At 40.7% G+C, this 54059-nt stretch carries 42 protein-coding genes and 1 pseudogene; 29 read left to right on the top strand and 14 right to left on the bottom strand.

The genetic code is table 11. From position 1 onward, the window contains the following. Window positions 1-91: 91 nt before the first annotated feature. Window positions 92-1132, bottom strand: coding sequence for a hypothetical protein (locus tag ACM0OS_RS13645; protein ID WP_414543730.1), 1041 nt, complete (start codon window positions 1130-1132; stop codon window positions 92-94). 175 nt (window positions 1133-1307) lie between these two features. On the opposite strand from ACM0OS_RS13645, the gene ACM0OS_RS13640 reads away from it, so the two are divergent. Then, entirely contained in the window at window positions 1308-2597 is a 1290-nt protein-coding gene (locus ACM0OS_RS13640; protein ID WP_414543729.1) for a hypothetical protein, read from the top strand. A gap of 128 nt (window positions 2598-2725) precedes the next feature. On the opposite strand, the gene ACM0OS_RS13635 is transcribed toward ACM0OS_RS13640, so the two are convergent. Then, window positions 2726-3412 (bottom strand): PHP domain-containing protein, encoded by a 687-nt coding sequence (locus tag ACM0OS_RS13635; RefSeq protein WP_414543728.1) that lies wholly within the window; start codon window positions 3410-3412, stop codon window positions 2726-2728. 817 nt (window positions 3413-4229) lie between these two features. Between ACM0OS_RS13635 and ACM0OS_RS13630 the strand changes: the two genes are divergently transcribed. The 5 genes from ACM0OS_RS13630 to ACM0OS_RS13610 all read left to right on the top strand — a co-directional run bounded on the left by ACM0OS_RS13630 (window position 4230) and on the right by ACM0OS_RS13610 (window position 10545). Then, complete coding sequence (locus ACM0OS_RS13630) at window positions 4230-5861, top strand: DUF1565 domain-containing protein (RefSeq protein ID WP_414543731.1); 1632 nt, start codon at window positions 4230-4232, stop codon at window positions 5859-5861. A gap of 681 nt (window positions 5862-6542) precedes the next feature. Next, complete coding sequence (locus ACM0OS_RS13625; protein WP_414543727.1) at window positions 6543-7916, top strand: AAA-like domain-containing protein; 1374 nt, start codon at window positions 6543-6545, stop codon at window positions 7914-7916. Window positions 7917-8434: 518 nt separating this feature from the next. Continuing rightward, window positions 8435-9712 carry an AAA-like domain-containing protein gene (locus ACM0OS_RS13620; protein ID WP_414543726.1) on the top strand — a complete coding sequence of 426 codons (1278 nt, stop codon included), beginning with the start codon at window positions 8435-8437 and terminating at the stop codon, window positions 9710-9712. A gap of 10 nt (window positions 9713-9722) precedes the next feature. Further along, a complete protein-coding gene (locus tag ACM0OS_RS13615; protein ID WP_414543725.1) occupies window positions 9723-9848 on the top strand; it encodes a hypothetical protein in 126 nt (41 codons plus the stop codon). A 49-nt stretch (window positions 9849-9897) separates the two neighbouring features. Continuing rightward, window positions 9898-10545, top strand: a complete 648-nt coding sequence (locus tag ACM0OS_RS13610) for an acetoacetate decarboxylase family protein (protein WP_414543724.1) — start codon at window positions 9898-9900, stop codon at window positions 10543-10545. Here the strand turns inward: ACM0OS_RS13610 and ACM0OS_RS13605 are convergent. Beyond that, window positions 10531-12141, bottom strand: coding sequence for a helix-turn-helix domain-containing protein (locus tag ACM0OS_RS13605; RefSeq protein ID WP_414543723.1), 1611 nt, complete (start codon window positions 12139-12141; stop codon window positions 10531-10533). The genes ACM0OS_RS13610 and ACM0OS_RS13605 overlap by 15 nt on opposite strands. Window positions 12142-13098: 957 nt before the next feature. Between ACM0OS_RS13605 and fdxB the strand changes: the two genes are divergently transcribed. From fdxB to ACM0OS_RS13560, 9 genes are all read left to right on the top strand, one after another. After that, window positions 13099-13392, top strand: a complete 294-nt coding sequence (fdxB, locus tag ACM0OS_RS13600) for a ferredoxin III, nif-specific (protein WP_414543722.1) — start codon at window positions 13099-13101, stop codon at window positions 13390-13392. A 518-nt stretch (window positions 13393-13910) separates the two neighbouring features. Continuing rightward, complete coding sequence (locus ACM0OS_RS13595) at window positions 13911-14873, top strand: cytochrome c oxidase subunit II (RefSeq protein ID WP_414543721.1); 963 nt, start codon at window positions 13911-13913, stop codon at window positions 14871-14873. Window positions 14874-15004: 131 nt separating this feature from the next. Then, a complete protein-coding gene (ctaD, locus tag ACM0OS_RS13590) occupies window positions 15005-16675 on the top strand; it encodes a cytochrome c oxidase subunit I (RefSeq protein WP_414543720.1) in 1671 nt (556 codons plus the stop codon). A gap of 268 nt (window positions 16676-16943) precedes the next feature. After that, the gene (locus tag ACM0OS_RS13585) at window positions 16944-17531 is read left to right on the top strand and encodes a cytochrome c oxidase subunit 3 (protein ID WP_414543719.1); all 588 of its coding nucleotides are present in this window, start codon (window positions 16944-16946) and stop codon (window positions 17529-17531) included. A 90-nt stretch (window positions 17532-17621) separates the two neighbouring features. Beyond that, window positions 17622-18107, top strand: coding sequence for a hypothetical protein (locus ACM0OS_RS13580; protein ID WP_414543718.1), 486 nt, complete (start codon window positions 17622-17624; stop codon window positions 18105-18107). Between the two features lie 27 nt (window positions 18108-18134). Next, the gene (locus tag ACM0OS_RS13575; protein ID WP_414543717.1) at window positions 18135-18302 is read left to right on the top strand and encodes a hypothetical protein; all 168 of its coding nucleotides are present in this window, start codon (window positions 18135-18137) and stop codon (window positions 18300-18302) included. Window positions 18303-18304: 2 nt separating this feature from the next. After that, entirely contained in the window at window positions 18305-18919 is a 615-nt protein-coding gene (locus ACM0OS_RS13570) for a cupin (protein ID WP_414543716.1), read from the top strand. Between the two features lie 67 nt (window positions 18920-18986). Then, window positions 18987-19451, top strand: a complete 465-nt coding sequence (locus ACM0OS_RS13565; protein ID WP_414543715.1) for an ArsC/Spx/MgsR family protein — start codon at window positions 18987-18989, stop codon at window positions 19449-19451. 372 nt (window positions 19452-19823) lie between these two features. Then, complete coding sequence (locus ACM0OS_RS13560) at window positions 19824-20012, top strand: type II toxin-antitoxin system VapB family antitoxin (protein WP_414543714.1); 189 nt, start codon at window positions 19824-19826, stop codon at window positions 20010-20012. 118 nt (window positions 20013-20130) lie between these two features. Here ACM0OS_RS13560 and ACM0OS_RS13555 read toward each other — a convergent pair whose 3' ends face one another. From ACM0OS_RS13555 to ACM0OS_RS13540, 4 genes are all read right to left on the bottom strand, one after another. Continuing rightward, entirely contained in the window at window positions 20131-22281 is a 2151-nt protein-coding gene (locus ACM0OS_RS13555; RefSeq protein WP_414543713.1) for an SUMF1/EgtB/PvdO family nonheme iron enzyme, read from the bottom strand. A gap of 13 nt (window positions 22282-22294) precedes the next feature. Continuing rightward, complete coding sequence (locus ACM0OS_RS13550) at window positions 22295-22726, bottom strand: hypothetical protein (RefSeq protein ID WP_414543712.1); 432 nt, start codon at window positions 22724-22726, stop codon at window positions 22295-22297. Between the two features lie 373 nt (window positions 22727-23099). Continuing rightward, entirely contained in the window at window positions 23100-23813 is a 714-nt protein-coding gene (locus ACM0OS_RS13545; RefSeq protein WP_414543711.1) for a diacylglycerol/polyprenol kinase family protein, read from the bottom strand. 298 nt (window positions 23814-24111) lie between these two features. Further along, window positions 24112-25893, bottom strand: a complete 1782-nt coding sequence (locus tag ACM0OS_RS13540; protein ID WP_414543710.1) for a DUF3685 domain-containing protein — start codon at window positions 25891-25893, stop codon at window positions 24112-24114. Between the two features lie 144 nt (window positions 25894-26037). On the opposite strand from ACM0OS_RS13540, the gene ACM0OS_RS13535 reads away from it, so the two are divergent. Next, window positions 26038-28989 (top strand): pentapeptide repeat-containing protein, encoded by a 2952-nt coding sequence (locus ACM0OS_RS13535; RefSeq protein ID WP_414543709.1) that lies wholly within the window; start codon window positions 26038-26040, stop codon window positions 28987-28989. Window positions 28990-28995: 6 nt separating this feature from the next. On the opposite strand, the gene ACM0OS_RS13530 is transcribed toward ACM0OS_RS13535, so the two are convergent. Beyond that, complete coding sequence (locus ACM0OS_RS13530) at window positions 28996-29445, bottom strand: Fur family transcriptional regulator (RefSeq protein ID WP_414543708.1); 450 nt, start codon at window positions 29443-29445, stop codon at window positions 28996-28998. 311 nt (window positions 29446-29756) lie between these two features. Between ACM0OS_RS13530 and ACM0OS_RS13525 the strand changes: the two genes are divergently transcribed. Beyond that, window positions 29757-30233: a CRR6 family NdhI maturation factor gene (locus tag ACM0OS_RS13525; RefSeq protein ID WP_414543707.1), complete on the top strand. Its 477-nt coding sequence runs from the start codon at window positions 29757-29759 to the stop codon at window positions 30231-30233. Between the two features lie 42 nt (window positions 30234-30275). Here ACM0OS_RS13525 and ACM0OS_RS13520 read toward each other — a convergent pair whose 3' ends face one another. Continuing rightward, window positions 30276-31154 carry a TetR/AcrR family transcriptional regulator gene (locus ACM0OS_RS13520; protein ID WP_414543706.1) on the bottom strand — a complete coding sequence of 293 codons (879 nt, stop codon included), beginning with the start codon at window positions 31152-31154 and terminating at the stop codon, window positions 30276-30278. Between the two features lie 101 nt (window positions 31155-31255). On the opposite strand from ACM0OS_RS13520, the gene ACM0OS_RS13515 reads away from it, so the two are divergent. The 3 genes from ACM0OS_RS13515 (at window position 31256) to ACM0OS_RS13505 (ending at window position 34579) form a co-directional block, all read left to right on the top strand. Further along, window positions 31256-32557, top strand: a complete 1302-nt coding sequence (locus ACM0OS_RS13515; RefSeq protein ID WP_414543705.1) for a biotin/lipoyl-binding protein — start codon at window positions 31256-31258, stop codon at window positions 32555-32557. After that, window positions 32554-33735: an ABC transporter permease DevC gene (gene devC / locus ACM0OS_RS13510; RefSeq protein ID WP_414543704.1), complete on the top strand. Its 1182-nt coding sequence runs from the start codon at window positions 32554-32556 to the stop codon at window positions 33733-33735. Before ACM0OS_RS13515 ends, devC begins: the two co-directional genes overlap by 4 nt. 142 nt (window positions 33736-33877) lie before the next feature. After that, the gene (locus ACM0OS_RS13505) at window positions 33878-34579 is read left to right on the top strand and encodes a DevA family ABC transporter ATP-binding protein (protein ID WP_414543703.1); all 702 of its coding nucleotides are present in this window, start codon (window positions 33878-33880) and stop codon (window positions 34577-34579) included. Window positions 34580-34667: 88 nt separating this feature from the next. Here the strand turns inward: ACM0OS_RS13505 and ACM0OS_RS13500 are convergent, their stop codons facing one another. Together ACM0OS_RS13500 and ACM0OS_RS13495 are read right to left on the bottom strand one after the other, a co-directional pair. Next, on the bottom strand, window positions 34668-35621 hold the full coding sequence (locus tag ACM0OS_RS13500) for a glycosyltransferase family 9 protein (RefSeq protein WP_414543702.1): 954 nt from the start codon (window positions 35619-35621) through the stop codon (window positions 34668-34670). Window positions 35622-35709: 88 nt separating this feature from the next. Next, window positions 35710-36972 carry an RNA-guided endonuclease InsQ/TnpB family protein gene (locus ACM0OS_RS13495; protein ID WP_414543701.1) on the bottom strand — a complete coding sequence of 421 codons (1263 nt, stop codon included), beginning with the start codon at window positions 36970-36972 and terminating at the stop codon, window positions 35710-35712. A 215-nt stretch (window positions 36973-37187) separates the two neighbouring features. Here ACM0OS_RS13495 and ispD point away from each other — a divergent pair, with 215 nt between their 5' ends. The 5 genes from ispD (at window position 37188) to ACM0OS_RS13470 (ending at window position 43696) form a co-directional block, all read left to right on the top strand. Further along, on the top strand, window positions 37188-37868 hold the full coding sequence (gene ispD / locus ACM0OS_RS13490) for a 2-C-methyl-D-erythritol 4-phosphate cytidylyltransferase (RefSeq protein WP_414543700.1): 681 nt from the start codon (window positions 37188-37190) through the stop codon (window positions 37866-37868). A 547-nt stretch (window positions 37869-38415) separates the two neighbouring features. Further along, the gene (locus ACM0OS_RS13485) at window positions 38416-39186 is read left to right on the top strand and encodes a DUF502 domain-containing protein (protein ID WP_414543699.1); all 771 of its coding nucleotides are present in this window, start codon (window positions 38416-38418) and stop codon (window positions 39184-39186) included. Window positions 39187-39297: 111 nt separating this feature from the next. Next, window positions 39298-39927, top strand: a complete 630-nt coding sequence (gene nusB, locus ACM0OS_RS13480; protein ID WP_414543698.1) for a transcription antitermination factor NusB — start codon at window positions 39298-39300, stop codon at window positions 39925-39927. A gap of 205 nt (window positions 39928-40132) precedes the next feature. Beyond that, window positions 40133-41833, top strand: coding sequence for a signal recognition particle-docking protein FtsY (gene ftsY / locus ACM0OS_RS13475; protein WP_414543697.1), 1701 nt, complete (start codon window positions 40133-40135; stop codon window positions 41831-41833). Between the two features lie 471 nt (window positions 41834-42304). Continuing rightward, entirely contained in the window at window positions 42305-43696 is a 1392-nt protein-coding gene (locus ACM0OS_RS13470) for a PP2C family protein-serine/threonine phosphatase (protein WP_414543696.1), read from the top strand. Between the two features lie 73 nt (window positions 43697-43769). Here the strand turns inward: ACM0OS_RS13470 and ACM0OS_RS13465 are convergent, their stop codons facing one another. Continuing rightward, window positions 43770-45971 (bottom strand): HAD-IIB family hydrolase, encoded by a 2202-nt coding sequence (locus ACM0OS_RS13465; RefSeq protein ID WP_414543695.1) that lies wholly within the window; start codon window positions 45969-45971, stop codon window positions 43770-43772. Between the two features lie 506 nt (window positions 45972-46477). Between ACM0OS_RS13465 and ACM0OS_RS13460 the strand changes: the two genes are divergently transcribed. The 3 genes from ACM0OS_RS13460 (at window position 46478) to ACM0OS_RS13450 (ending at window position 51573) form a co-directional block, all read left to right on the top strand. Continuing rightward, window positions 46478-47230: a class I SAM-dependent methyltransferase gene (locus tag ACM0OS_RS13460; protein ID WP_414543694.1), complete on the top strand. Its 753-nt coding sequence runs from the start codon at window positions 46478-46480 to the stop codon at window positions 47228-47230. A 237-nt stretch (window positions 47231-47467) separates the two neighbouring features. Beyond that, window positions 47468-49336 carry an aspartate kinase gene (locus tag ACM0OS_RS13455; RefSeq protein ID WP_414543693.1) on the top strand — a complete coding sequence of 623 codons (1869 nt, stop codon included), beginning with the start codon at window positions 47468-47470 and terminating at the stop codon, window positions 49334-49336. 152 nt (window positions 49337-49488) lie between these two features. Next, entirely contained in the window at window positions 49489-51573 is a 2085-nt protein-coding gene (locus ACM0OS_RS13450; protein ID WP_414543692.1) for a tetratricopeptide repeat protein, read from the top strand. Window positions 51574-51581: 8 nt separating this feature from the next. Here the strand turns inward: ACM0OS_RS13450 and ACM0OS_RS13445 are convergent, their stop codons facing one another. Continuing rightward, a complete protein-coding gene (locus ACM0OS_RS13445; protein WP_414543691.1) occupies window positions 51582-51734 on the bottom strand; it encodes a hypothetical protein in 153 nt (50 codons plus the stop codon). A 131-nt stretch (window positions 51735-51865) separates the two neighbouring features. On the opposite strand from ACM0OS_RS13445, the gene ACM0OS_RS13440 reads away from it, so the two are divergent. Then, window positions 51866-53458, top strand: a complete 1593-nt coding sequence (locus ACM0OS_RS13440) for a tetratricopeptide repeat protein (RefSeq protein WP_414543690.1) — start codon at window positions 51866-51868, stop codon at window positions 53456-53458. Between the two features lie 26 nt (window positions 53459-53484). Here ACM0OS_RS13440 and ACM0OS_RS13435 read toward each other — a convergent pair. Beyond that, window positions 53485-54006 (bottom strand): annotated as a pseudogene (locus ACM0OS_RS13435) (Uma2 family endonuclease); the annotation flags it as partial. Window positions 54007-54059: the final 53 nt, after the last annotated feature.

Raw genomic sequence — 54059 nt, 5'->3', positions numbered from 1 at the left:
CTCAGTCAGACTCCTGGTATACAAGCGGTTCAAGACTTTTCTGCACCACTAAGGTAAGCTACTTTGATGGTTGGTGGTTGGTAAAGCTAATTTACTGGGGATAGTCGTTATTCAAAATTGCATCAATTCCATTTTGTACTCGCGCTATTTCTAAACGCTGCTGATAAATCCAAACTTTTTCTGCTAGACGCTGTTCTGGTGTTTCTTGTTGATATCGTAACTGTCGCTCTAGAAAGTCATTATAAAAGGCGATCGCTTGTTCCATTCCTTGAGTAGTTAATTTAAATAATTCATCAATCACAGCATCAATTACCTTTTCTAATTTTTCTATAACTTCTTCGTGACACTTAGTGAACTGGTTTCTAGTAATTGTTAAACCGCTTTGTTTGCTTAGGAAATCAGATGTTTGAATTACAGAATCAATTAAGTATTTAATGTTGTAATATATGATAGCTCCTCTCTCTTTAAATATAAATGCTGTTTCAACTAATTTTTTGATAGATTCATTGACAGAATTAAAGATACTAACTACTTGATATTTTTCTTTTTGATCTAATTGATCAATGCATTTTTGAAAAAAAGCTATACGTGGTTCAACTATTTGATTAATTATTAATGCTGTCGAATACATTAAAGAAATCTTGATTTCTTCTATTTGTGTTTCTATTTCAAACCTTAAATGCTTGACAAAACCATCTTTTTCAAAAATATTTAATGCATTTTTGTGATTCTTATTCTCAAGCAAAAAATATTGTTCAAGCTTTGTTACTTTTTTATGCCAATTTATCTTAGTTTTTTCAAGAGTTTCTAACTTGTATTGATTTTTTAAACGACGAAGTTTAAATACATTACCACTTAAGGCTCCTAATTCTTCCCAAAGATCAGATGTTGCAATGTCAGTAATTCTTTGTTTACTATGCCAAACATCTTCGGCATCAGATAAATTATTAAAACATTCTTGAAGTAAATTCCTCAGATTGTTAGCATATTTTTTAACTTCTTGAATACATGGGTTGATTGATTGATGAAGTTGTGTAGCTGATTGCTTAAGTTCTAATGAACTTTCCTCAAGCATTAAAATTTCATCTATAGATATAGCCACATCTTGAAATCTGTTTAAATATTCATTCATATTAAATTCCCCGTAATACTACACTCAATAACTGGTACTCTATGAATTTGTATTATTAACCTTAATTACAGTATGCCCAAATTTTACTAAAATTAGACATCTCCGAAAAAATACGGTTATTTTTGGTAATCACAAAAGTTAGACTACCAAAATTACCTTTTAAGTTAATTACAATATGTTATTTGAGTTTGCTCCTATCATTCAATCCGGTATTGAGGCTGGTGTTTATGAAGTTGTCCGTGATGGAGCCGGAAAGTTGATTGGTCTGGCTAGAAACAAAGAAACTGGTCAATTCGTAGCTCATGCAATTGGTGTAGTTAATAAATTCGCAGGAGTTTCAGGAGTTCCTACCACTTCCTTATTCGCTCCTGTACAGATAGCGATGGGTGGCTTACAGATGCTTCAAACTCATAGGGGTTTTCAAAAAACTTACAAAATGATTGAAAGTCTTCAGCATAGTGTAGGGATTCTACAAGCTACTACATCTGTAATTGGTTGTGGTGTAGCCGTAGGAGTTGTACTATCAGCGGTAAATCTTTATCAAGTTCAAAAATTGAAAAAAGAGGTAGAGTTATTGCATCTGCATATGCACGAAGGTTTTATTGATATCAAGGAAGCTTTAAAAGACCAGGGAAAAGAAATTATTCAACGAATTGACCAAGTTGCTCAAGATGTCAAATACCAGCAACATCACTTGGTCTTAATTCAAGCTTCTGGGCAATTTCAGGAAGCATTAAGACTAATTAAAACTGCTCAATCAATAAATGATTCAAATATAAAAAACTCTACACTGTCAAATGCACAACTAATGTTGACAAATGCTTTATCGCAATATAATAATCCTCTCCTATTAGAAGAAACTTGTGCTGCTGGACATCTTCGCCGAGTAGAGTGTGCTTGGTCAATTGAGCAAGCGATCGCTTTAACTTATCAAATACAAAATGAGTCAGATGCTGTAAGCAATTGTCTAGCACATCTACAAAATAAAATCCGTAAAGATTGCCTTACTGTGATTGAGCGATGTGAGTCTGAAGAAGAATTAGATTTTATTTTTCCGGAAATTGCCTGTATTCGTAACAATGATTTACCAATTTTGGAATCTTGGCAAAATCATGTTGATTGGATAAAAAGTTTATGTCCCAATGAACAAAAAAAATTAGCAAAGTTAGAATTGCCATCTACTGCTAATTCAGAGGATAATCTACAGTCAGATATTGTAGCTGAGTCAGAGGAATTAGTAAGTTATAACACTTTAAAGCAAAAAGCTCATTATTTGTCTTTACGCGATCAACTTTTATTTATGATGAATCCAAATTTGCGGAGTAATTACGAATCTTACATTGCTCAACAAGCAACTGCTTTAGGTCAAAAAGGATTAATTCCTTTAAATTGGCAAGAAATTCCAGATTTAACTCTTGCTAATCTTTATTGGTATTTTAAAGCTAAAGACAAAACAAAGGTATGAATAAAATTTAAAAAAAATTTAACTCTTATATTATATTTAAATATCATTAACCTCAATCTAAAATACAAAATATATTAACTCCCCTGGCTGCAAAAAACCAGGAGTGTTAACAATAGATGACTGCATAATTACAAACGTTGGAGCAAGCTTAACCCATGAGTATCAGTACCACAGGTATTAAAAAGATTATGTTCGCTAGCTAATTGTTGTACTTGTTCTGACTCCAAAGAACTTGGTCTCCAGGGTTTAGGATTGTTGTAAGCATAGAAAGCTTCAACACCATCGATCCCCCGTTCTGCGGCTGCGGGAATTAAGTCGAAATGCGATCGCTTGTAACGCACTGGATGAGCCAAAACAGCTAATCCTCCGGCATCATGAATAGCAGAAATCACGTTTTTTGCTTGATATGCTGTGCCTGTAGTAGCTTTTTTTTGCAAATAAGGTTTGATAATAGAACTTTCTGGCTCAAAAGCATAAGCCAAAATGTGAACTTCTACATCTAACAGGTTGGCATTAATTTCTACACCACTCCACAGGTGAGGAGTATTTTCACCAGGATTTTGCCACTGCCAGTCTTCTAACCAAGTTTGTGCTGCTTCATACCCACCAATATTATGATGGTCTGTAATAGCCAATCCTTGCAACCCGATGGCGATCGCCTGCTCCATTAATGCACTTGGTTGCAACTTGCCATCGGAATGGACTGTATGCATATGAAAATTGAATAACTTAGGACAGCTTTTGGCATCAACCTTGTGGAATATTTGCCTTAAAAGTTCTGCGGAAGTAGAAGTCCGAGAAAAATTTACAACCATAGCCCTCTCTGAATAAAAATATGTGATTCCCCATACACACCAACACGCAACACTTAATATGTGAGAAAATACCAGTACTTAGAAAGTATCGGTAGCTATTTTCTCAGTTTTAATTAGCCAAATTTTTCAATATGTTAAGACTACCTTAGCAAATCTCAATGCTTGTGGCGATCAGTATTTTTGATTGCTGACATAAAGTTTAGTGAAAAATTGTCCTGATTAATCGATGCATCTGGCATTATGACAGCGAGGAGAACGCTTTTATGGGACTTCCAGAAATTAAATTATCCAATTTACTGGGATGCAAGGTTATCTTTCTCCCCCCTGCTCCCCTGCTTACCGAATGATTCGACATTTATTTAGTTTGAAGTCCCTATGCCCTCAAGTCTGAACAATGCCCAGGACGAGTAAATATAATTGCGGCATTATCTCTAGAACTTACACCTGACTTTTCACCTCATGTGGAAAAGTCAGGAACTTACGCAAGCAAAATTTGTCATTGCAACGATAGGAAAGCAATTCCAGAGTTTTCGGTGATGACGTCGCTATCGCTGGTAATGACATAACTACGTGAATTTTAGGTAAGTCCTAATATTGCAATAGTTTATGTTCTCTTCCCGGTGGAAGAGTCAAGCAAGCTAAAATTTCCCTAAGTTACTTTATAGGTAACAGACTAAATCAATCAATATGCGGATAAGATTATCGACATACTCTAGTCTTAGAGTATAAAACTTTATTGTTACTTCTCAGGAGTGGTGTAAAGTTGAGTTTCCCTATTTTGTCTACCAAATATCTTCAAGCAGATATCCTGCAATCAATGCTAAATAACCAGGTTAACAAATCAAACCCTGCCCTGGAATTGGCAAGACCTGCTATTTCGAGAATATTATCTTTCACACTTGGTATAGGAGTAGTAAGCACAGTGTTACTCAGTGTAAACCTCAGTAGTGCCGTTGCTCAGTTGCCATCTCTACCAAAGCAAATACTGCTGAGTGAAACAACATCTCAGCTTAATATGTTGTTTGTGAACCCAGACATGGGTGACGATACTGTAAATAATGGTAGTGAAAGCGCTCCCGTCAAGACAATTACCCAAGCATTGAAACTAGCTACTGCCAATACGGTAATTGTACTGTCCCCAGGCACTTACAGCGCTGACACTGGAGAGTCTTTTCCTCTGCTTCTCAAAACGGGTGTTTCCATTCAAGGCGATGCTGCTACCAAAGGACAGGGCATAACGATTCAAGGCGGAGGTGGATTTCTCAGCCGCAGCTTTGGTGGTCAAAACGTTACCCTGATTGGGGCCAACCAAGCGAAGTTAACTGGAGTAACAGTAACAAACCCAAATCCCCGTGGTTATGGTTTATGGATTGAATCAAGCAATCCGCTAATCACGGACAATACATTTACTGGCAATACCCAGGATGGGATTTCTATTGCTGGCAAAAGTACCCCAACTATTAACAAGAATTACTTTCATCGCAACGGTGCCAATGGCATCACAATTGGTGGTACTTCTCAGCCCCAAGTGCGGGAAAATGTCTTTGAACAAACGGGTTTTGGGATTAATATTACCCAAAATGCTGCACCTATAGTAGTCAGTAATCAAATTCAAAACAATCGCTCTGGAATTATAGTACAAGCTAATGCTCGCCCAATTTTACGCAATAATTTAATTCAAGGTAGTCAAGAAGATGGTTTAGTAGCGATCGCTCAAGCAATCCCAAATTTGGGTACTGTTGCTGAACCAGGTGGTAATGAATTTCGTAATAATACTCGCCATGACATTAATGCTAGTGCCGCGAAAGAAGTAATTCCTGCTGCTGGCAATACGCTGGCTCAAAATCGCGTTGCTGGTCAGGTAGATTTCAACGCACAAATAGCACCCATAGCGGAAAATTCTCCTCCCGTTACTGTGGCCAATCGTGTTATTCAAGACATCCCAGCCAATGGAGAAATTACTTTTGCTGCGCCTAGTCAGCCCACCCAGCCTGTGCAACCACAGATGAATTACGTCAAGATCGATCCCAATACGGTTGAATTTACGGCTCCTGCATCACCGCCTGTAAACATCAGTCCCATCCAACCATTGCCTACATCGGGGGAACCTCCGTTTGGTGAATCAGTTCTACAAGCAAACCCTAATGGTAATCTTCCCATTGGCGCTTCTGGTAATCTGCAACCGACACCAGTGACCCCAACTCGTACAACTGCCTTGCCTCCTACTAACGTTCAACAGAGGGGTGTCCGTTACCGCGTAGTGGTCAATGTTACCACCGACCGAGAAAGAGATATGGTGCGAAATTTGGCACCTGGTGCATTTCCTACTATCCGTCAGGGTCGCAGAGTCATGCAAGCGGGAGTTTTTAGTAATCGTCAGAATGCTGATGAAATAGTAAGCATACTGAATAGTAATGGTTTAAAAACCATTATTGAGCCGTTGAATTAATACAGAAAAGTTTGGCTTATCTTTTGGGAGTATTTCCGGAGATAAGCTAATTTTTTATACTTATTCACTAAGTAAATATTTTTATATTTTTGCTTAAAATTGGTAACTATTTGACTGAAGTCGCTGATAGCGTGTTATTTTTGTTACAAATATTGTAATTATAATCGACAAAATATTTGGCGGATTTAAAGTAAATTAGAACACTAAGTGCGCTTTAATCAGTTTATTATGATGTTAATATGCTGTAAGTTTTTCATGGAGGAACTCTATAGGGCGCTTAAATTAAGTTCATGAAAAGTTTAAAATCTTACTTAAAGAACTGAAGTAAATTAAAATAGCAGTAAATCAATGTAAAATCACGAATTTGCGGCTAAATAAAGCCTAGAAAAGCTCAAATACCAGTAATTGCTAGATTTTAGTCATTTAAGGGATTAAATTAGCTTTATCTGTATTTAGACTCTTTAGCTTATTTTGCAACAAATTTCATTTATAACTCTAAGTGGCTTGAGTAAAATCTAGTCAATTTTAGTGCAGCATTTTTGTTGCTGATTTTGGCTGCTTTTTAAATGAGAAATTTTAAATCTTCGACGCTAACCATCGAATTAAATTCTCCTAGCAATTGGATCATCAGACTCCAGCAAGTAGATTTTGTGTCCGCAAAAAATAGTTGGTACACAGTTTATGGAACTTAAACAAACTAAGATTAAAAGAAGACGAGGAGTTGTCTTAACTTCTCAGGGACTACAGCGGTTACAAGAAGCGATTTTATCTTGGGAAATAGCAGAAAACAAAGGCGATCGCTTAAGTTTAGATGACCTGAGCAATGTGGTCAATGTTTCTACTAAAACTCTGAGTCGATTGTGGTCTTTGAGTCAAGGTGTAGATCAAAAAACTCTCCAATTGTGCTTTAGTGCCTTTAATCTAAAATTAGATCGAGAAGATTACAAAGCTTTGAGTGAAGATCACGAAACTGAAATATCCAGTTTTTCTTCAGAAAATCAGTCTCAACTTTCTAGTGATCAATTAAAAAATTGTTTCTCATATCCAGATGGGCCAGTAGCATTAGATTCCCCTTTATATGTTGAGCGTCCACCCATAGAAGAATTAGTTTATCGAGAACTTACGCAACCAGGGTCTGTAATTAGAATTTTGTCTCCTAGACAAATGGGTAAAACTTCTTTGGTACTGCGTCTTTTAGACTTTGCACAGACACAAGGATATCAGACTGTTAATCTCAATTGCTCCCAAATTGATGACAACTGTTTAACTAACTTAAGTAAACTTTTGCGTTGTATTTGTTGGCAAATATCCCAACAATTAGGGATGGAACCTAAGCTTGATGATGATTGGGATGAGGAACTTGGACATAAGTTAATCTGTAGTTTTTACTTGCATAATCATATTCTCAAGCAGAGTCACAATCCTATCGTTCTGGTATTGAATGAAGTTGATTGCTTTTTTGAGTATCCTCACATTGCTCAAGAGTTTTTTGCTTTGTTGCGTTCTTGGTGCGAGGAGGCACGACAAAAGCACCATTGGCAGAAGCTAAGATTAGTGGTGGTTTACTCTACAGAACAGTATATTTCCCTAAATATTAACCGCTCACCATTTAATATTGGATTACCTATCCGTCTGGGCGAATTTACACAGCAACAAGTAAAAGATTTAGCCAAAAGATACGGTCTAGATTGGATTTCTGGTCAAGAAATTGCTCAATTAATGTCTCTTGTGGGAGGTCATCCAGCGCTGATTCAAATAGCTTTGTTTTGTCTTGTATCTCAAAATATGACTTTACAAGATTTAATACAAGAGGCGATGGCTAATGGTGGCATTTATCGTCATCACTTATGGCGATACTGGGTAAAACTGCAAGCTAATCCTAAATTGTTAGAAATATATACTGAGCTTGTAGCAGAACAAGGTGTGATTCTTGATCCTGTGGATACCTATAAACTCGAAAGTTTAGGATTGATTTGCTTTAAAGGCGATCGCATCTTACCCCGTTGTGAACTCTATCGGTCTTATTTCAGAAAACAACTGTCTGTTTTGACCTAAATAAATTCTGCAATCAAGGGTGTTTTAACCTTTCAAGTTCCTTGATTGTGGAATGATATCGTCTGACGCAAATCAGAGAATTTGCCACTATTAAAGATTCATTATTTAGGGGTATCTTCTAAATGCAAAGAACTGGGAATTGCGTAGCATATATCATACAATTGATATTTGGCTGGTGCCATTTTTATTAGAAAATACAAATATTTAATTATTTATGCTGTTTTATTGAAGTAAAGTTATTAATTTATATTATGTCTGTCAATAATGGTATTACTTATATCAGTAAATTGCAAGGACAATTAAGACATTTAACCAGAAAATTACACATTAAAAGGACAGTTAAGACAGTTAAGGAATTTATCTAAAAAATCTAAATCATATAAAACTTTTTGGTTATTGTATTTGATAATAGTTAAGCTATGTCTTACTTATCAAGAGTGACCATATATAATGGCAACAAAATTTCTACAAATTACTAATTATTGTGTTAGTTTCTTTATTTGCTATCAAAAGATGATATGAAATACCAAGTTGGTGGCAGTCTCCCTAGCGATGATCCTAGCTACGTTATTCGTCAGACAGATGAACAACTTTATGCCAGTCTCAAAGCTGGCGATTTTTGTTATGTCTTCAATGCTCGGCAAATGGGTAAATCATCACTCCTACATCGCACAAGTAATCATCTGAAAAAAGAAGGTCATAGCTGTGTTTATCTAGATGTGACCCGCTTGGGTAGTGAAGATACAACAAGTGAACAATGGTACAAAGGGATTGTTATTAGTCTTTTTTACGATTTAAATCTGGCTGAAAATTTTAATTTTAAATGTTGGTGGGAGATGCAAGCGGGTCTTTCTCCGGTGCAGAAGCTAAATCAATTTGTAGAAGAAATTTTATTGGATCCAGCACAAAATCAGCGGTTTTTTATATTTATAGATGAAATTGATAGTTTATTAAGTTTGAGTTTTGCAGTCAGTGACTTTTTTGCCTGGATTCGTCATTGCTATAATCAGCGATCGCACGACCCAAAATTTCAACGTTTAGGATTTGCACTGTTTGGGGTAGCTAGTCCATCTGACCTGATTACTGATAAGCGGCGCACACCTTTTAATATTGGTGCAGCAATCGAGTTGTCTGGTTTTCAACTCCAAGAAACAACACCATTACTCAAAGGATTAGAAAAAGTAGTCAGTCAACCGCAAGTAGTATTACAGAAGATTCTTGACTGGACAGGTGGACAACCTTTTTTGACGCAAAAACTGTGTCAGTTAGTTGTCCAAATTGCCTGGGAAACACCAAACAAAAAAATTGATTTACCTCCAGCTACTGAAGGGTACTGGATAGAACAACTGGTCAAAAAGCAGATTATTCAGCATTGGCAATCTCAAGACGAACCAGAACATTTACGCACAATCCGCGATCGCCTGCTTTATGATGAACAACGAGCAGGGCGGTTGTTAGGTCTTTATCAGCAGGTATTAGAAGCTGAAACCGCCGGAACAGAAGGACAAGCTAACCCTCCTTTAGCCATCGATGATAGTCGAGAACAGGCAGAATTATTGTTATCTGGTTTAGTTGAGAAACACAAAGGCTACCTGAAAATTAAAAATCTAATTTATCGACAAGTTTTTAATGACCAATGGGTAATTAGGCAATTAGACAATCTCCGTCCTTACTCACAAATATTTAATGCTTGGGTAGCATCAGGTTATAAAGATGAGTCACGTTTATTGCGGGGAGAGGCTTTAAAAGATGCTCAAAATTGGGCGTTGGGTAAAAGTTTGAGCTTCAGGTGGTGATGACAATACAATGATTTTGTGGAATTTGCCGCAAATTCTCCAGCTAGATGCACTAGCTTATGGTTGCAAGTTGGTACAAAATTATTTGCAAAATAACATAGCAGTGGAAGAGAGCGATCGCTCTTTGTGCCATTAATCTGGTACCGCTATCTTGGAAGTCAAAAATCAAATGTTCAGGAAATGATATGTCTTATCCTTCAGCACCTTGGACACTTGTAGGCGATGCTATTCAAACTCTGCATTTGGTCAATATTGAACAAGTGCGTTCACTTGTGCCGACAGAGTTAAATATTATTTCTGTATGGCCTGGTAAAACTCTTGGTGGTATCTATTTATCTCGGTATGAATCAGGCTCAGTGCTGCAATACAGTGAGTTAATTGTTGTCTCGGCTGTGGTGTTTTATCAAGGTAAAATAGGCCCTTGGATTTCCCATATATATGTAGATAATGCTGATTCTGTAGCTGGTGGACGGGAAATTTGGGGATTACCCAAAGAACTTGCCGATTTTACCTGGGAAGGAAAAAATGTCACTGTGCGTCAAGGCGATCGCCTGCTGTGCCATCTCAATTACAATCAGCAAAGTCTAGCATGGCGACAAAAGTTAAGCGCTTCTGCTTTCAGCGTCATGAATACTAATTTATTAGCATTTCGGGCTGAACTTGATGCTCGTTTGGGTTTGGTGGGTTGCAACGTACAAGTCCCGGCTACAAGTCCTTTTGCGGGTATCAATTTCAGTCAGCCTGTTGCTACTGTTTGTTGTGAGCAAATGAGGTTATGGGTTGATGCACCACAAGTTGTGGGACAGAGAACAGGTAAATTAAGTAATATTTAGTACTTTCCTTAATATTGCTTGGTCTTCCACCTTAGCTTTCAAGCGCCCATTTTCTACATCACGAATCCAACTTTGGCTTTTACCTGTTAACTTGGCTAATTCCCTCTGGGAAAGTTTTAAGTTTTTTCGCGCTTGCAAAATTTCTTCGCCAGGTAATTCGCTTGTAGTTACGGCCTTTCTTCGGCTTTTGACAGTTCGCCTTTGCTTTTTTTGGGAGTCCGATATTTGCTGTTCCCACTCCGTCGGTAATTCAAAAGACAAAATCCGCGCATTCATCAACAGATTCCATTTACCACGGGGGCCGGAATCCGTGAGGCGGGTATTACCACCACCGTCATTAATCCAAAATTCTAATGCTTCGTCTGGATCTTCGGGAATACCCATTAACTTCGCCCACAAAGGTTGAATTTCTAACGGGTAAGTTACTGGGTCAAACATCGGTTTGATGCCATGATGATTGAGAATTTCTAGGTCACTTTCAAAAGTTCGCAGCAAGCGCTTACGTTCTTCGCGTTGTCTAGATGCAACAGCAACTTTTTCTTCCCCATAAGCGATGCGGAGCAAAGTAGGAATGGTGATGCGTTGTTCTTTGCCCATTTTGGTTTTAAACAGCAACCATAGCATCATGCGAACTGCGCCTTCATGCTGCTGCCAAATACTCATAACTGTAGTTAACAGCGTTTTAGGTAGACTACCATATTGATAAAATGCTGTTCGCTCTCTACATGCTTGTTTGTTTAAGAAATACTTTGCCCAGATGCCAGCTTTGACTTTAAAAGTTAGTCCAATCAAATATTTGCACCCTAAATCGTCTTCTTGGAAGTGATGCTGAATATTGACTAAGTGCCATAGGCGGCTTTTTGTTACCGAAAATCCTGGGACTCGTCCTTGTTGGGGCCAGTCAATGGAAATTACCAACGAACAAGCCTGCTGGACGATGTTTTTCATTAAAGCCAACTTGGCATTTTTACTGAGGTCTTTTCGTTTCTCTAAGCCTAAATATTTCTCAATTTGGCGTTCGTCAATGGTAAATTCGTCCTCCCAAGGTTGATCTAAGGATGTAGCATAGGCAGCAAACATCAAATGAATACAAGTAGCGCGAATATCAAGGGACTCTATGGCAGCTAACTCGGTGACGCGATTTTGAGTTGGGACATCGCCATTGTTAACCGGGAATGGATCTTGGATGTGAAAGGCGATCGCACCTCTTCCTTGTTTGAGTTTACGCCCATAACACAGGTATCCTTCAGCATCAATTTCCCAATTGAGAGATGTCCGTTGCGCTAAGACATTGCAAGCTTCCCAGATGGCGATCGCTGAAGCAAACGGAGTATTTTTACCGTTGGCGAATAAATCGTGACTGGGAGCATCTCTCGGCTCAAGTTTACATCTACCTTTTTTAGCTTGCCAAGGTATGGGCGAATTAGTTGGACAAGCCATTACACATTGTGGTTCGGGATAATAGCCTTCACAGTTATTACAAAGAGCAGGATCTATCCAGTATTCATCGTTTTCGATTTTGATTGCACCCGTCGGACATTGTGGGCGGCAGTTGTCACATCCAACGCAACTGTTGTTAGGAATTGTATAAGGCATACGGCTATCGGGCTTCTTCCCACTCTAATCGTTGAGATGTTTGGTTTAAGTCTCCCCTGGATGTTTTTTTATTCGTCACTTGCCACCAAATTATCTTTCCAGCAAGAAAAATTTCTTCCTGCTGTCATAATTCCCCACATCCGTATTTAAAATACACATCCAACTGGAAGCTTATTTAAACTTTTGAGGCTGCTGTGGATTACTTCTTTATTAACTATACATTTCATAAATACGGGCATAAATTTGTTCATAATGAGCCTAGGTGGCTTTCTTAATACTTTAATCAAAAGTTAGCTGATAAACTGTTTTCTTTGACCAGAGAGACTTACCCAAAGTGTTTTCAAAGAACATATATGTAAATTATTACTAGGCTTCATTCTGTTTATTAATAATTTTAATATTTAACGCAGATTAATTTTCTGTTGTTAAATATACAATTTGCTTTATCCATAAATCAATGTTTAATGTAGGTTTTTGATTTAGAAAATATAGAAGAAATCACATTACAAAAAAGTTCAATTTTATTATTTTATAAATAACAAAAGCATTATTATTGAATGTAATAAATAAACATATAAAATGTATATGCGGCTACAATTTCTGACATATTTTTATTTGTGCCAGCAGTCAAAATGAAAATTAATTTCATTGAACACAGCAACAAAGTGTACTGTTTAAGTTTTTCCTGAGTGATGTGAAAAACATCCAGTTCTATAAAACCCAGCTTTTAGTTGAGTTTTCAATCATCTGTAAATTACCAATCGCTGACTTATTAATAGTAAAAACTTTCATTTAATCAATAAAAACAGTACAAGTACGTCCCAAATATCAGAAAGTCATGAAATTTTAATCAACAAAAAAATAATTGATTAATAGTTAAAAAAGACAATCATCTTGGGTTAGGATGATGATTAAAGTACAAACAATTTTGTAGGCGGAATTGCCGAGGGTTTATTCATGGCACAACTAACAGGATTGACATTTGGCGGTAATACCTGGACACCTAAATTTGCCCAGGAAATTGACCTAGAGAAATGTATCGGCTGCGGCAGATGCTTTAAAATCTGTGGTCACAATGTATTGAGTTTGAAAGCACTCAACGAAGATGGAGAATTTGTAGAGGATGAAGATGATGATGAAATAGAACGTAAGGTGATGGTTATTGCCAACCCAGAAAACTGTATTGGTTGTGAAGCTTGTGCCAGAATTTGTTCCAAAAATTGCTATACCCATGCGGCATTAACTAATTAATGCATAGGTGAATTGCTTACAGACTTGGTTGTTCCAAAAGGCACCGTCAGCATCAAGCATGAATGTCTAAGCAAGGTATCTAGAGGGGAATATTAAATACTTACTGTAACTAGCAAAGAGTTCATAGTAAGCAGATTTGTAAATCGTAAATTGTTAGTTATTGACAAAATTATACTTGCTGATAATTGAACTGTATCAATAATAGAGCTAATGGTGTCATCTGGAAACAACTAATTTTTTGTAAGCACAAAGTGCTTCCGTCGTAGGAATTAAATATAGCGTGAAATTTTTGGGGGAAAGATGTGAAATGATCTGGAAAATTCCCCCAATTTCTGTAAGTGTGAGATAGAAAGTTAATAAGTGAAAAGAAAAAACGCTGCCCTGTGAATGTGTAAAAGCAAAAGTGGGGAGTAGGGAGTAGGGCAATAGTTATCACATGAATCACTAATACCCAATACCTATTGTCCAATTCCAGAAAATCACACCTTTAATGATGGCTTATAGAGCAGGTAGCACCTATGCAAAAAGTTCCTGTTTCACTATGGACTCTGGTTGCTGGTATAGTAGTCACAGTAATCAGTATTTGGATCGGTCAAAATAATACTCTACTGCCAGAACAAGCATCGCAACAAGCACCCTTGGTAGACGCATTTTTCAATGTCATGTTTACCATTGCGATCGCCCTATTTCTGATTGTCGAAGGAACGATTCTAATTTTTCTAGTTAAGTACCGTCGTCGTGCAGGTGATGACACCGATGGTACACCAGTAGAAGGCAATCTTCCTTTAGAAATTTTTTGGACAGCAATCCCCGCCGTCATTGTCGTTGGTTTGGGCATTTACAGTGTAGATGTGTACAACCAAATGGGCGGATTTGAGCCGGGGAGTCATCCTCATGCTATGGCTCATGTCAGTGGTAGTGCGATCGCTGCTACTCTCGATGACACCTCAACATCTGCAACTACCGCCAACATTGGTATTGGTGCATCTCCCAAATCACAAGGAAAACAAGCAGACTTGATTGTTGATGTCCAAGGGATGCAGTACGCCTGGATATTTAACTATCCCCATAGTGGCATTACCACTGGAGAATTACACGTTCCCATTGGTGCTGATGTGCAACTGAATCTTTCAGCACAAGATGTCATTCACTCATTTTGGGTACCACAATTCCGGTTGAAGCAAGACGCACTTCCCGGTATTGCTACCCAATTACGATTTGTCGCCACAAAAGTAGGTACATATCCTGTAGTTTGTGCAGAACTGTGTGGTGGTTATCACGGTTCCATGCGGACACAAGTCATAGTCCACACCCCAGAAGAATTTGATAACTGGCTAGCACAAAGCCAAATCGCTCAAGCGCAAGACCTCAATCAAGCCGTAGCAGTAAATCCGGCGGAACTATCAACATCAGAGTTTCTTGCACCCCACATTCATGACTTGGGTGTCAACACAACCACCCTCGCCCAGATTCAAAAGTAATCGTTAGTCATTGCTTGAGGACTTTCCAAACCTCTTTCCTTAGTGTACTTTGCGTCCTTTGCGGTTAGTTATTCCCTTAATTAATGATGACAACTGACTAAGGACAAAAATAAATTGTCGCAAAATAGCTTATGACACAGGTAGAATTTCCCCGGAACACGCCACCCGAAGGAAATCCAGAAACAACGGCGGAAAACCATCCCCAGGCGTGGAAATGGACTGACTATTTCACATTTAATGTGGATCACAAGGTAATTGGGATTCAATACCTAGTGACAGCATTTGCGTTTTATCTCATCGGTGGACTGATGGCGGTGGCTATCCGCGCCGAACTAGCCACACCAGAGTCAGATTTACTCGACCCCAACTTGTATAACGCCTTCATGACCAATCACGGGACGATCATGATCTTCCTGTGGATTGTTCCCAGCGCCATTGGGGGCTTTGGTAACTATCTCATCCCCTTGATGGTTGGTGCCAGGGATATGGCCTTTCCCAAACTGAATGCGATCGCCTTTTGGTTAAACCCCCCAGCCGGACTACTAATTTTAGCTAGTTTTATCTTTGGTGGTTCCCAATCTGGTTGGACAGCGTACCCACCATTAAGCTTGGTGACAGCACCCATCGCCCAGACACTCTGGATTTTGGCCATTGTTTTGGTAGGAACTTCCTCCATTTTGGGTTCGGTGAACTTTGTGATCACCATCCTGATGATGAAGGTTCCCAGCATGAAATGGGATCAACTACCCTTATTTTGCTGGGCAATCTTAGCCACTTCAGTCCTCGCCCTACTTTCTACACCCGTATTAGCTGCGGGTTTAGTGCTGTTGTTATTTGACCTCAACTTTGGTACATCCTTCTTCAAACCAGATGCCGGCGGTAACGTTGTTATTTACCAACATCTATTCTGGTTTTATTCCCACCCAGCAGTATATCTAATGATTCTGCCCATCTTCGGCATCATGTCCGAAGTCGTCCCAGTTCATGCCCGTAAACCGATTTTTGGCTATAAAGCGATCGCCTATTCTAGCGTCGCTATTTGCGTAGTCGGTTTATTCGTATGGGTTCACCACATGTTTACCAGTGGTACACCCGGTTGGATGCGGATATTCTTCACAATTTCTACCCTCATCGTCGCCGTACCCACTGGCGTGAAAATATTTGCCTGGGTTGCTACCCTTTGGGGTGGTAAGATTCGCTTCACCAGTGCCATGCTTTTCGCCATTGGCTTATTGTCCATGTTCGTTATGGGCGGCTTAAGCGGCGTGACAATGGGAACAGCCCCCTTTGATGTCCACGTCCACGACACATACTATGTAGTGGGACACTTCCACTACGTCCTCTTTGGTGGTTCCGTGTTTGGCATTTACGCCGGTATTTATCATTGGTTCCCCAAAATGACCGGACGCAAGCTGAATGAAACCTGGGGACGCATTCACTTTGCCCTCACCTTCGTCGGCACTAACTTAACCTTCCTCCCCATGCACGAGTTGGGTTTACAAGGAATGCCCCGCCGGGTTGCCATGTATGACCCCCAATTTGTTGACCTCAATCAACTTTGTACCATTGGTGCATTTGTCTTAGCCATATCAGTTATTCCTTTTACTCTCAACATTGTGCAAAGTTGGCGCAAAGGAGAATTGGCGGGTGATAATCCTTGGCAAGCCTTGAGCTTAGAATGGACAACCAGTTCACCACCCCTGATTGAAAACTGGGAAGAATTACCTGTTGTGACTCATGGCCCTTACGACTACGGTCATGTTGAAGTACAACCCGTTGGCACACCAGAAATTAGCGCCTAACAATTAGTCGTAATTGCCAAAACCCTTTTTAACCCTCTTACCTTTGTGTCCTTCTCTTCTCCTTCGGAGACGCTAACGCGAACGAGACGCTTCGCTAACGCATCTTTGCGGTTTGTTTCTTTTGCCCTATTCAACAACAGGCGTTGCTGATTGAGAAAATGATTTGTTTCACGCAAAGATGCAAAGGCGCAAAGGTATACAGCAAAGAAAGGTAATTTTGGTATTACACAGTACCTCATTCTGGTTGGACATTTAGAGGGTAAACAATATGACTGTAGCAACGACAAGTGAACATCACGAAGAACATCATCCAGATTTACGAATTTGGGGATTATTGACATTCCTCTGTTCTGAATCACTGATGTTTGGGGGCTTTTTTGCTACTTATTTGTTCTTTAGAGGCATTACAGAAGTTTGGCCACCAGAAGGAACAGAAGTAGAATTATTTTTGCCCGCGATTAACACCATTATTCTGGTATCTAGTAGCTTCGTCATTCATTTAGGTGATGTGGCAATTAAAAAGAATAATGTTATGGGAATGCGGTTTTGGTATCTTGTGACCGCACTTATGGGGGCGATTTTCTTAGTTGGTCAGGTTTATGAGTACATGAATCTAGGCTATGGCCTGACTACTAATGTTTTCTCCAACTGCTTTTATATCATGACAGCGTTCCACGGTTTGCACGTATTTGTGGGACTGTTATTGATATTGGGTGTAGTGTGGCGATCGCGTCGTCCCGGTCATTATTCTGCTACCAAACATACTGGCATCGAAATGGCAGAAATGTATTGGCACTTTGTGGACATTATTTGGATTATTTTGTTCACTTTAGTGTACATTTTGACGTTGTTTTAGAGACTAGGGGCTAGGGGCTAGGGGCTAGGTAAAAATTTTCCCAATCCCTAATCTCTGGTTCCAAATCCCCAATTTCTAAAGGAGATTACTATGCAACTTGACGCGAATAAGTTCTCATGGTTTCAAGTTCCAGAAGATGTTAAAAAGTTATTAATACTGGCAGCAGAAAACTGGGAAAATACTACGGAATCTGAAAAATACATTCATCAAGCTTTAGCTAAGACTGGAAATTATACAGAAGTGTTGGTATCAGCATATAGATTTTTTTATTATAAAAATAATTATTCACTAGCGCTACAAACAGCAACCAAAGTTTTAGATAAAATTAAAGAAGCAGAAAAATTCCCAAATAATTGGGAAGAACTTCAGCCCATATTAGTGAAACGGCAAGAGGAACCACAAATCAGATTGTATTTAAACGCTTATGCGGCTTCTGGTTTGGTATTAGCAAAATTAGGGGAAATTGAGCAGGCAAAGGAAATCAGTAATAGAGTCAAGCAAATTGACGAAAAAAATGATTTTGGAGCCGGAATCCTACTAGACATTTTGACCCGTCCCGCAGAAGAAGACGATTAATTACTCAACCATCAACCATCAACTGCCATGAATAGTTTTTTCATCTATCAACCTGTATCTTTATCTGACAATCCCAATCCCAACCCTTTTCCTTCTACTATTTCCATACCAGTTTTTCCCAGTCTTCCCGATAGTCCCAACAACTATCCACCTCCTTTAATAGTCTTGCCTCAATCTTCCCAATTGACATTTTAATCATGTTCCAAGGTAAGGATTGGCTAGTAACTGGAGATGGTCAGTATCAAGTTTGTAAATCTGTACGAGCCTGGGATTTATTGAGGGAAAATTACCGTCTCTATCGGTTTTTAGCGGAGCTAGAAGACGTTCTCAATCAAGTGGATGATGAATCTATTCGTCTGCCAGAAATCCGAATGCTGGTTAGACGTTTGATTGTCAATTCTTATTGGGTACAAAGTCAACATTTAGAGCCTGATACCAAAACGGGAAACTCTGTTTTACTCCTATACGATGAATTGGGTTTTCCCTTGACAGTGCAAACGGTAACATTTGCACCGGGAACGCGTTCAAACATTCATAATCATGGAACTTGGGGAGTAGTTGCTGTATTAAAAGGTCAAGAGAAAAATACCTTTTGGCGACGTACCCCCAGCCCAGATTTTGCCGACAAAATTGAACCAACGGGAGAAATAACTTTATCTCCTGGAGATATTGTCAGCTTCACGCCCGATGCAATTCACAGTGTCCAAGCAGTCAGTGAGGAACCTACTGTAACTTTTAATCTTTACGGGGAAACTGATCCAAAAGAGAGATTTGAGTTCAATTTAGTTACCCATCAAGCAAAGAATTTTTGATGAAGGGGTGACTAACTAACCTTTAGTCCCTTTTCCATCCGTTATTTATTTACATCGGGAGCATACAATGGCTAGAGTAATTTTCTACAGCAAACCAGGTTGTAAGGGTGGTATCAAGCAAAAAGTCTTGCTAACCGCTGCTGGTCATGAAGTGGTAGCATATGACATTCTCTCGGAACCTTGGACAGTTGAGCGCTTGCGATCTTTTTTTGGCGATCGCCCGGTAAGCGAATGGTTTAATCCTTCTGCTCCCAAGGTAAAATCTGGTGAGGTAGTCCCGGAAAGATTAGATGCACAAACAGCATTAGGGTTGATGTTGCAAGACCCTCTGTTAATTCGTCGTCCTTTGCTAGAAGTAGACAATCGCCGTGAAGTAGGTTTTGATGTCGAAAAACTTGATGCTTGGATTGGCTTAAAACCCGTGGATGAGTCTTTAAAACAAGTGAGCGAAAGCCTCATGAGCCAGAATTTACAAGGCTGCTCTCATGGTCATGGTCACGGTCATGAGCATCACCATCATAAAGGTCATTAGCAAACTGTTAACTGTTCCGTCCCTCTGCGATTTTTTGAGGGACGGTTTTGTGTGGCGTAAGAGGATGTTTGAAAAGTCCTCTTGTTGGTATCAAAAGTTTTAGTTCCCTCTAAATCTCCCCCTTCGACAAGCTCAGGACATCGCTTAAAAAGGGAGACTTTGATTCTGGTTCCCCCTTTTTTCTACGCCGAAGGCGCATCCCCGAAGGGGTTTAGGGGGGTTAGGGGGTATCAATGAGTGCCTAAAGTTATATCAAAAAACTTTTCAAACACGCTCTAAGAGTAATATGCAAATAAGCCCTAAATGTGCTGCACGCAAATAATATTCAAAAGAACACATTTTCCCTAAAACTAGTTCTCCAATAATCAGCCTGTGCAAATAACTCTCCACCTTGATGAAGCTCTTCTTAACGAAGCTCTCCAACTTACCAACATCACCACTCAAGAAGAACTGCTGAACCTCACTCTGCAAGAATTTGTCCGCTTGCGTAGAAAGAAAAACCTTCTTGACCTCGCCGGAAAAATCCAGTTCACCCCGGACTTTGACCATTCGGATATCTGAACAGCCGCAACCTGTCAAGCACTCTGTTAAAAAAAAAATTTTGATCGTTCCGCTTCGCTACACTCTAAAAGGGAAAAAGAACAAGTGCAAAGGGCAAAAAGGGGAAAAGTATAAAGGGCTACCGGAAAGTCCTCCCGGCAGCGCACACCACACGAAAACAAAAACTGTAGTTGATGACGACGCGCACCGCCCTACTGTAGATGAGGCGGAAAGCAGAACGGCAGTAGATAGGATCGGGGGCCCAAGAACCGCCCCGCAGCACGGCTCTTCCTTGTTTTTGATAAAGGTTATCATTATTATCAAACCACGCACTACCGTCTGTTGGCGCTCCTTCGTAGCTATCATGCCAATCATCGAGACACCATTCCCAAACGTTCCCGTGCATATCGTATAACCCAAAGCCGTTGGGTGGAAAACTGCCTACTTCTATTGTTTCTCCACGATATTTGCCCTTTGGTTCAGAAGCGTAAGTATAATCGCCATTGTAATTAGCTAATTCAGTTGTAATCGTCTCTCCAAAATGAAATGGTGTCTCGGTTCCTGCTCGACAGGCGTATTCCCACTCTGCCTCACTTGGTAAACGATATTCCTTGTCTGTATGTTTTGAAAGACGGGAGCAAAACTCCACGGCATCATACCAAGACACTCGCTCTACTGGTCGCCTGTCTCCTTTAAAACGAGATGGTTCGATTTCCAGGTCACGGTTAACTTTAGGTAGTGCTGCTACTCTTTTCCATTGTGCTTGGGTGACTGGATATTTACCCATGAAAAAAGCAGGTACATTTACATCGTGCTGCGGACTTTCATCGGAACTTCGACCTTTCTCCCCTGATGGTGAACCCATCTTAAAAGAACCACCAGGGATAGAAACCATTTCTAGATTTATATCATTGCCCAAGTCCTCTTTAAAGAACTGAGCTTGCTTGTTAGAATATCGTTTAATTACCTGTCCTTTTTCATTTACCGTTACCGTTTCAAGGTCAACCGTCCACAGGGGTAATCCCATTACTTTAGACGCCCGCTTTTGCTCGAAGATTGGCTGTTCAATCTCCACAACTTCTTCGTTAGTAAGCTGCAAAGATTGTTGTAAGCTTATTAACTTCATGCGACTGGCTGTACTTAGGGGAAATTCTCGCTCAATTGCTTCTGATAAAGCTTGCTGATAACAAGATAAATTCTGCCGATGTTCTTCTTGCTTTTGCTGTCTGCGATTCTCTGCTTCTTGCTGCTGTTTGATTCTCTCTTTTTCTTGCTTTTGAGCCAACAGTTCAGCACTGGCTGATCTACCTCCGCTTGATGAAGTTACAGGTTCAACAGTTGTGATTATCGATTCAAAATTTCCTCGCTTACAGGCAATTCTTTCAATCGCTTCAATTGCCTCCCAATCACCACGAGATACAGCTAAAACTCTCACCCATAATTGTTTTGCTAATGATAAATCGCCTCTGTTTTCAGCTTGAGATGCTTGATATTTTAATGGCTCTACATCTTTAAATGTGGCAGTTTGCTCTAATAAAATAAAATACATTTTATAAGGTGGATCTGCTTGCCAGTAAGGATTTTGTGCTTTCTTTCCATAGTGAGTATTCAGACGAGGAACTTGATAACTTAAATTTTGTGCTAAACGCTCGACTGTAGCACAATTAGCCTCGCCTTGTAATTGCAATGCTGCTAATAGCGAATGGGTAAATGAGCCGTGTTGTAATTCATCAATTTCCCAAGATTTTTGGTTAGCTGTACAAGAATAAAACGTGATGACTCCCTGATGTCTTTGCTCACCGATTCCCAAGCCAGAGCGACTACTTTCATCACGGCAAGCATCCAAAAACAACACTACATTTCCAGCGCCACTACGCCGCAATCTTTGAGTTACATAATCAACAGAAATAGCAGTATATTCTATATCTCCCACGACACTATCTGAGAGCATTAAATAATCTTTATCTTTATATCGATTGCCATGACCAGCAAAGAAAAACCACAAATTATCTTCTGGTTTTAATAAAGGGGGTTGAATCTCCCCATCGATAATAATTTCGTCAAACTGTCTATGTAAGAATCCCCGCAACAGACCAACAGTTGGTTGAGTGGGGATTGGCGGATAGGTGGGAATTGGGGGAGAATCATCAGTAAATAGGAAAACTTGCTCAAATTTGGCTTCTTGTTTAAACCAAATAGCCATCGCCTCTGCATCTCGCTTGGCATAGTTTAGATCCTGAAGATTATTGTACTGATTAATGCCGATGGCGATCGCCCAATTCTTACCCATATTCAAGTACCGATTATTTCCGCTTGAATTTAAAAGTCATCGCTCCTTTTCCGCCGGCTTTACCACCACCAATCCCAAACAGGCTAATTTGTCCTTCGCCATTAATTTCTACTGAAAGCTCCACCTCATCCAACTGCATTTTAGAATTGGGTTCTTCCGCTTCATCAAGCATTTCCCGCATTGCTTGCAGAAATCCCTTCATTTCTTGCTTGATTTTACTTACCTCTACTTTGCGTTTAGTAATGACTAGTTCGCCTTTTTTTTGGCTGAAAATTATTTCTTCTTTGGTTTCAAATCCGCCGAGTAGTCCCCCTGTATCGCGGCTGCTTCTGGCTCCACTACTTCTGGTTACACTATCTGTGACTGTTTCAGTAGTTGTACTTGAGCTTTCAGCCACTTCTTCGGTAATAATCCAGATGGCATTTGGGGTAGAATCTGCTGACATAAATTTAATTATTTAAATTGTTCTTGATTTAACTAGCTTTTACCAAAGGTGTGGGCGAATCAAATTCGCTACTACACAGACTAAGTACCCATCCACAGACTAACCAAAAATTAAAGTTTTTCAACCCACAGAGGCTGACTTCCCGGAGGGAAGATGCTGTGCGTCATGGTTGTATAGCCGCGATTTTTAATCGCTAGGGCTGGTTTTTTGGGGAAATTCTAACCACAATACTATTATTCAGTATTAACACGTAAACTGGCAATAAGCAGAGCAAATTAGTCAATACCAAAGCAGCAAAATCTTCCACACCTAAACTTTTATTTAATTCCAGACGCAGAACATCTAGGACAAAACACGTCCCCCATTCGCCATGTCATGAAAAACTTTGCAAAAGTACCCATATAGTCCCTGCTGCTATTAACGGCACACTCAGGTTATCGGTACCGTAAGGTGAGATAGCTTCGGCTAGGGTAGCAACTACAGCACTAATTAAAGCCACCAAGAAAGCTTGACTAGTACTAATACTTACTGCTAGGGGGCTAAGTGTTGAACCCGGTAACAATAGCAGTACCAGGAATATCGCCACCGTACTTGCTACTAACATCGCCGCCGAACCTTCCCAGGAACGCACAGAATTTCCTATTTGGTATTGATGCTTTCCAAAACGCCTACCAATTAAAGCAGCCAGCGCATCTCCCCAAGTCATTGCCATCACTCCAGCCACAGCAATGGGGGCATTATCTCCTGGTGTATCTGGTCGCCAAAGTAATGTAAATAACAGGGTCACGGAAATAGCAAAATACACTGTTCCCGGTGAACTGTCTGCTGTATCCATTGCACCAATAACCCGATAGCGATAAAACAGGTAATTAACGCCAATAAATGTAGCAAAGGGTATAATACCGATTTGCCAATTTTGAAACAGCAAAAGTACGCCAAAGACCCACATCCCTGCACCAATATGGATAACTTTACGGGTTAAATCTGGTTTGACGCCAATTAGTCTACGCAGTCCCTCACCAAAAGCCAGGAGACAGATAACATAAGTATAAGAAGCTGCTAAACCGATCAAATCACTATTATTCATAAGTTCTTAGTTATTAGTTATTAGTTATTAAATAGAACGACTTGAAAAAACCAAACTATGTGAAGTAATTTAAAAAAATTGCATTTGTTTCGTAGTAAGGACTTCAGTCCTTATTAGAGGACTAAAGTCCTCACTACAAACCTTTAATTATTTACACCATTCTACTTAGTTATTGGGAAGAAAACTTTCCCTACCATAAGTCGGCGTAAATAAACAGACTAGTTGAAATCAATGAAAAGCCTATAAAATAAGCTTTTTGACTTTTGACTTTTGACTTCCGCGCAGCGGTACTAGCCTCTCATTTCGGCTTCTCACTATTGCGCTTAAAGTTTTTTTCTGTAAATGACACACTGCCAATACCTTGGAGGATTCCCCGGCCGATTAAGCCTAAACCGCGACCAATGATTTTAGTTAGCACAAAGACAATCCCACTACCGACGAAAGCTAATAGAGATTGTAAACGCGGAGCGATCGCATCCCGAAATTCTAGTAGTAATGTCACTAATAGGCGAACTCCTGAAAGCTGGGCTAATTCTTGACCACGGGGGGCATAAATGGTAACTTTGGCAATACCGCGGGGTGCTAAAACAAATAAATCATAGCTACTTTCAAAGATGGCTTTTGGTTCCTTGACATATCTATTTAAACGATATTTCCATGACAATTCATTACGGAAGCGCTCAATTTCTCTGGTGGATATTAAGCGGCGGTCATAAAAATTTTGCTTAATTTCTTCTACATCTGCTAAATAATTTAATAATGGTTGTACTACACCGTTAGCTACTTGAATTAATAAATTTTCTAATATCATTAATGCCTGGTTTTTCGCTTCAGTGCTACCTACTGCATAGGAAGTGTTATCAATGTGCAAATCTGTTTGCAATAGCAAATAAGATAATAACTCAACCACTGAAGGAATTTTACTGATAATATCTATTTGGACAACTCGATAATTTTGTAATAATAAATTAACAATTACTATATTTTGGTTTCCTACTTGTACCCGATAAAATTTACCAAAAAAATCTGTAATTGTAGCTTGCCATAAATCATACAATATGCTGTCTTTTAAACTTTCTAATTGAGTAATTGTAATGGGATTGGCGCGTAAATTATCAAGTTGTTGAGCTAGTTTTTGTAAAATCAGATAAAGTAATTCGCGTTTTTTGGTTTCCCGAAAAATATCAATTTCTAAAGCCACATCTGTGACATTTTGTAAAGAAAACTGCAATTTGGTCACACATAATGAAAATAAATCAGATTGGAGCGATCGCGGACTCAGTAAAGGTGGCGAAGTTAGCTCCTGTGGCGGCTCTAAGGGAACAATAGCACTACTAATTGAGGAGATGACTGGTGTTTCCTGCGCCGAAGAAATATATTCTTGTTGTTGTTCTTGTCGTTTTTCTTGGGGCAAAATTAATAGCCGATTCAGTAACCAACGCGCTGCTAACAGTTCCCGTCGCTGTCCAGCTAAAACGGCTCGATCTATTAATGGCAATCCGGGGATTTGTAATTGTCCTGTAACTTCGGTTAAGGTGGCCTCAATGTAGCCAATTCCTGACAGATACCAATTTTTTCTTACCCTGGCTAGGGGGAGAGGAGGCGATGGCGTGATGGCATTATGGGAAGGAGTGGCATCTGTTCTATTGCTGGGGGAAAACCAATAAGAACCACCATTTACCACTTCTGCCATAGCAGCTACTAATTCAGCAATAGGAGTCCCTTTAGGACAGTAACCATTAACACCAGCAGCCCTTACTGCCAATATTAATCCTGGTTCTTGCACAGAACTCAGAAGCAAAACGGGTAATTTGGGATACTGAATTTTCAGTTGTTGACAAAGTTGCAATCCTTGTTGCTGACTGGCAATAGAGCGACCATTACCTAGTTCTAAAACCACTAAATTTACTTGGTTAGGGTCTTGTTGGGCAAGTTCTGCTAATATCTGTAAGGCCGTTGTATCTGTTTCTGCTTCCGATACTACTTGGATGTCAGGTAGGGTTTCCAATGCTACCCTCAGTCCTAGGCGAAATATAGGGTCTTGGTCAATTAACAATAATCTCAGGGGTTGTTCGCTCATAGTTTGAACAAATACACAAGGCCTGTTGTTGCACAGTCACCGCAAACTTTTGATTTCTGCTTAGTCTTACTCATTGTTACTTGTTTTCGCCACCTAGATAAATAGATGATAATTGCCATAGGCGGCTATTAAAAATGTAATTAAATGAACTTCAGTATTCGGCATTGGTTGGCAGAGCGCCATATTCAAATGAATCAAATTAGGGGATTCTCTGGTGGGCAATTGGCAGGTATTGCCTACCGGATTGTTGATGATATGGAAGTTAAAAGCCTCATGCCCTTTGACATTTGTACTTTAACAGAGGTTTTAGAACAACCTTTAGGTGCTGTTAGGGATGATATCGCTGTAGTTGCTCAATTAACTGAAAGTATATTACGTCATCTCAGTCAGAAAAAAGCCCTAAAACGGAACGAGGGTACATGGTTGGCGTTTCAAATTGCTTATCTCCAATCTCTGCAACAAATTTTAAAGCAAGAAGAAAGTCTACAAAGACCTTGGCTTAACCGGGCAATCATACCATCTCCAGGACAGTTGTTGAAAGAGGAAATGGGTAAACTCACCCTTGCAGATGCCCCATTACAAGCACTTTTAAAAACGCTGAATCCGGGGAAACTGAGCGACACGCAAGCGGAACAAGCACTGTCTTTGGTGGCAGATTCTTTATTGGTGCAACAAATGAATAATGCCACCGGAGCTTGGTTGATGGCTAACGGTGCGGAGGAAGTACAAGCTAAACTGTTAACCCAGCGTTTGGCCCATACACTTCCTGGACACCTGTTAACAGTTGTGGCTCACAATGCCCTGCCTTTAGCTCAACTACAAAAATTTTTGCGCTTGGGAACGGCTAGCATTAACCCCAGTGCTGGTTCTACAGTGGATGACAAAATTGACCTGTACCGGGAAGATTACCGTGCCAGTCTGCTCCACAGCCTCAGTGAACCATTATTCATGGAATCCTTTGCCCTCAAGGATATTTATATTCCGCTGACAGGTTTACCAAAACAACTGGATCAAAAAAATACCTACCCAGTTGATTTAAAAATATGGGCGCAGCAACAATTAGCAGATACAGCAACCATTGCAGTGATTGAATCTGAGTCTGGTTATGGCAAAACCAGTTTTTGTCAAATGTGGGCAGCACAGGTGGCGCAAGAACTTTACCCGACTTGGATGCCAATTATCATTCGGCTACGAGATATCAAATATGGTCAAACTTTAGCGGAAACCCTTAATTCTGCTTTTCCGTTGAATGTTCATATCAACTTCAGTATTTGGTTAAAGCAAGAATATCCCCGATGTCTGTTACTGCTAGATGGTTTAGATGAACTACCTGCTTCTCATCAGGGTAGTAGGGCAAAGTCATTGTTTATCCAACAGTTACTGAAATTTCAGTCTGAATGCCCTCATAAGATTATTTTGACGACCAGAACGGCAACTTTACAAGAAATCGCCCCAGAATTACTACTGCAATTACAACGAATTACTATTCAGCCGTTGGAGTTACACGAATTAAAACAATGGTTTCAGCAGTGGACAAAGGTGCAATCTTTATCTATTGCCCAAAACTTTTTTACGTTTTTAAAGCAGTCTGGGTTATTTAATAATCAATCTCAGTCACCACAACTTGCTGTTCTGGTGCGTCAACCGTTGATGTTGTATTTGTTGGGTGTGCTACACCGTGACGGATTATTAGATGAGCAATTATTACAATTTGCTGCTAATAACCAATCAACAGCAGCACCAATATTATGGGAAATTCATCATCGCCTGAGTCGGTGGTTGTGGGGATATCCGGTAACTGGCGGCACCAAAACCATGTTACTGCGTTCAGGTTCGGCTCATATTCACAGAACCCAAGAAGCGATCGCTAATCTACTTTCTGGTTGTCATCCCCAAGATTTATTCAAGCAAATACAGGCGATCGCTCTACAAATTTTACATGGCAATGGTCATGCAGTTACTTTACCAGCAGAATCAGATCCTCACGTTCTGCCAGCCTTCTATTTTCAAACCAACTCGCATCCCCATGTCCCCAACACCAGCATTCAGTTTTCTCATGCCAAATTAGGCGAATACCTCTGTGCTGAAGCTATTGCCAATCAACTACAGACTCTCAGCCAATATCAAGATGATATTTACGGGACACGCACCTTCTTATTAGAATCTCCTAGCAGTGTTGCCCAACATCTCTATAATTTACTCGGTTACGGTGTTCTCAGTCAGGAAGTTGTAGAACTAACTGTTGAAGCATTAAAACACCAGCACAGCCGCGATTCTTCGCTGACGATTATATTGCAACGTCTGGAATCTTTCTGGCGTGTTTATTGTCAAGGTCGTTGGTTAGATCAAGGAATAGGACACAAAGCTTTAACTTATTTTCACACGCTGCATAACCCCGTGAATTTTGAGCAGGTAAATGCTGCGGTGGGTATAAATGTCTTTTTAGTGTTGTGTGCTGGCTACAAAGCTATGAAAGTCGCCTTTTCTCCTGGTGGTAATCCCCACAATCAAGCTGAGTTCTATCCAGAAGCGCTACTGGTATTAATGGGTAGAATAGCAGTTTTGCCTGATAGTACCTTGAGTCAGCGAATCATCCCCCAATCTCTGGCTGGACTCAACCTCTCAGGAATATTTTTACCACAAGTCGTGTTAATTGAAGCAAATCTTCAGGGTACCAATTTAACAAATGCGATGTTAAAGGGGGCAAATTTGACTGGTGCTAACCTCACAGATGCTAACCTCACAGATGCTAACCTCACAGATGCTAATCTCACAGGTGTCAATCTTACAGGTGTCAATCTCACTAATACCTGCTTATTTAATGCCGTCCTCGCTGATGCTAACCGAGAAATTGCCAAACTCAATGGTGCATTGTTTTCTCTAGAGCAGTATTATACCCTGAAAAATTTATTATCACAGCAATCATTTGACGGTGTTGCTGACCATACAGTTAATACACAGGTTTGGGATCACAATACTCCTGAAAAGAATGTCAGGGAAAACTTACAAAATGAGCCAATGTTGTCCATGAATTTATCCGATGATGACGAGGATGAAACCATTTTTGGCGCTCATTCTTATGATGAGGATGAATAATCAAGCTCAAGGGGTTGATGGTGAATTGCGATAGCCATAAAAGTTGATACTGTATTCAGTAATCTGCACTCCCGTTTGTTGTTCAATTTGCCGGATCAATTCTTCTGGCAAATCTATATGCACATCAAGAATTTGATTGGTATCAATACAATTGATGTGACTATGAGAATCACTGATATTACCGTACAAACGCCCATCACAGCGTTCAATACACTCAATGATGCCCTGACTAGATAAAGCTTCTAAGTTTTGATAAACAGAAGTATGACCAATATCTTTGCCTTGGTGGTTTAAGCGATCGTAAATATCTCTAGCAGAAAGGTGTTCATTGGCTTGCCACAAAAGCTCCAAAATAAAGCGCCGCTGGCGACTAACGCGCATACCCAACAATTGACACCGCTCCAGGGCATCTTCAAGAGAACGAATTGGCTTTGTCGATATTGATTGATTTTGCATAGTTAAATTTGTTAACTATTCGGGAAATTTTCCCGGTTTTATGTTTATCGGTTCTTTTGATATGCAAGGATATTACATGTCGCCGTTGTGCTGTTGATTTATCCTTACTTGTTTTGTGGAGAAATTTACAGTCTGAGGTGATGTTTTTCTTGCTCTTTGACTGTTACTCAATTACACCCTAATCTAAAACAAACTCATTACAACTTTAACTTAAAATTAAGGTTAATGTCCACCCGCCCCTGTGGGGAAGTCAAAAATCAAAAATGTTTAAGGTTTAATTTTTTGTTCACTGTTCGCTTTTGAAACCGCCAATGACAATCACAATCGCACTCGATACTGACTCCGTTAATAATCTCGATCTTTCGCCAGCTGTCACGGTGATTGAGGAACTATTGCAAGAGGGAGCGATCGCATCCCACGAACAGCAGCTATGCTTTGATATTAACTATCCCTTGGAACCCGGCGATCCCCGCGAATTTTCCGAAATTCCTGAGTTGCGGCTATGGTTTGTGCGTTTGGATGCCAAATATCCCTGGGTAATATTTTTACTAGATTGGAAAACTGGTGAATTTGCTCGTTACACCGCCATGCTTGTACCACATCAGTTCAGTGCCAAAGAAGGGATTCAATATAATCCAGAAGCTTTAGAAATATTTCTGATGCACAAAATTTTTATTTTAGGTGATTGGTTACAACAACAAGGTATCCCCAGTCAATCGCGGTTAAAGTCTATGGCGCAAATGCTGGGTTATGAGTTGGATGATGGCTTTTTTGCCATATTTTCATAAATTAGGCGCTAGGACATAACAGCCATGTATATACAGAAAATATCAAACTTCGGAATTTTGCTCATCTAGACTACCGTTGCGGGCAAAAATTTCAATAGCCTCACTTCTAGTCAAATTATTTTCCGATGCCAATTCTGCCAACTTTTCCCAAGCTGTATCTGTGAGCCTGATAGATCTCAGTTGTTTAGGCTCACAACCATAATCCATCTGAAATTTACCCGATGCAGTACGCTTGCGCCTGGGTGATTTTTGCCTTGTACCTGAGTATTGATTGACAGTAGGCGTTTTGGGGATCTGATTACTAGTCAGTAAGTTAGTGAGGTGAGCGATTAGGCGATCGCGCGCCATCGGTAACAATTGCTGACTATGTAGCATATCCTGAATAATTGTGAAATGAATTAATGTGCCGATAAAGATACGTGCAGCTACTTCTGGATCTGGTAGTTGCAGTTCTGGATGTTCTGTAAAATATTGACTTAAAAGTTCCAAAGCAGGTTTGTCTACGTTACGCACAAACTCTTGGGCTAGCAATGGAAACCGTCCAGATTCACCGATAATCAGCCTGACTAAATTCAAAACTTCCTGTTCATGGTTAATCCGCTCTAAAATGTTGTTTGCTAGGCGGTGCAACACAAGTTGAGGTTCTCCTTCTAGGAATTGTGTGTCTTCGGGATTAAATATTGCCCGACGGCTTTCTTGGGCTAGTCGTTCAATCAGAGCAATAAATAATCTCTCTTTGTCTTGAAAGTAGCTATAGACAGTTGTTTTGGATACTCCGGCTGCTGCTGTCACCTTATCCATTGTGGTAGCAGCATAGCCATTTGCTAAAAATTCTTGCATAGCACCAGCGAGAATCGCTTCAACTTTTTCTGGTGACAGTAAACGCTCTACCTGATTAGTTTTTGTCTGTTTCTTTTTCATTTTTCGCTTTTTGGACTCTTGACATAACTGTAATGTACAGTTTAGTTTAGTCACATAACAATTAAACTAAATAGTTTACTTATACGTAAAAGAGGCGGCTTATGGTACCTGATAGCACCGCTAAAGGTTCTGCATTCTTTAAGCCTAGCTCTCGTCAACTGATTATGTTGGCAGTAGCTACAAGTTTGGCGATCGCTGGTACAACAGGTTACAAATTTTGGCAATCACAAACGTCTGAAACGACTCCCACAGCAGAGGTGAGCATACCGCAAATTAAAACAGTGACTGCCCTGGGAAGACTAGAACCCAAAGGAACAGTAATTAAACTTTCCGCACCTGCATCGAGTCAAGGTAGCCGGGTAGAACAGCTATTAGTCAAAGAAGGAGATCAGGTAAAAACTGGACAGGCGATCGCCATTTTAGATAACCGCGATCGCTTACAAGCCGCATTACAAGAAGCCGAAGCAGGTGTAAAAATAGCACAAATAAACTTAGCAAAAATCCAGCAAGGTGCAAAAGTAGGCGAAATCCAAGCCCAAAAAGCCGAGATGGGGCGTATTCAAGCACAGACTCTAGGAGATAAAAGGCAGCAAACAGAGACAGTCACCCGATTAGAGGTACAGTGGCAAGGAGATAAAACAGCACAACAAGCCACAATTAACAAGCTAGAAGCAGAACTGAAAAATTCCGAAGTAGAATTTCAACGCTATCAGCAGTTGTACTCGGAAGGAGCAATTTCTCAGTCTTTATTTGACAGTAAACGCTTGAGTGTCGATATCATCACCCAGCAGTTGCGTGAAGCCAGAGCCATTCTCAATCGCATTGATGGCACTGGTCGCCAGCAAATTACCGAAGCTCAGACAGTGTTAGCTCGCATTCAAGCCACTGGCAGCCAGCAAGTTAATGTCGCATCTGCTACCTTAGACAAAATCGGCGAAGTTCGTCCGGTAGATGTCGCCGGAGCAAAAGCAGAAGTTAACCGAGCTGTAGCAGTCGCAAAACAGGCAAAGGCAAACTTAGATCAGGCTTATGTAAAAGCACCCCAAGACGGCGTGATCTTTGACATTCTGACCCGTTCAGGTGAAATAGTCTCTAATGACGGCATTATCGAGATGGGGCAAACCAACCAGATGTATGCAGTTGTAGAAATTTATCAAAGCGACGTGAGCAAAGTCCAACCTCAACAACGGGTGCGAATATCTAGTAATTCTCTACCAGGTGAATTAGTCGGAACAGTAGATTGGGTAGGCTGGAAAGTGCAACGGCAAAATATTATCAATAGTGACCCCACAGAAAACATTGATTCCAGAGTTGTGGAAGCTCATGTAAAACTTGATGCAGCATCCAGCCAAAAAGCCGCCAAATTTACCAATTTACAAGTGAAGGCGGTGATTGAACTATGAACAAATTAATCAAACAACTACAACGGCGAACACCACTGGGATGGCTACAACTCAGCCATCATAAAAGTCGTCTGTTAGTCGCTATAGCAGGTATTGCCTTTGCAGATGTCCTAATGTTTATGCAGCTTGGTTTTCAGAATGCTCTCTACGACAGCAACACCACCATAAATCGGGCTGTGCTGGCAGACATCATCTTAATCAGTCCGCAAAGTCGGAATATGCAAAGTATGTCTACCTTTTCACGACGGCGATTATTGCAGGCTGCCGATGTTCCCGGTGTACAATCAGCTACAGCCATGTATATCGGTTTGATCACTTGGAAGAATCCCCAAACACGCCGCAAAACCTCAGTCCAAGCCATTGGTGTCAGTCATGAACAGCCTGTTTTAGACTTACCAGAATTAAATGCTCAATTAGACAAGATTAAACTACCTGATTCCTTTATTTTTGACCGTGGAGCCAGAGGTGAATACGAAGAGGTATTTCGCCAAATTGACGCAGGTAAAACCGTATCCACAGAAGTAGATAAACGTACCATTACCATCAGTGGCGCATTTAAATTAGGCGCATCCTTTGGCGCTGACGGCACATTGATTTCCAACGATGACAATTTTTTACGACTATTTCCCAGACGACAAGTAGGGAGTATCAGCCTGGGCTTGATAGATATTCAACCAGGCTATGACTCGCAGCAGGTAGCCGCAGCCTTAAAATTGCACCTCCAAAATAATGAAGATGTCAAGGTGCTAACACGGGCGGAATTTATCAAATTTGAGGAAGACTACTGGAAAAGTGAAAGCCCCATTGGTTTTATCTTCAGTTTGGGCGTAGCTATGGGATTTCTTGTCGGTGTGATTATTGTCTATCAAGTTCTTTCTACTGATGTGAATGCCCATTTGAAAGAATACGCCACCTTTAAAGCAATGGGTTATCCCAATTCATACTTGTTAGGCGTGATTTTTGAAGAAGCGATTATTTTAGCTTTTCTGGGTTTTGTTCCCGGATTTGTTGTGCCTTTGGGACTTTATCGCTTGGCTCGCAATGCGACAAATTTACCGATATACATGACTTTATTTAGGGCAGTGCTTGTGTTAATACTAACAATCATTATGTGTACTCTTTCGGGAATTATCGCCACTCAAAAATTACAATCCGCTGACCCGGCCGATATGTTTTAACGGCAGTTCGATGGAACCTAACCCCAACCCCTTCCCTACGAGGTAAGGGACAAAAAATCTCTCACCCTACTCCCATACCCTTCGGGAAGCTACGCTAACGACTACGCTCACGGCAAGCCTACTCCCCACTCCCTTTTCAACTATGGTTATCTCTATTGAAAATCTTGATCATTACTTTGGTAGTGATCAACTTAGTAAGCAGGTTTTATTCAATATCAACCTCACAATTAATGCTGGTGAGATTGTAATTATGACTGGGCCTTCTGGTTCTGGTAAAACTACACTACTAACTTTAGTGGGAGGTTTGCGTTCTGCCCAGTCTGGTAGTTTGCGAGTTTTAGGCAGAGAACTTTGTGGTGCTAGTTCCAAAGATTTAACACAGGCGCGGCGAAGTAACGGTTATATCTTTCAAGCTCATAACTTGCATGGTAGTTTAACAGCACTCCAGAATGTGCGGATGGGTTTGGAAGTGCAACCAAAAATTTCCTCCCAGGAAATGCTCCAGCAATCACAAGCAATGCTAGAAGCGGTGGGTTTGGGACAGCGCCTCAACTATTATCCAGATAATTTATCTGGTGGACAAAAACAACGGGTAGCGATCGCCCGCGCGTTGGTAAGTCAGCCTAAAATTGTCTTAGCCGATGAACCTACTGCGGCACTTGATAAACAATCCGGGCGCGATGTTGTGGAAATTATGCAGAAATTAGCGAAAGAGCAAGGCTGTACAATTTTGCTCGTCACCCATGACAACCGCATTTTAGATATCGCTGACCGGATTATCTACATGGAAGATGGTCATCTTATCAGAGATGGTGTTAGTAATTTCAGTAGTACTGAGTACTAAGGAGAAAGTCAAGAAGATGAAAGTGTTTTCACTTAGCACGTAAGTGCTATCTTTACTCAGTACTCAGTACTTAGCATTCAGCACTAATTTAGCCACCCCAGATTTTATCCAAAACTGTTTTGGGCAAAATGTCTGCCATTTTACCTGTAGGTGATTTGATGGGCAGAAATTTATCACTTTTTGGTAACAACTTCGCTGCATCTGTCGGGCCAAAGAGGGCAATGGTATAAGTTTGTACTGCTACACTAAGATGCATTGGCGCATCGTCGGTAGACAACATTAAACTGGCTCCGCCAATCATGGCAGCTAACTTGCCAATGTTATCAGGTGAAGTCACCTTGATATCTGGAGTCAATCTCAAAAGCGATCGCATAAACTTCTCATTACCAGTTTGGGTGACAACCACGGGTAAATCAGGCTGCTTTTGTTGGCATTCTTGAATAATTTCCTGCCAATTCTCCACGGGGTAGAGTTTATCCACAGCTTGAGCAGATAATTCACTAGAACCGCCATGAATCAAAATGTAGCCTGTTTCTTGTACCCCCAAGCGTTTTTGTTCATTTTGTGACCACTCAATATCTGGTTTTGGTATATTTACTGCTAATTCTGGGCAAGGTGTTTTAACCCCAAATGGTTGTAGCAAGTTGTGGTTTGTTGCCGCTACATACTGATTTGCTGGAAATGGCACAGAATTGGTGAGAAAAACTGCTCCTTTACCCTGATAGCCAACACGGGTGGGTATTCCCGTTAACCAGAGTAAAAGACCCATCAACCAACTTTGGTTAACAGTAATAGCAGCATCATACTCGCGATCGCGCATCGTACCTACCAGATTGCTCCAATCGGCCAGACTGTTACGATCTTTATAATCAAAGGTCAGTACCTCATTAACTGACTTGCTCACCCGGTAGGCAGCCTTTGACCGGGGTTCAACAACGACATCTAACTGGGCGTTAGGGTAATAGCGCTTCAGATCATCTAGAGTCGGGAAGAAGAGGATTTGGTCGCCAATTCCGCCAGGGACAAGGGCTACTACTCGCATAATATTTATTGACGCGTACTCGCTCCTTATTTTAGAAGAATTTGACGTACTCCCCTGATTAAAAATCGAGGGTATTCGCAGGCATATGTTACGAGGCAGGATGAATCCGTGCCTCTCTACCTTTGTTCCTGCTTTTTTGACTCTTAACTAGACTGTTACCAGTCCCCGTCAGACCGTCTCCACAGGCATTTTGATCCACGCTGCGTCCCAGCGCGTTGACCCCTCTATTGCGGATTACTTGCGCGGCGGCTACATCTCGATGTGTGGTGTAACCGCATTCAGGGCAAGAATGTATCCTGTCCTTTAATTCTTTCTTTCCAGTGTGGGTATTACATTGGGGGCAAACTTGAGATGTGTAATCCTTATCAACTTTGGCAAAATACATTCCTCGTTTCCAGCATACCCATTGCAAGATTGAGACAAACTGCCCAAATCCAGCATCAAGCGTATGTTTACAAAACATTCCTTTTGCCCACACACGGAAATCAATATCCTCGACAAAAATCATTCCTGCATCATCACAAAGTTTATGGGCTAATTTAAAGTGCCAATCTTTGCGAGTATCAGTAATGCGTTGATGTAATCTGGCAATTTTGCGATTTAACTTGTGACGATTGCTAGACCCTTTCTGTTTTTTCTTTAGTCTACGTTGTAGCAATTTCAGCTTACGGTGTAGTAACTGAAGAAATCTAGGGCGTTTAATCAATTCACCATCGGAAGTTGCAGCAAATTTATCTAAACCCAAGTCAATTCCTCTGGGATACCCAGAAGCCACAGGACTAGGAACATTAACATTGCATTCCAGTATAAACATCAAGAAATACCCAGAAGCTTTGCTAACAACACGAACTTGTTTAATCACAAAACCATCAGGTATTTCTCGTGACTTCACATACTCCATCCACCCAATTTGAGGTAACTTAATTTGATTACCTCTTAATATTTGACCTTCCCCAAGTTGTGGATAAACATAAGAGCGCATTCTGTATCGATTCTTAAACCGAGGAAAACCCATTCCTTTGCGTTTCATATCGATAAATGCGGTTTCCAGTTTTCTTAACACCTGTTGTAGCACTTGGGCGTTAACAGTTTTTAGCTCTGGATATTGCTTTTTAGCGATTGTTAGAGACTTAGCTTGTGTATTGTAGTTTGGGTAAAGAGCATCTGCTGGAATTATGTATTCAGAGGTTATTGAGCAAGCATTAATCGGTGACTTACGGGAATTGAGCCAATCCTTGCGTTCACGTAAAGCAAAGTTCCACACTTGGCAACATACATCTAGTGTGTGTTCAATTAATTTAATTTGCTCTGCTGTTGGATTAGCCTTGTATTCGTAGGTCAAAGTTAACACTGTTTATCACCTCCTACAAAACTATACAATGTTTTGTAGAAAATAGTATGATTAAGGGAAACACGGGGATAAATCCCCTTGAGTCGGGTTTCATCCCCCTGAAAAGGTAAGTATTTTCACCCTCCCACTCTGCTCTGATAGGTATCAGTCATGAGTTATTAGTGATTGGTCATTAATTACGTCCCTATTCCCGATTTTTACGATTGAGGTTTTCTGTGTATTTATTAATTCCATCTGCGGGAAGTGGCAAAAGGATGGGTAGTAGCCGCAATAAACTACTGCTCCAAGTGCGATCGCAGGCAATTATGGCTTGGACTCTCAAAGCTGCGGCTGCGGCAAGTACAATCCAGTGGATAGGAATTATTTCTCAACCTGCTGATTGGCCGGATTTTAAAGCAATTATCGCTGATTTAAATTTGACAAAGCCAGTGGAATTTATTGTAGGTGGCTCTACACGGCAAGAATCAGTTTACAACGGCTTACAGGCGCTACCAGCAGACGCAGAACACGTGTTAATCCATGATGGTGCTAGATGTTTGGTGACACCCAATTTACTCGATTCATGTGCCGAGGCAATACACAAATGTTCTGGTTTAATTGCTGCTGTGCCTGTGAAAGACACTATCAAAGTTGTTGATGACAAGGGCATCATTCAAAGTACACCCGACCGACAGCAACTATGGGCAGCACAAACTCCCCAAGGATTTAATGTCAAGTTATTGAAACAGTGTCATGCCGAAGGTGTGCGCCAGGGATGGGAAGTAACTGATGATGCTGCTTTATTTGAAAAGTGTGGGGTCGAAGTCCGAATTGTCGCAGGTGAAGAGACTAATTTAAAAGTTACCACTCCTCAAGACTTGGCGATCGCTGAATTTATTCTCAGTCATCGGGAGTAGGGAGTGGGGAGTGGGGAGTAGGGAGTAAGGGAAAATCAAATTTTTTGACTTTTGAGTTAAACAATTGAGAATTTTGTCAATTCTTTTCGCTATTCTCAAAAACCCACTCATAAAAGCCACCTGCCCCTATATTTCTTTAGATATATTTTGAGCAATATAATAGATTAATATTCTTAACTTAATTTTTCAGAAAAATAGCTCCTGCCTAGTGACAAGTTAAAAACCTGCTGAGAACGCTCACCTGCCTGTACTGTAATACTTGCAAAATTATAAGCAGCTTTTGATTGAGCGCGGTAGTATTAGTAATATCTAAGAGTCTTGTAACAATCTTTTACAATTCCTACAAAAAAAGTAACATCCTCAAAGTTAAAGCGGACATTATCTTGTTTGGTCAGTGTTTATATACACCTTCGTGGGAAAATACTGATTTTCTTGCTAAAAATGCGTGTTTTCATAGCATTAGCCCAGATGCTTACAGTTTTGGGCAATTTGCTTGCGGTACAAAATTCCACAAGTCGTGTCTTCGCTATTTGACAAGTATGCTGGTATGAATACTAATAACAAAAGTTCCAGTAGCCTAAAACAAGAAAATAAGGGCTTGGGAATTAATCACCTCAAGCAAGATATCAAGAATGACTTGATTGCCGGCTTGTTGGTAGTGATTCCATTAGCGACTACTATTTGGCTGACAATTACTATTGCCAATTGGGTAATCAACTTTCTCACCAAAATTCCCAAACAACTGAATCCCTTTGATGGACTCCATCCTATACTAGTCAATATATTGAATCTAGCAGTGGGCATGGCTGTGCCACTGTTAAGTATTCTCGTAATTGGATTGATGGCCCGCAATATTGCTGGGCGGTGGTTACTAGATTTTGGTGAGCGAGTTTTACAGGCAATTCCCTTAGCTGGGCAGGTATACAAAACTTTAAAACAGCTTTTGGAAACCTTACTAAAAGATTCCAACGACAAGTTTCGCCGGGTAATTTTAGTAGAGTATCCCAGAAAAGGCATATGGGCGATCGCCTTTGTCACAGGTGCTATGAGTAGTGATATTCAAGCTCAAATGTCCCGTCCCATGCTCAGTGTTTTTATTCCCACTACCCCAAACCCCACAACAGGATGGTATGCCATAGTTCCAGAGGATGAAGTCATAAACTTATCCATGCCCATAGAAGACGCATTTAAAGTACTAGTTTCCGGTGGTATTGTCGCCCCGAATACGCCTCTACCTCCCTTAATTATCTCCAAAGAACATAATCTAGAAATACAGGCCCAAACAAAGCGGCCAATTATTCCCTTTGACGAAACTTAAAATCAATCCGGCAAAGTCATCAGTAAATAGATAGTATGATTGTCTGACTCTGCCAAAATTGTGCGACTACTAACCCTAATAACCTTAATTAGTGCCTAGGCACTTACTTTCATGCAAGAACGAAAACCCCAGCAAATCGCTCGTGAATTGGCGCTGTTAAGTCTTAGCCAGTTACCTCTTAATCCCAAAAAATTAACAGAAGAGCATCTACCAAAATTGGTGCTAGCCACCGTACGTACCCTAAGATCAGAAGTGCAAGACACTTTAGACAACGCCACTGGTGAACTGCAACGCAGTAATGAGCGCTTGTTAACTAGTGAAACTCGGGCCTCAGACCTGAATACTGCGAGAAATCTCCTCAAAGAAGCCATTAACTATACCCAAACAGCAATCAATCAACTCGGTGCAGCTGTTGAGTTCCCAGAATTGATTCAATTAGCCAATCAAGACAAGGAAGTCGGCAGATACGCTATCCAACTTGTCAAACTCATCAATGAAAATCGCATTGTCATCGATGAACAAATTTCTTCCGCCCTTATAGATTGGCAAGTGACGCGCTTGGCTCAAATCGACCGAGATATTTTGCGAATTGCTGTGTCAGAAATGAGATTTTTAGGGCTGCCAGATAGAGTTGCGATCAACGAAGCTGTAGAGCTAGCCAAACGCTACAGTGGAGAAGAAGGTCACCGATTTATTAATGGTGTTCTGCGTCGAGTTACAGAGCAAAAAACAACAGTCTAGTTTTTCACAAGTGCTATGAGTGCTAAGTTGTAAGCTGAAAGTCAGGAGGAGCCATTTTTCTTATGAGGTTCCCCCCTGTCAGACAAAGTGGCGTTAAGAAGTGAGGATAATACGGAGGTTTTCACCCCAGGAAAAAGTGACGAGTTCCGTTAAACTCATAACTTATAACTCATAACTCAGATAACAACTTATATCTCTAGCTGCAATGGTTTTTAATTGGTTCCGTCGTCAATATAACGATTCCTCTAATACCCCCGCTGAACAAAAACAGGCAGAAGCACCTCCAACACCAGAACCCCAACCAGAAACAGCAGAAACGTCTACTCCCACGGATGAAACTGCGCCAGACTCAGCAGCCGATTTGTTGGCGTTTGCTAAATCTGCTTATAAGAATATCCAGCAAAAACAACAACCCCAAGAAGTAGAAACTGTCACTGATACAGCAGAAGAATCAGCAACGGTAGAAACTGAGCCACCGCCAGAAGTAATTGCTAGCGAAACTGAGGACAGCGAAGCAGTACCAACAGAAGTAACTGCTGAGGAGCAATCCGCGGCAGTCAGCGAAGCAGTACCACCAGAAGTGACTACTGAGGAGCAACCTGCGGTAGTCAGCGAAACAGTACCACCAGAGGCAGTTATTACAGATGCAGAACCAGTAGAAATTGCCGCAGAGCCGGAAACTCAGGACACAGAAGCAACAGTAAGTGAAGTAGAATCGCCAGCGACTGAAGTAACACCAGAGGCAGCACCAGCCAATTTATCCTTTTTAGAAAGGGCGGCGGCGGAACGGCAAGCCAAGCAAGAACGGCTCATAGCCAATGCCATTGAAACTCCAGAACCAGAAGTGGTGCAGCCAGCCGCCACTACAGCCCAAACAACTGAAGAAATTGCTGGATTGGCTTTTGATGAAGGTTTTGTTTGGTCAGCAGAAGTTCTGGCAGCCCAAGGTAGACGTCCGGAAGATGTTTCCATTGAGGAAATTACCTGGCTGAAAAAACTGCGCCAAGGGTTAGACAAAACCCGGCGTAACATTCTCAATCAACTCAAGGCAATTGTCGGGCAAGGGCCACTCAATCAAGAGGCTGTGGCAGAAATCGAAGCGGCGCTGCTACAAGCTGATGTGGGTGTAGAAGCAACAGATTACATTATTAGCGCCCTCCAGAAAAAATTACTAGCAGAAGTTACCCCGCCAGAGGAGGCGATCGCCTACCTCAAACAAATCTTGCGGGATATGTTAGATGAGCCATTAAAAAAAGCCCACAACACCAGCTTTACACCAGAAAAAGAAACCTTGAATATTTGGTTAATTACTGGAGTCAATGGTGCAGGGAAAACCACTACCATTGGTAAAATTTCTCACCTTGCCAAACAATCTGGGTATAAGTGTTTAATTGGTGCAGCCGATACATTTCGGGCTGCTGCCGTAGAACAAGTCAAAGTTTGGGGTACGAGAAGCGGTGTAGAAGTAATTTCTAATCCAGGTAAAAATACTGATCCAGCCGCCGTGGTATTTGATGCGATCGCCGCAGCCCAAGCCAGAGAAACTGAATTATTGTTAGTAGATACCGCCGGGCGACTGCAAAATAAGAAAAACTTAATGGACGAACTCAGTAAAATCCGCCGGATTATTGACAAAAAAGCCCCGAATGCCAAAATAGAGTCGCTGTTAGTCTTAGATGCCACTTTAGGTCAAAATGGCCTGCGGCAAGCAGAAGTATTCTCCCAAGCAGCCCAACTCAGTGGCGTAGTCTTAACTAAATTGGATGGTACAGCCAAAGGAGGCGTTGCCCTGGCCGTTGTACAACAGCTAGGTTTACCCATTCGCTTTATTGGTGCTGGCGAAGGCATTGAAGATTTGCGTCCCTTTTCTAGCTACGAGTTTATTGAAGCTTTATTGAGTGGCTAGAAAGAGGCGTGGGGAATGGGGAGTAGGGAGTAGGCTTCGCCGTGAGCGTCAGCCGTGAGCGTAGCTTCCCGAAGGATACGGGAATGGGGAGTAGGGAGTAGGAAGAAAAATTTCTAGCCTCTAATCCCTAGCTTCTAACCTCTAGCCCCAAAATTTTCTTTGATTAAAGGATTTTTTCGTGCTAAAGATGTATGATTTGCTCATTAAGTTATGAAAACATTAAATATTTATTAAGCTATGCAAAAAACTACTGATTTTTACTGAGAACTTTGGGACTAAACACAAATAAAGAAAATTTTTCCTATTTATTTATAAATGTCATAAGTAAATGTAATACTCATACATAACTATGTGTTACGTCTTTTTACTCTTGCTAAAGTGATAAACATTGTCCCAATATGATTTAGCAATGCCAAAACTAAAGCATTTATCAATCATCTCCATCTGTCGATATCAAGTGCAATAATACCTGTGCCTGTGTCTCAACTGCCTTCTCAACCCACTGATAGTAATAGTAGTGCCACGACGGATGTCACACCAGTCGTGGCACTCAAAGAACTCGTGGCACGGCTGCACCGAGAACAGAATAAAATTCAAGATTTGCTCAGTTCTTTAGGATTTGCCCTCAGAAGCTTCAATAATTTAAACCAATTTTTGGAGCTGATACCTTTGATGGCAACCAGGGTAACTGATGCTGATGGTAGTGCTTTATTTCTCTATAAGCCTAACGGTCAAATTAGGTTAGAGCAGTTACACTGGCAAGATAGTCGCCAGCGGAAGAATATTCGTAAAGCCTTAGAAACAGCTAGTAGTCAAATCACCCTGCTATCCAATACAGCCCCCCTCGCCACAGCTACAGGGTTGTTAGATGACCAAATGCACCGCTATTTAGGCCCTGATGTGCAAATTTTTGGCACAGCAATTTTAGTGAAGCATACAGAACAGGGCTGGCTTTATGTATTAAGTCGTGACCCGGAATATAGTTGGACAGAAACTAGACAAAAGTTAGTCAGACTGGTGGCAGACCAAACAGCTGTAGCTATTGAAAATGATAAATTAGCAGTAGAACTGAGGAAAAAAGAACGTCTAGACCAAGAACTAGAAATTGGGGCGGAAATTCAACGGCGACTTTTGCCGCGTCAATGCCCGATTATTCCTGGTGCATCTTTGGCTGCACGCTGTAAACCTGCTAATCGTGTCGGGGGAGATTACTATGACTTTATTCCCACTCATCACAATCCAGTACCGTCCAATAGCACCGCAGGGCAGGAAACTGGGCGTTGGGGTTTGGTAATTGGGGATGTGATGGGTAAGGGTGTCCCCGCTGGACTAATTATGACTATGATGCGGGGAATGCTGCGAGGAGAAGTCTTGCATGGTAATTCACCATGTGGCATTCTGCAAAATTTAAATCGGGTCATGTATGCGGATTTAGAAAATTCTCACCGCTTTGTGACACTGTTTTACTCAGAATATAATCCCCGAAATCGAGTTTTGTCTTATAGTAATGCGGCACATAATCCTCCATTGTGGTGGCACGCAGCTACGAAGACTATCACCCGCTTGGATACTTTGGGAATGTTGATTGGTTTAGATGCCAACAGCCAATACGAAGATGCCCAAGCACAGTTAGAACCTGGGGACACAGTAATTTATTATACAGATGGGTTGACTGATGCGGCTGCTGCCAGTGGCGATCGCTTTGATGAAGAAAACTTTGTTGCTGCTTTTCATGCCGCTTGCAGGTATTGCAGTGGACCACAAGAGATTGTGGATTACCTGTTTGATCAAGTTTTGCAATTCATCGGTACTGAGAAGCAAAATACCGATGATATGACATTAGTTGTACTGAAAATTCAATAATGGGCGGGATTAAATTCGCTTGTAGCGAGGAAGTTAAGCCTGTTTTGAGGACTAAAGTCCTCACTACAAACATTTAAACAGTTGTCATTTCTGGTTCTGCTTGAGATAAAGTCCCAAAAAAGTCGTAACGATCTAGTGCTTCTAAAATTCCCCAGGCGTAATGTCCTTCGGCAAAGTAAATTTGTGGATAGCCTCGCAATTTTTCAATTTCTTGGCTGTAGTTGCCCACAACCACAGCTAGGGTATTCCCAGCTAGCATTGATTCGTCGTTACCTGAGGCACCTGCTACTAAAAATCGTTTGATTGGTAATCCCCATTTCAAGGCGCAATAACGAATAGCATCTCCTTTGGAAGCCCGAATAGGTAATAAATCAAGATACATATTATGGCTGTAGATACCTTTGACGTGAAGCCTACGCCGTCGCAAATGACGCATGATTTCTTTGAAGCTGACGGCTTTTGTTTCATCAATAAAGTAGCTAAGTTTGAACTTACCTTGGGATTGCGGGGGTTGCAGCATTACTCCCGGTAGTTCTTCCATCGCTTGACGAACAGCATCAGCGTTCCAATGGTAGCTAATATGTCTTTGCCAGTTCGCATCTGGAACTACCTGAGGGCCATAATAGATTTCGCTACCTGCTGAAACAATTAGCAAATCTGGTCTGGGGAACTGCCATTCTTCTAACATCTCTAAGGAAGTTTGCAGATTTCGCCCGGTAGCAATTCCTACCCCGGTTGAGTTACCATCGTTATGCAGTCGCTCAATGAGTTTGTGCAAAGCTTCTTGGTCACCTAACAGAGTGTTATCGATTTCGCACACGAGAAAACGATCTGCGGTTGGTAAGCGGTTTTGTTCAGGGATATTCCAATCAGGTAAATCGGTTGCTAAGGCTTTTGGCAGGGGACTGAGTACAGACTTAACTCTTCGTTGCGGTAATTGCTGCACTTGTTCTAGATATCGTTCTACGTGACTCACCCAAGAGAAATTTTCTCGGACTCTATCCAATCCATTGGTAGACCAACGTTCCCATTGTTCAGTATCAGTGAGGGCTGTTCGTAGTGCATCCTGAATCTCTTGAATATTCAGTGGATCAATTAACATCCCATTCTCACAAGCCTCCAGGATATCTCGCGGCCCACCATCTGATGTGGCAATAATTGGCACGCCGCAGGCTGTGGCTTCAATTAAGGTGAGTCCAAATGGCTCAGTTAATGCCGGGTTGATAAATACTCCCCGTGTTTTGGCCAACAATCGATATAAGTCGGGAACTTCATCGGATTTGTGGTGTTTGGGATAGGCAACGTACCCGTAGAGGTCGTAACGGTCTATTAATTGAAAGATTTCTGTAAGTACCTGACGAGGGCCTGATTCCATCGTGGTGATGTCATCTCGGTTACCTAAGACTAGGACTAAGTTGGCTAAATGACGCAATTCTGGATCTTCGCCGTAGGCTTTGACCAGGGTACTGACATTTTTCCGCACCGCTGGGCGGGAAAGCGCCATAATGATGGGCTTTTGAGGATTATTGAGGAATCTTTTTAAATCTTCATAAATGGGCGGCTCCTGCCAATCTTGGGGAACTGGGTAGAAGTTTTTCAGTGCTACCCCAGGAGCAATTACAACCATTCTATTGGGCTGATAGTGGTCGTAAATACCGTACTGCTGTGTTACCTCTTGATGGGTACTGGCGATGACTAATGCTGCACTTGCCAAAGTGTTTTCTTCGGCTTCAATGCGTGTACTAATGTGATAAGTGCTTTCAATGGTTTCCCTTTTGGTTCCATGCTCTAAAAGCCGTTGTTGTTTCACACGTCCCAGGGAGTGACCAGTATGTACAAGTGGTACACCTAACCAACCAGCAATCCGACAACCCACATATCCAGCATCGGCGTAGTGGCTATGGATGACGTGGGGTAATTTTCCTACTTGGCGCAGATGTTTGAGTAATTCATCAGCAAAGTTATCTAAATGTGGCCAGAGAACTTCTTTGCGGAGATAGCGACGCGGCCCGCAGTTAACACGAATGATTTGGGCTTTGTCACATAGAACTTCTACGGGTTGGGCATAGTCCGAACTCACTTTGGGATCATTGACCAAACGAGTTACCAGGTCTACACGTTCTACTTGTGGGTTGGCGGCTAAAGCTTGAGCGAGTTCTAGGACATACTTAATTTGTCCACCCGTGTCAGCATCTCTTCCTAATTCTAAATTCTTACCACGAATTAATCCGTGAACACTGACTAGTAGAATATACAACCCTGGGCTATTTGACATTTTGCATTCCTCTAATCTTATTGCATAACAGCCCCGGCACAGCTTCTCATACACATGGCTGTTGACCGCTACAGATTTTTAATAAAACAATTATGCTGATTGTCTAAAGATTATAAAACAAATGTGTCAATTTTTGACAAATGGTTAATTAAAAATATAAAATCTATGCCCCAAGACCAATATTAAGGTGAATAAATATACAGTTCAAATAATCACCAAGAGGAATAGGGGAAGGGAGCAGGGAGCAGGGGGGGCAAGCCCTTCTCCTTTGCGTGGAGCAAAGCGGAATATGGGTAAGAAGCCCCGCCCTTCCAGGGCGCTTGACTAGGGCGGAATACAAGGGACTTCCCAGTCTTTCCCCTTTGCTCTCGTCCACTGAGCGACTTGTACCGAGCATCTCGACTTCGCTCGATGGAACGGAAGTCGAGGTAAGCCGAAGTTTTTGTGATTTGTGCTAATGTTCTATTTTATTAGATTAAAACTGTTTAAATATTTGATTTTTATCAATGAAAAATTCTGATAAACAATGGGAAAAGTATGGTTCTAAAGACCCCTATTTTGGAGTTTTGAGTTCAAATAAATACCGAATCAACAACCTTGACAATGATGCTTATTTAGATTTTTTTAAATCAGGCGATGAAGACTTAAAAATTATTATTAGCAATATTAAAAAATACTTAGATGCCAGCTTTGAACCAAGGCAATCATTGGACTTTGGTTGCGGAGTTGGACGAATATTAATACCTTTAGCTAAAAATTCCCTTCATGTTGTAGGTTTAGATATTTCTGAATCTATGCTAGCCGAGGCACAAAGAAACTGTGAACTTAATCATCTGCAAAATATTGAATTAATCAAATCAGATGATGATTTTTCCGGCATAGCAGAAAAAAAGTTTAATTTTATGCATTCGTTTATTGTGTTTCAACATATTTCACCTAAAAGAGGTGAAAAAATTTTACAAAATATGCTTGACCATTTGGAAAGTCATGGTGTTGGTGTTGTACACTTTACATATTATAGAGAAGCTTCCCCACTAGAAAAAGTTAAAGAATGGGTAAATAAATATATTCCCTTTGTGCATAATTTGGGAAACTTATTCAAGGGGAAAGCGTTTGATTATCCATTAATGCAGATGAATCAATATGACTTAAATCGCTTATTTTTGATATTACAAAAACGCAACATTCACAAGATATACATTGAGATGTCAAATCACGGTGGCTACATGGGCGTTATCTTGTATTTTCAAATGATTTAACCGTGCTGCTCACACAGTATACTAGAGTCTTAACCTTTGCTATAACAGTCAACAGACTGTGATGTACAGTAATTTTTAGTCCATTGTCCAAAAAATCACCAAAAAACCTATACTATCGGTTTTTTGTCGGCACTGATTCTGATATTAATAAACTAAACAACTGGCAATGCTTTTCAGTCCTCCCGAAGCGGCGGGGTATGGGTGAAAGTACGCAAATTTTGATTTAAGATAAACATTATGGCGCTCATAGTTCAAAAATACGGTGGTACATCTGTCGGTTCAGTAGAACGTATTCAGGCTGTTGCACAGCGTGTTTACAAGACTGTAAAAGCAGGAAACTCTTTGGTAGTGGTGGTGTCTGCAATGGGTAAAACCACAGATGGACTGGTGAAAATAGCCAAGGAAATTTCTGCAAGTCCCAACCGCCGGGAAATGGATATGCTGCTTTCCACTGGTGAACAAGTAACCATTGCTTTAGTCAGTATGGCATTGCAGGAAATTGGACAGCCAGCAATTTCCATGACTGGCGCGCAAGTAGGAATTGTGACTGAAGCTGAACACACTCGCGCCAGGATTTTACATATTGAAACCGATCGCCTGACTCGTCATATTAATCAAGGAAAAGTAGTTGTAGTAGCCGGCTTTCAAGGTATATCTAGCATTCGAGATATGGAAATTACCACCTTGGGGCGTGGTGGTTCCGACACATCAGCAGTGGCTTTGGCTGCGGCAATCCAGGCTGATTTTTGTGAAATTTATACGGATGTACCAGGTATTTTAACTACAGATCCCCGCCTTGTAGCCGAAGCCCAGTTAATGGATGCAATCACCTGTAACGAGATGCTGGAACTGGCAAGTTTAGGGGCAAAAGTGCTACATCCCCGCGCCGTGGAAATTGCCCGCAACTATGGCGTTCCCCTAGTGGTGAGATCTAGCTGGACAGATGATCCCGGTACTTGGGTGACATCGCCTAAACCCCAAGGGCGATCGCTCATTAATTTAGAAATTGCCCGTCCTGTAGATGATGTAGAATTTGACACAGACCAAGCTAAAGTTGCTTTGTTGCGCGTACCCGATAAACCAGGGGTAGCAGCCAGATTATTTGGGGAAATATCCCGACAAAAAGTAGACGTAGATTTGATTATTCAATCAATACATGAAGGTAATAGTAACGACATTGCTTTTACCGTTACTACACCCATATTAAAACGCGCCGAAGCAGTAGCATCTGCCATCGCCCCAGCCTTGAGGAGTCAGTCTCACCCCAACACTGACGAAGCAGAAGTGATGATAGAACAACATATTGCCAAAGTCAGCATTGTGGGCGCAGGGATGATTGGCCGCCCTGGAGTTGCAGCCAAGATGTTTGCCACCTTAGCGGAAGCCAAGGTGAACATTCAGATGATTTCCACAAGTGAAGTCAAAGTTAGTTGCGTAGTAGATGCCGCAGAAGGCGATCGCGCCGTGGCTGCATTACGTCAAGCCTTTGAGATTCCCGAAAACCAGAGAATAGGGGGACAAGGGGATAAGGGGACAAGGGGAGAAAAAGAACAAAACCTCTTATCTTCCTCAACTCCCAACTCCCAACTCACCACTCCCCCTCCTGTTCGCGGTGTGGCTTTAGATATGAACCAAGCGCGTCTGGCCATTCGCCAAGTACCAGACAGGCCAGGCATGGCAGCGAGGTTGTTTGGACTGTTGGCACAACACAATGTCAGCGTAGATATGATTATTCAATCTCAACGTTGTCGCATAGTTGATGGTATTCCTAGACGAGATATTGCCTTCACCGTCTCGCGGATAGATGGGGAAAATACCCAAAAAATGCTCACCCAAGTAGCAGCTGAATTAGGATGGGGTGAAGTGGTGTTAGATAATGCCATCGCCAAGGTTAGTATCGTTGGTGCCGGCATGGTTGGACAACCAGGTGTTGCCGCTAAAATGTTTGAAGCTTTAGCCCACAACCAAATCAATATCCAAATGATTGCTACCTCAGAAATTAAAATTAGCTGTGTCGTAGCCCAAGAACAAGGTGTTAAAGCTTTACAAGCAATTCACAGCGCTTTTGAATTAGCTGGTAGCGAAAAATTTGTAGTCCCAGCGTAAGAGGACAAGGGGGCAAGGGGACAAGGAGACAAGGGAGAATAGAAAAGAAACTTTTCCCTATCTTCCCTATCCCCCCATTCCGCAGTGATTCAGACTACAATTTTCTTAAATTACATAACCGAAATTTTATAAGTAGGATCACTGAGGAAGTTATGAATGGTCAAATTTTGGATGCACGTTATCGGATTCTGAAAGTCCTGAATGTGGAGGAGGTAGTACAAACTTATTTAGTTGAAGATGCTATCATTCCTGGTAGCCAGTTGGTCGTTAAACAGTTACATCCTGGTAGTGAAAATCTGCAAAATTTGGCAAATCTGCAACGCCTATTTGTACAAGAAGCGGAAACTTTGCAGCAACTGGGACAGGAACATGGACAAATCCAAAAGTTAGTTGCTTATTTTGAAGAAAATTCAGAATTTTATCTAGTTCAAGAATTTATTAATGGTAATAATTTAGCTGAAGAAAGTTTACGAGGAAAGCCTCTGACAGAAGAACAGGTAATTAGTTTTTTATTAGAAGTATTAGAAGTTTTAGAGTTTGTTCATAGCCGTGAGGTAATTCACGGAGACATCAAACCAGCAAATATTATTCGGCGAGAGTCGGATCAAAAATTAGTGTTGGTTGACTTTAGTGCTGTTCAGGAAGTTGTGACTACTATTGTGGGCAATATAGAATATGTCCCGGTAGAACAATTACGTGGAGAACCTCAATATAATAGCGATATCTATGCTTTAGGGATAGTTGCGATCGCCGCACTCATCGGGTTACCTGCAAACGAAATTTCTAGATTACAAAATCAAAAAAGTCTGCTGACAGGTGAAATTATTTGGTGGAATAAAAATATACAAGTTAGTAAAGAATTAGCCAAAATTATCGATAAAATGGTGCGTTTTAATTACCGGAAGCGCTACCAGTCTGTAACTGAAGTTTTAAAAGATATACAGCAGTTAAAAAGTGGTAAGGTAGTCAGACAAAAACCAAGTCAGACAAAAATCTGGCTAATTATGGCAGGGATAGCTAGTTGTATGACAATTGCGATGGCGGCTTGGTTTTTTCAGCCATCTGAACCTGTAATAACTGAAGTTAATGTGGAACAGTTATATGAGGATGGAGTGAGAAATTATCAAGCCGGAAATTATCAAGCAGCAGTTGCAGATTTCACCCTGGCGATTGAACTCGATCCTCAAAATGCCCTGGTTTACAATAAACGCGGTAATGCCTTTTATAAATTGGGAGATTATCAGCAAGCAGAAGCTGATTCTAGCAAGGCGATTACACTGAACCCGCAAAATGCTAGTGCTTATTATGATAGAGGATTTTCTTTGTATGCATTGGGCAAATATAAAGAAGCGATCGCCGACTACAGCAAAGCAATTGAGTTAAATTCTAAAAATACCTACGCCTACTATGGAAGAGGTTTAGCCCGTGTCCAGATGAAGGATAATAAAGGGGCAAATGAAGACTTTAGTACAGCTATAAGACTGCAACCTAATTATACCGACGCTTATTTACAACGGGGTATCCTGCGCCGTCGCCTGAAACTTCAAAAAACAGCGATGCAAGATTTTGAGAAAATAATTAGTATTGATGACAAGGATGCTAGACCTCATTATCAAATAGGTTTAATCCACGCTAGTAATAATCAAAAATACGCAGCTATTAGGGAATATACACAAGCGATTAATCGTAATCCCAATTATGCAGCGGCATATCTAAATCGCGGTGATTTATATAGTGAAATGGGGTATAGATTAGAAGCTAATGAAGATTATAATACAGCTTTACAGTTAAATCCTCAATGGGCAGCAGCTTATAATCATAGAGGTATACACCGCTTTTCGTTTGGAAATTATCAAGAGGCTATTGAAGATCATACCAAAGCCATTGAACTTAATTCTCAAGATGCAGCGGCTTACAACAACCGTGGTAATGTAAATCTGCAATTGGGAAAATATAAAGCTGCTAATGAAGATTACTCCCAGGCGATCGCTATTAATTCCCAATATGGTTTAGCTTATTATAACCGCGGTGTAACTCGCACAAAACAAGGTAATAAATCAGGTGCGATCGCAGATTTTCGCCAAGCACTGAGACTCTTTCGACAAAGAGGGGATAGAGAGAGTATTAAAGATGCACAACGGGAACTTGATATTCTAGAAGGTAGACCATATCCTCCTGTACCCGCACCCAGCCCAACACCAACACCAACACCTAGTTCTACAAATCGAAGGAGATAGAAATTCAACTATAATTTACAAATTGCTTTGAGGGTTTGCAGTAACTCAATTGCAGAAGTAGCGCGAGTTATATCTAGTTTAGGTAATGCTGTAATAGCATCATTAACCTGTTTTGTGACTTTTAAAGTTAGCTGAACATTTTTTAGCCTAGGTAATTCCATTTTTCAGTACAAGTCAGCAAAAATAATCAAAATTTTCGTTTTTACAAGTTAATGAAGATTAGTGAGTTTAGCCACTTTAAAGGGCATACTAAATTGAATCTTCCTTGTCAGACGAAGGTTAATTTTGACAAATGGACTGGAAAACAATACTTAAAGCACAACAGGCAGATTTTATAGCCAGACTAGAATCTAGTGATTTACTACTTTGTGAAAACGAAGGAAAGCATAGTGAGTTGACTGTCATCTCTGGTGAGAGATTAAAGCAATTACGAGATTTTTGCTGGAAGATGGCTGACAAATATAAACGAACTTCTTCAAATCCTATTCGTAATGTTTTTATCAACAATATGAAGGGAAAACTGGGTGAGGAAGTTTTAAAAACTCGTTTAGGTGACTTTGTAACTGAGGTTGACTACGAAAAACGTATTGGTGGAGATGGAAAAGTTGATTTCACCTTAACTTCTGATTCATCTGTTGGTATTCAGGTTAAAGCTCGACATGGCAAGTTTGAGCAACTTCAATGGTCAATTAGTCGAGAAGAAATTGAAAAAAATTCCGTTTTAGTTTGTATTTTAATTCAAGAGGAAGTGAACGAAGCACAGCCTGAATATCATCTCATATTAGCGGGATTTTTACCAACTAATATGATTATTGTGACTAGTGATAAAGCTTCAATAGGAATAAATGAACTGCTATATGCTGGCGGTTTACGTACCTATTTAGATGATTTGATATCTTCCGAAGTTGATGATGCTCAATATTACTACCACAGGGGACTTGCTAACTTTAATTTAGGAAATAACCAGAATGCAATTGAAAATTATACTCAAGCTATCAATATTGACCCTAATTTTGCTATTGCTTACTACGAACGCGGGTTAGCTCGCTATTATTTGGATGATCACCAGGGCGCAATTGATGATTATACCCAAGCCATTAATATTGACCCTAATTTTGCTATTGCTTACTATGAACGCGGGTTAGCTCGATATTATTTGGATGATCACCAGGGTGAAATTGACGACTATACCCAAGCTATTAATATTGACCCTAATTTTGCTGTTGCTTACTATAGTCGGGGGTTAACTCGCTATTACTGGTATGATCACCAAAGTGCCATTGAAGATTATACCCAAGCTATCAATATTGACCCTAATTTTGCTGTTGCTTATTACGAAAGGGGGAATGCTCGTGATGACCTGGATGATAAGGCGGGTGCAATTGAAGATTATACCCAAGCTATTAATATTGATCCTAATTTTGCTGTTGCTTATTACGAAAGGGGAAATGCTCTTTCTCATTTAGGGGATATCCGCGGTGCAATTAATGATTATACACAAGCTATCAATATCAATCCCAAAAATGCTGTTGCTTATTACGAAAGGGGGTTAGCTCTTTCTCGTTTAGGGGATATCCGCGGTGCAATTAATGATTATACACAAGCTATCAATATCAATCCCAAAAATGCTGTTGCTTATTACGAAAGGGGGTTAGCTCTTTCTCATGTAGGAGATATCCACGATGCAATTAGTGACTATACCAAATTGATCAATATTGAACCTGATTATGCTCTTGCTTACTACAATCGGGGGATTGTTCAGTCTATGTTAGGATTTAAACAACAAGCAATTCAAGATTTTGAAACTGCTGCAAATTTATATAAAAAAGAAGGGAACGCAGAATATTATAAATATGCTATGGAGCAAATCAAGCAAATTTTATGATACACATCCTTTTTGATTAATAATCTTTATTCTAAATCCGGTTCCACGCCAAGCGATCGCAACTGTTCTATCAATCGTTCTTTTTGCCGCCTTTCTTGTTCAGTACGTTGTCTTTCTTGTTCAGTACGTTGTCTTTCTTGTTCAGTAGGAGTCAAAACCCAATTACCTGTAGCATCATACCAACGTAACCAAGGCTGCTGAATATTGTGATAACTTCCTTGCCAAACTCCTAAACCTAACTCGATTTCGGGAATCCAAAAACGAGAATCTGATAAACTTACTTCTGCATAACGACCACCATCTAATTTAAATATTCTAAATTCGTATTTATAACGATCAAAAATTGCATAATAAGGAATCCTTAAAATCTGTTCATAGACTTCCCATTTTGTTGGGGGTTTTGCCGCATCTCGCAAAGTCTGCCCTAAATCTTCTCTTTCAGTCCCAGGTGAAAGCAATTCCACGATAATAAACGGACTAATTCCCTCTTGCCAAACCACATAACTCAGCCGTAAATCCCCATTTTTGTACAGAGGCGAGACATCCACAGCTTAGTGGTGCAGAAAACTTTTTGGAGTCTCAAGTTGAAAAAACAGTAACA

Origin of the sequence: Nostoc sp. CCY0012 (assembly GCF_963920855.1) — a bacterium.
In the GTDB taxonomy this organism is placed as follows: Bacteria; Cyanobacteriota; Cyanobacteriia; order Cyanobacteriales; family Nostocaceae; genus Cyanocohniella.
Note: the sequence above shows the minus strand (reverse complement) of the source record. Positions and strands in the feature narration are given on the sequence as shown.

Excerpts from the sequence above, each read along its gene's own strand:
- ACM0OS_RS13645 (WP_414543730.1), bottom strand. The coding sequence starts at position 1,132 with ATGAATGAATATTTAAACAGATTTCAAGATGTGGCTATATCTATAGAT.
- ACM0OS_RS13640 (WP_414543729.1), top strand. The coding sequence starts at position 1,308 with ATGTTATTTGAGTTTGCTCCTATCATTCAATCCGGTATTGAGGCTGGT.
- ACM0OS_RS13635 (WP_414543728.1), bottom strand. The coding sequence starts at position 3,412 with ATGGTTGTAAATTTTTCTCGGACTTCTACTTCCGCAGAACTTTTAAGG.
- ACM0OS_RS13630 (WP_414543731.1), top strand. The coding sequence starts at position 4,230 with ATGCTAAATAACCAGGTTAACAAATCAAACCCTGCCCTGGAATTGGCA.
- ACM0OS_RS13625 (WP_414543727.1), top strand. The coding sequence starts at position 6,543 with ATGGAACTTAAACAAACTAAGATTAAAAGAAGACGAGGAGTTGTCTTA.
- ACM0OS_RS13620 (WP_414543726.1), top strand. The coding sequence starts at position 8,435 with ATGAAATACCAAGTTGGTGGCAGTCTCCCTAGCGATGATCCTAGCTAC.
- ACM0OS_RS13615 (WP_414543725.1), top strand. The coding sequence starts at position 9,723 with ATGATTTTGTGGAATTTGCCGCAAATTCTCCAGCTAGATGCACTAGCT.
- ACM0OS_RS13610 (WP_414543724.1), top strand. The coding sequence starts at position 9,898 with ATGTCTTATCCTTCAGCACCTTGGACACTTGTAGGCGATGCTATTCAA.
- ACM0OS_RS13605 (WP_414543723.1), bottom strand. The coding sequence starts at position 12,141 with ATGCCTTATACAATTCCTAACAACAGTTGCGTTGGATGTGACAACTGC.
- fdxB (WP_414543722.1), top strand. The coding sequence starts at position 13,099 with ATGGCACAACTAACAGGATTGACATTTGGCGGTAATACCTGGACACCT.
- ACM0OS_RS13595 (WP_414543721.1), top strand. The coding sequence starts at position 13,911 with ATGCAAAAAGTTCCTGTTTCACTATGGACTCTGGTTGCTGGTATAGTA.
- ctaD (WP_414543720.1), top strand. The coding sequence starts at position 15,005 with ATGACACAGGTAGAATTTCCCCGGAACACGCCACCCGAAGGAAATCCA.
- ACM0OS_RS13585 (WP_414543719.1), top strand. The coding sequence starts at position 16,944 with ATGACTGTAGCAACGACAAGTGAACATCACGAAGAACATCATCCAGAT.
- ACM0OS_RS13580 (WP_414543718.1), top strand. The coding sequence starts at position 17,622 with ATGCAACTTGACGCGAATAAGTTCTCATGGTTTCAAGTTCCAGAAGAT.
- ACM0OS_RS13575 (WP_414543717.1), top strand. The coding sequence starts at position 18,135 with ATGAATAGTTTTTTCATCTATCAACCTGTATCTTTATCTGACAATCCC.
- ACM0OS_RS13570 (WP_414543716.1), top strand. The coding sequence starts at position 18,305 with ATGTTCCAAGGTAAGGATTGGCTAGTAACTGGAGATGGTCAGTATCAA.
- ACM0OS_RS13565 (WP_414543715.1), top strand. The coding sequence starts at position 18,987 with ATGGCTAGAGTAATTTTCTACAGCAAACCAGGTTGTAAGGGTGGTATC.
- ACM0OS_RS13555 (WP_414543713.1), bottom strand. The coding sequence starts at position 22,281 with ATGGGTAAGAATTGGGCGATCGCCATCGGCATTAATCAGTACAATAAT.
- ACM0OS_RS13550 (WP_414543712.1), bottom strand. The coding sequence starts at position 22,726 with ATGTCAGCAGATTCTACCCCAAATGCCATCTGGATTATTACCGAAGAA.
- ACM0OS_RS13545 (WP_414543711.1), bottom strand. The coding sequence starts at position 23,813 with ATGAATAATAGTGATTTGATCGGTTTAGCAGCTTCTTATACTTATGTT.
- ACM0OS_RS13540 (WP_414543710.1), bottom strand. The coding sequence starts at position 25,893 with ATGAGCGAACAACCCCTGAGATTATTGTTAATTGACCAAGACCCTATA.
- ACM0OS_RS13535 (WP_414543709.1), top strand. The coding sequence starts at position 26,038 with ATGAACTTCAGTATTCGGCATTGGTTGGCAGAGCGCCATATTCAAATG.
- ACM0OS_RS13530 (WP_414543708.1), bottom strand. The coding sequence starts at position 29,445 with ATGCAAAATCAATCAATATCGACAAAGCCAATTCGTTCTCTTGAAGAT.
- ACM0OS_RS13525 (WP_414543707.1), top strand. The coding sequence starts at position 29,757 with ATGACAATCACAATCGCACTCGATACTGACTCCGTTAATAATCTCGAT.
- ACM0OS_RS13520 (WP_414543706.1), bottom strand. The coding sequence starts at position 31,154 with ATGAAAAAGAAACAGACAAAAACTAATCAGGTAGAGCGTTTACTGTCA.
- ACM0OS_RS13515 (WP_414543705.1), top strand. The coding sequence starts at position 31,256 with ATGGTACCTGATAGCACCGCTAAAGGTTCTGCATTCTTTAAGCCTAGC.
- devC (WP_414543704.1), top strand. The coding sequence starts at position 32,554 with ATGAACAAATTAATCAAACAACTACAACGGCGAACACCACTGGGATGG.
- ACM0OS_RS13505 (WP_414543703.1), top strand. The coding sequence starts at position 33,878 with ATGGTTATCTCTATTGAAAATCTTGATCATTACTTTGGTAGTGATCAA.
- ACM0OS_RS13500 (WP_414543702.1), bottom strand. The coding sequence starts at position 35,621 with ATGCGAGTAGTAGCCCTTGTCCCTGGCGGAATTGGCGACCAAATCCTC.
- ACM0OS_RS13485 (WP_414543699.1), top strand. The coding sequence starts at position 38,416 with ATGAATACTAATAACAAAAGTTCCAGTAGCCTAAAACAAGAAAATAAG.
- nusB (WP_414543698.1), top strand. The coding sequence starts at position 39,298 with ATGCAAGAACGAAAACCCCAGCAAATCGCTCGTGAATTGGCGCTGTTA.
- ftsY (WP_414543697.1), top strand. The coding sequence starts at position 40,133 with ATGGTTTTTAATTGGTTCCGTCGTCAATATAACGATTCCTCTAATACC.
- ACM0OS_RS13465 (WP_414543695.1), bottom strand. The coding sequence starts at position 45,971 with ATGTCAAATAGCCCAGGGTTGTATATTCTACTAGTCAGTGTTCACGGA.
- ACM0OS_RS13460 (WP_414543694.1), top strand. The coding sequence starts at position 46,478 with ATGAAAAATTCTGATAAACAATGGGAAAAGTATGGTTCTAAAGACCCC.
- ACM0OS_RS13455 (WP_414543693.1), top strand. The coding sequence starts at position 47,468 with ATGGCGCTCATAGTTCAAAAATACGGTGGTACATCTGTCGGTTCAGTA.
- ACM0OS_RS13450 (WP_414543692.1), top strand. The coding sequence starts at position 49,489 with ATGAATGGTCAAATTTTGGATGCACGTTATCGGATTCTGAAAGTCCTG.
- ACM0OS_RS13445 (WP_414543691.1), bottom strand. The coding sequence starts at position 51,734 with ATGGAATTACCTAGGCTAAAAAATGTTCAGCTAACTTTAAAAGTCACA.
- ACM0OS_RS13440 (WP_414543690.1), top strand. The coding sequence starts at position 51,866 with ATGGACTGGAAAACAATACTTAAAGCACAACAGGCAGATTTTATAGCC.